General features: G+C 67.2%; 45 protein-coding genes and 1 riboswitch (2 of these 46 only partly in view). Of the genes, 20 read left to right on the top strand and 25 right to left on the bottom strand.

Translation table 11 applies throughout. The features are described from left to right. The 5 genes in view from VER16_RS10845 to VER16_RS10825 are tightly spaced (at most 46 nt apart) and all read right to left on the bottom strand, a layout consistent with a single transcriptional unit that may run on beyond the window. Positions 1-733, bottom strand: partial view of a GDSL-type esterase/lipase family protein gene (locus VER16_RS10845; protein ID WP_324808004.1) — the 5' portion only. Its footprint begins 455 nt before the window's first position; the window shows 733 of its 1,188 coding nt (coding positions 1-733); it begins with the start codon at positions 731-733; the stop codon falls past the left edge of the window. An 18-nt stretch (positions 734-751) separates the two neighbouring features. Beyond that, positions 752-1,504, bottom strand: a complete 753-nt coding sequence (locus VER16_RS10840) for a glucose 1-dehydrogenase (protein WP_324808003.1) — start codon at positions 1,502-1,504, stop codon at positions 752-754. A gap of 46 nt (positions 1,505-1,550) precedes the next feature. Then, positions 1,551-2,855 (bottom strand): MFS transporter, encoded by a 1,305-nt coding sequence (locus VER16_RS10835; RefSeq protein WP_324808001.1) that lies wholly within the window; start codon positions 2,853-2,855, stop codon positions 1,551-1,553. Then, positions 2,852-5,080 (bottom strand): oligoalginate lyase, encoded by a 2,229-nt coding sequence (locus VER16_RS10830; RefSeq protein WP_324807999.1) that lies wholly within the window; start codon positions 5,078-5,080, stop codon positions 2,852-2,854. The genes VER16_RS10835 and VER16_RS10830 overlap by 4 nt, the downstream gene beginning before the upstream one ends. Then, positions 5,077-6,516, bottom strand: coding sequence for a polysaccharide lyase 6 family protein (locus VER16_RS10825; protein ID WP_324807997.1), 1,440 nt, complete (start codon positions 6,514-6,516; stop codon positions 5,077-5,079). Before VER16_RS10825 ends, VER16_RS10830 begins: the two co-directional genes overlap by 4 nt. A gap of 241 nt (positions 6,517-6,757) precedes the next feature. Here VER16_RS10825 and VER16_RS10820 point away from each other — a divergent pair, with 241 nt between their 5' ends. From VER16_RS10820 to gcvH, 6 genes are all read left to right on the top strand, one after another. Then, complete coding sequence (locus tag VER16_RS10820; protein WP_324807995.1) at positions 6,758-9,649, top strand: TonB-dependent receptor; 2,892 nt, start codon at positions 6,758-6,760, stop codon at positions 9,647-9,649. Between the two features lie 102 nt (positions 9,650-9,751). Next, positions 9,752-10,495, top strand: a complete 744-nt coding sequence (locus tag VER16_RS10815) for a FadR/GntR family transcriptional regulator (protein WP_324807993.1) — start codon at positions 9,752-9,754, stop codon at positions 10,493-10,495. Positions 10,496-10,582: 87 nt separating this feature from the next. Further along, a complete protein-coding gene (locus tag VER16_RS10810; protein WP_116863915.1) occupies positions 10,583-11,542 on the top strand; it encodes an SPFH domain-containing protein in 960 nt (319 codons plus the stop codon). A 1-nt stretch (position 11,543) separates the two neighbouring features. Beyond that, the gene (locus VER16_RS10805; protein ID WP_324807989.1) at positions 11,544-11,978 is read left to right on the top strand and encodes an NfeD family protein; all 435 of its coding nucleotides are present in this window, start codon (positions 11,544-11,546) and stop codon (positions 11,976-11,978) included. Positions 11,979-12,614: 636 nt separating this feature from the next. Beyond that, entirely contained in the window at positions 12,615-13,727 is a 1,113-nt protein-coding gene (gene gcvT, locus VER16_RS10800; protein ID WP_324807987.1) for a glycine cleavage system aminomethyltransferase GcvT, read from the top strand. A 94-nt stretch (positions 13,728-13,821) separates the two neighbouring features. Further along, complete coding sequence (gcvH, locus tag VER16_RS10795; RefSeq protein WP_324807985.1) at positions 13,822-14,217, top strand: glycine cleavage system protein GcvH; 396 nt, start codon at positions 13,822-13,824, stop codon at positions 14,215-14,217. A 324-nt stretch (positions 14,218-14,541) separates the two neighbouring features. On the opposite strand, the gene VER16_RS10790 is transcribed toward gcvH, so the two are convergent. Further along, the gene (locus VER16_RS10790) at positions 14,542-14,880 is read right to left on the bottom strand and encodes a hypothetical protein (protein ID WP_324807983.1); all 339 of its coding nucleotides are present in this window, start codon (positions 14,878-14,880) and stop codon (positions 14,542-14,544) included. A 111-nt stretch (positions 14,881-14,991) separates the two neighbouring features. Here VER16_RS10790 and VER16_RS10785 point away from each other — a divergent pair, with 111 nt between their 5' ends. Then, positions 14,992-15,507 (top strand): hypothetical protein, encoded by a 516-nt coding sequence (locus VER16_RS10785; protein ID WP_324807981.1) that lies wholly within the window; start codon positions 14,992-14,994, stop codon positions 15,505-15,507. 175 nt (positions 15,508-15,682) lie between these two features. Here the strand turns inward: VER16_RS10785 and VER16_RS10780 are convergent, their stop codons facing one another. Then, positions 15,683-16,576: a LysR substrate-binding domain-containing protein gene (locus tag VER16_RS10780; protein ID WP_324807978.1), complete on the bottom strand. Its 894-nt coding sequence runs from the start codon at positions 16,574-16,576 to the stop codon at positions 15,683-15,685. Between the two features lie 114 nt (positions 16,577-16,690). Here VER16_RS10780 and VER16_RS10775 point away from each other — a divergent pair, with 114 nt between their 5' ends. Further along, a complete protein-coding gene (locus VER16_RS10775) occupies positions 16,691-17,449 on the top strand; it encodes an SDR family NAD(P)-dependent oxidoreductase (protein WP_324807976.1) in 759 nt (252 codons plus the stop codon). A gap of 96 nt (positions 17,450-17,545) precedes the next feature. On the opposite strand, the gene VER16_RS10770 is transcribed toward VER16_RS10775, so the two are convergent. Further along, complete coding sequence (locus VER16_RS10770; RefSeq protein WP_324807974.1) at positions 17,546-18,946, bottom strand: serine hydrolase domain-containing protein; 1,401 nt, start codon at positions 18,944-18,946, stop codon at positions 17,546-17,548. Between the two features lie 284 nt (positions 18,947-19,230). Between VER16_RS10770 and VER16_RS10765 the strand changes: the two genes are divergently transcribed. Then, complete coding sequence (locus VER16_RS10765) at positions 19,231-20,559, top strand: NTP/NDP exchange transporter (protein WP_324807972.1); 1,329 nt, start codon at positions 19,231-19,233, stop codon at positions 20,557-20,559. A 79-nt stretch (positions 20,560-20,638) separates the two neighbouring features. Continuing rightward, positions 20,639-20,995: a DUF1304 domain-containing protein gene (locus VER16_RS10760; protein ID WP_079222835.1), complete on the top strand. Its 357-nt coding sequence runs from the start codon at positions 20,639-20,641 to the stop codon at positions 20,993-20,995. A gap of 140 nt (positions 20,996-21,135) precedes the next feature. Here VER16_RS10760 and VER16_RS10755 read toward each other — a convergent pair whose 3' ends face one another. Both VER16_RS10755 and VER16_RS10750 read right to left on the bottom strand, forming a co-directional pair. Beyond that, on the bottom strand, positions 21,136-23,613 hold the full coding sequence (locus tag VER16_RS10755) for an acyl-CoA dehydrogenase (protein ID WP_324807970.1): 2,478 nt from the start codon (positions 23,611-23,613) through the stop codon (positions 21,136-21,138). Continuing rightward, positions 23,610-24,527 (bottom strand): alpha/beta hydrolase, encoded by a 918-nt coding sequence (locus tag VER16_RS10750; RefSeq protein ID WP_324807968.1) that lies wholly within the window; start codon positions 24,525-24,527, stop codon positions 23,610-23,612. The genes VER16_RS10755 and VER16_RS10750 overlap by 4 nt, the downstream gene beginning before the upstream one ends. A gap of 141 nt (positions 24,528-24,668) precedes the next feature. Here VER16_RS10750 and VER16_RS10745 point away from each other — a divergent pair, with 141 nt between their 5' ends. Then, positions 24,669-25,271 carry a TetR/AcrR family transcriptional regulator gene (locus tag VER16_RS10745; RefSeq protein ID WP_079222832.1) on the top strand — a complete coding sequence of 201 codons (603 nt, stop codon included), beginning with the start codon at positions 24,669-24,671 and terminating at the stop codon, positions 25,269-25,271. Between the two features lie 153 nt (positions 25,272-25,424). Here the strand turns inward: VER16_RS10745 and VER16_RS10740 are convergent, their stop codons facing one another. From VER16_RS10740 to VER16_RS10725, 4 genes are all read right to left on the bottom strand, one after another. Continuing rightward, positions 25,425-25,895: a hypothetical protein gene (locus VER16_RS10740; protein ID WP_324807964.1), complete on the bottom strand. Its 471-nt coding sequence runs from the start codon at positions 25,893-25,895 to the stop codon at positions 25,425-25,427. Between the two features lie 83 nt (positions 25,896-25,978). Then, positions 25,979-28,756, bottom strand: a complete 2,778-nt coding sequence (locus VER16_RS10735; RefSeq protein WP_324807963.1) for a TonB-dependent receptor — start codon at positions 28,754-28,756, stop codon at positions 25,979-25,981. Positions 28,757-29,137: 381 nt separating this feature from the next. Then, complete coding sequence (locus VER16_RS10730; RefSeq protein ID WP_324807962.1) at positions 29,138-29,995, bottom strand: hypothetical protein; 858 nt, start codon at positions 29,993-29,995, stop codon at positions 29,138-29,140. A 118-nt stretch (positions 29,996-30,113) separates the two neighbouring features. After that, complete coding sequence (locus tag VER16_RS10725; protein ID WP_324807960.1) at positions 30,114-31,007, bottom strand: Hsp33 family molecular chaperone HslO; 894 nt, start codon at positions 31,005-31,007, stop codon at positions 30,114-30,116. A gap of 77 nt (positions 31,008-31,084) precedes the next feature. Here VER16_RS10725 and mtgA point away from each other — a divergent pair, with 77 nt between their 5' ends. From mtgA to VER16_RS10710, 3 genes are all read left to right on the top strand, one after another. Beyond that, positions 31,085-31,831 (top strand): monofunctional biosynthetic peptidoglycan transglycosylase, encoded by a 747-nt coding sequence (mtgA, locus tag VER16_RS10720; protein WP_324807958.1) that lies wholly within the window; start codon positions 31,085-31,087, stop codon positions 31,829-31,831. A gap of 178 nt (positions 31,832-32,009) precedes the next feature. Beyond that, positions 32,010-33,029: a glycosyltransferase family 2 protein gene (locus tag VER16_RS10715; RefSeq protein ID WP_324807956.1), complete on the top strand. Its 1,020-nt coding sequence runs from the start codon at positions 32,010-32,012 to the stop codon at positions 33,027-33,029. Continuing rightward, positions 32,989-33,420, top strand: coding sequence for a CBS domain-containing protein (locus VER16_RS10710; RefSeq protein ID WP_324807954.1), 432 nt, complete (start codon positions 32,989-32,991; stop codon positions 33,418-33,420). Before VER16_RS10715 ends, VER16_RS10710 begins: the two co-directional genes overlap by 41 nt. A gap of 487 nt (positions 33,421-33,907) precedes the next feature. On the opposite strand, the gene VER16_RS10705 is transcribed toward VER16_RS10710, so the two are convergent. The 4 genes from VER16_RS10705 to VER16_RS10690 all read right to left on the bottom strand — a co-directional run bounded on the left by VER16_RS10705 (position 33,908) and on the right by VER16_RS10690 (position 39,311). Then, positions 33,908-35,881 carry an AsmA family protein gene (locus VER16_RS10705; protein WP_324807952.1) on the bottom strand — a complete coding sequence of 658 codons (1,974 nt, stop codon included), beginning with the start codon at positions 35,879-35,881 and terminating at the stop codon, positions 33,908-33,910. A gap of 82 nt (positions 35,882-35,963) precedes the next feature. Further along, complete coding sequence (gene trhA / locus VER16_RS10700; protein WP_324807950.1) at positions 35,964-36,602, bottom strand: PAQR family membrane homeostasis protein TrhA; 639 nt, start codon at positions 36,600-36,602, stop codon at positions 35,964-35,966. A 153-nt stretch (positions 36,603-36,755) separates the two neighbouring features. Continuing rightward, the gene (locus VER16_RS10695; RefSeq protein ID WP_324807949.1) at positions 36,756-38,360 is read right to left on the bottom strand and encodes a peptide chain release factor 3; all 1,605 of its coding nucleotides are present in this window, start codon (positions 38,358-38,360) and stop codon (positions 36,756-36,758) included. A 66-nt stretch (positions 38,361-38,426) separates the two neighbouring features. Further along, positions 38,427-39,311, bottom strand: coding sequence for a M23 family metallopeptidase (locus VER16_RS10690; protein WP_324807947.1), 885 nt, complete (start codon positions 39,309-39,311; stop codon positions 38,427-38,429). Positions 39,312-39,459: 148 nt separating this feature from the next. Next, positions 39,460-39,578: riboswitch (SAM riboswitch) on the top strand. Positions 39,579-39,655: 77 nt separating this feature from the next. Here VER16_RS10690 and metX point away from each other — a divergent pair. From metX to VER16_RS10675, 3 genes are read left to right on the top strand one after another with little or no spacing between them, the layout of a single operon-like run. After that, positions 39,656-40,687 (top strand): homoserine O-succinyltransferase MetX, encoded by a 1,032-nt coding sequence (gene metX, locus VER16_RS10685; protein WP_324807945.1) that lies wholly within the window; start codon positions 39,656-39,658, stop codon positions 40,685-40,687. Next, a complete protein-coding gene (locus tag VER16_RS10680) occupies positions 40,684-41,919 on the top strand; it encodes an O-succinylhomoserine (thiol)-lyase (RefSeq protein ID WP_324807943.1) in 1,236 nt (411 codons plus the stop codon). Before metX ends, VER16_RS10680 begins: the two co-directional genes overlap by 4 nt. Then, positions 41,916-42,983, top strand: coding sequence for a homoserine dehydrogenase (locus VER16_RS10675; protein ID WP_324807941.1), 1,068 nt, complete (start codon positions 41,916-41,918; stop codon positions 42,981-42,983). The genes VER16_RS10680 and VER16_RS10675 overlap by 4 nt, the downstream gene beginning before the upstream one ends. Before the next feature lie 78 nt (positions 42,984-43,061). Here the strand turns inward: VER16_RS10675 and VER16_RS10670 are convergent, their stop codons facing one another. Continuing rightward, a complete protein-coding gene (locus VER16_RS10670) occupies positions 43,062-44,063 on the bottom strand; it encodes an alpha/beta hydrolase (protein WP_324807939.1) in 1,002 nt (333 codons plus the stop codon). A gap of 119 nt (positions 44,064-44,182) precedes the next feature. Next, a complete protein-coding gene (locus tag VER16_RS10665) occupies positions 44,183-45,565 on the bottom strand; it encodes an L-serine ammonia-lyase (RefSeq protein WP_010482751.1) in 1,383 nt (460 codons plus the stop codon). A 99-nt stretch (positions 45,566-45,664) separates the two neighbouring features. On the opposite strand from VER16_RS10665, the gene VER16_RS10660 reads away from it, so the two are divergent. Continuing rightward, on the top strand, positions 45,665-45,892 hold the full coding sequence (locus VER16_RS10660) for a glutaredoxin family protein (RefSeq protein ID WP_324807937.1): 228 nt from the start codon (positions 45,665-45,667) through the stop codon (positions 45,890-45,892). Positions 45,893-46,006: 114 nt separating this feature from the next. On the opposite strand, the gene VER16_RS10655 is transcribed toward VER16_RS10660, so the two are convergent. The 3 genes from VER16_RS10655 to VER16_RS10645 are packed head-to-tail and all read right to left on the bottom strand — an operon-like array spanning position 46,007 to position 47,796. Then, on the bottom strand, positions 46,007-46,579 hold the full coding sequence (locus VER16_RS10655; protein ID WP_324807935.1) for a YceI family protein: 573 nt from the start codon (positions 46,577-46,579) through the stop codon (positions 46,007-46,009). A 3-nt stretch (positions 46,580-46,582) separates the two neighbouring features. Beyond that, positions 46,583-47,155 carry a cytochrome b gene (locus tag VER16_RS10650; RefSeq protein ID WP_324807933.1) on the bottom strand — a complete coding sequence of 191 codons (573 nt, stop codon included), beginning with the start codon at positions 47,153-47,155 and terminating at the stop codon, positions 46,583-46,585. Then, positions 47,152-47,796, bottom strand: a complete 645-nt coding sequence (locus VER16_RS10645; RefSeq protein WP_324807932.1) for a YceI family protein — start codon at positions 47,794-47,796, stop codon at positions 47,152-47,154. Before VER16_RS10645 ends, VER16_RS10650 begins: the two co-directional genes overlap by 4 nt. 164 nt (positions 47,797-47,960) lie before the next feature. Between VER16_RS10645 and VER16_RS10640 the strand changes: the two genes are divergently transcribed. Together VER16_RS10640 and VER16_RS10635 are read left to right on the top strand one after the other, a co-directional pair. After that, the gene (locus VER16_RS10640; RefSeq protein WP_324807930.1) at positions 47,961-51,512 is read left to right on the top strand and encodes a hybrid sensor histidine kinase/response regulator; all 3,552 of its coding nucleotides are present in this window, start codon (positions 47,961-47,963) and stop codon (positions 51,510-51,512) included. Positions 51,513-51,609: 97 nt separating this feature from the next. Further along, positions 51,610-55,140 carry a hybrid sensor histidine kinase/response regulator gene (locus VER16_RS10635; RefSeq protein ID WP_324807928.1) on the top strand — a complete coding sequence of 1,177 codons (3,531 nt, stop codon included), beginning with the start codon at positions 51,610-51,612 and terminating at the stop codon, positions 55,138-55,140. A 550-nt stretch (positions 55,141-55,690) separates the two neighbouring features. Here the strand turns inward: VER16_RS10635 and mdtD are convergent. Together mdtD and hemE are read right to left on the bottom strand one after the other, a co-directional pair. Continuing rightward, positions 55,691-57,139, bottom strand: coding sequence for a multidrug transporter subunit MdtD (gene mdtD / locus VER16_RS10630; protein WP_324807926.1), 1,449 nt, complete (start codon positions 57,137-57,139; stop codon positions 55,691-55,693). A 94-nt stretch (positions 57,140-57,233) separates the two neighbouring features. After that, on the bottom strand, positions 57,234-57,671 hold the end of the coding sequence (gene hemE / locus VER16_RS10625; protein ID WP_324807924.1) for a uroporphyrinogen decarboxylase. The gene runs 645 nt beyond the window's last position; 438 of the gene's 1,083 nt are visible here — the last part of the coding sequence; its start codon lies beyond the right edge, outside the window — the gene reads right to left on this strand; it ends in the stop codon at positions 57,234-57,236.

The following is a 57,671-nucleotide window of genomic DNA, read 5'->3' as shown; positions in this document are numbered from 1 at the left end:
CGCTGTGGCTGCGGCCATGGTCCAGCAGCTTGTTGCCGCTGATGCCCTGGTTGAGCACCACGAAGCGGTCCGGGCAGGCCTGCTGCAGGCGCTGCGCCAGCCGCTCCGGCCACTGGTTGAACGAGCCGCGCGTGGCCGTGGCGCCTTCGGTGATCGAATCACCCAGGGCCACGATCACCGACGGCCGCTGCTCACGCTGCACCAGCACCGCCGAGAACACGTTCTGCTGGTAGCTGACGCGCACCGTGTCGGCCACCGCATCCTGCCTGCCGTCGACCACGCGCACCACGGTGCGCCGCACCGCGGGCCGTGTCGGCTGCGGGAAGTACGCGGTCACGCTGATCTCCTGCAGTGCCGTCACCGGCAGTACCAGCGGATCACTCAGCAGTGCGGCACCCACCGGTACGTCGATGGCACGGCGACCATCGACGGTGACCGGCAGCGCCGCAGCGCTGCCATCCTTCAGGCGTACGCGGATGTCTTCCACGTGCAGCGGTGCATCGCCCAGTTCGTTGCTGATGCGCAGGCGCAACGCGTCGCCACGGCTGCCGACCCGGATGTCCTGGCGCACGGTCTGCGCGGCGAACTGCACCGGCACGTCCTCCTTGCTGTCCTTGCGGTCCGGTGCGGGTGAAGCGGTCCAGGCGGTCACCCAGACCGGAGCGGCCTGGGCGACGGGGGCGGCCACGGCAGCGCCGATGGCCAGCGAAAGCAGGGTGATCCAGCGCTGCATGGCAGGTGTCCGCTCAGGTCAGGAGAAGTAGGTGCCGCCGTTCACGTCCAGGTTCGCACCGGTGATGAACGCCGCTGCATCGGAGGCCAGGAACACTGCCGCATCGGCGGCTTCGTCCGGCACGCCTTGGCGGCGCAGCGGGGTGTTGCCGGCCACGGCGGTGCGCACTTCCGGCTTGGTGAATTCGTCATGGAAGCGGGTGGCGATCATGCCGCAGCACAGCGCGTTCACGCGGATGCCCTTCGGACCCAGCTCCTTGGCCATGGCGCGGGTGAAGGTCATCACCGCCGCCTTGGCGGTGGCGTAGATCGATGCGCCCGGGCCACCGCCATCGCGGCCGGCCTGCGAAGCGAAATTGACGATGGCCGCGCCTTCGCCCATGTGCGGCACCACCGCGTGGGTGGTCAGGTAGGTGGAGGTCAGGTTGAGGTCCATCACCGTGTGGAAGAACGCCGGGTCGATCTCGGCCAGCGGGCGACGCTGCACCATGCCGCCGGCCACGTTCACCAGCAGGTCGATGCGTTCGCCGAACGCGGCCTGCGTCGCGGCCACCAGGCCGGCCACGGCAGCGGCATCGGTGACGTCGGCGCGGTGCACGATGGCCTGGCCACCGGCGGCCTGGATCTGCTTCAGCGTCTCGTTGGCGCTGGCTTCATCGTTGGCGTAGTTGATGCAGACGCGTGCGCCGGCAGCGGCCAGCTTGATCGAGACGGCTCGGCCGATATCACGGCCACCACCGGTGACGATGGCCACCTTGTCCTGGAACGACATGCGGGAAACTCCTTGGTTTGCGGGGGAATGAAGGGAAAACGCGCGCTCAGCCGCCACGGCGGTCGAGCTTCTGGATCGGTCCGGTCCACCACCACAGCGCGGCCAGCGACAGCGGCACCAGCGCGGCAACGAGGATGAAGATCGGGGCGTAGGAATGGCGGGTCAGCACCGGCACCAGCCAGGTGGTGATCAGCGTGCCGGCCACCGCAGCCAGGCCACCGAGGCCGGCGAGCGTGCCGACCGAGCGGCCATCGAACAGATCGCCCGGCAGGGTCTGGATGTTGCCGATGGCGACCTGGAAGCCGAACAGCACGGCGGCAATCGCCAGCACGGCAAACAAGGGCTGGTTGGCCAGCACCGCGCCCAGCAGGGCGGGGGCCATGATCACGCAGCCCAGGGTGATGGACAGCTTGCGTGCGCGGTCCACGCTCTGCCCGGCACGGATCAGGCGTCCGGACAGCCAGCCGCCACTGAGGCTGCCGAGCATCGCGCCAACGAAGGGCACCCAGGCGAACAGGCCGATCTGCTTGATGTCGAAGCCGAAGGTTTCGGCCAGGTAGATCGGCAGCCAGGACACGAACAGCCACCAGATCGGGTCCAGCAGGAAGCGGCAGGCGAGCATGCCCCAGCTCTGCCGGTGGGCCAGCAGCGAAAGCACGCTCACCTTGGGCGCGGCGGCATCCTGCTGCCCGGCCTGGTCTTCCATGATCAGCCGGCGCTCGGCATCGCTCACCCACGGGTGCTTGTCCGGGCCTGCACGGTAGACGAACAGCCACGGCAGCAGCCACAGGAAGCCGATGGCACCGACCAGCACGAAGGTGCCGCGCCAGCCCAGCCACAGGTACAGGCCGGCGATGGCCGGTGCCGAAACGATCGCGCCGATCGACGCACCGGCGTTGAACACGCCCTGTGCCAATGCGCGTTCGCGCGCCGGGAACCACTCGGCATTGGCCTTCACCGCACCCGGCCAGGCACCGGCTTCGCTGATGCCGAGCATCGCCCGCACCAGGCTGAAGGACAGCATCGAATGGGTGACCGAATGCAGGGCGATGGAGATCGACCACACGCTGATCGACAGGGCGAAGCCCAGGCGCGTGCCGATCATGTCGAACAGGCGGCCGAACAGGAACTGGCCGGCGGCGTAGAACAGCATGAACACCGTCACCAGCAGCGCGTAGTCATCCTTGGTCGCGCCCACTTCCCTGGCGATTTCCGGCCACATCACCGCCAGTGCATTGCGGTCGATGTAGTTGATGACCGTGGCCACGGCGATCAGGCCGACGATCAGCCAGCGTACGGCCGACCGTACCGGTACCTTGCGCAGCTGGCTCACCACCGCAGGGCCGTTCACTTCGCGTCACCCTTGCTGCGGTCCATGCGCCCGTGGCTGCCGCTCCAGCGGTAGGCGTGGCCATCGACGGTCACGCTGTGCTCGCCCTTGGCGTTGCTGTCATCGGCCACGCCCAGGGCGATGCGCGCGCCACTGGCCAGGCGCAGCTCGATCACCTCGGCATCGCTGCCGCGGGTGCGCACGATGTCCTTGATGCGGCTGTCGGCGCCGTGCACGTACTCGGCGGTGCCGTTGTACTCGCCATGCGGCTCCAGAACGCTGAAGAAGGTCACGTCCTTCTGGCCTTCCACGCGCTGCAGCAGGGCCGGTTCGCGGCGCAGGTTGAATTCCGGATCGTTGGCACCGCTTTCCACCAGCATCGCCTGCGCAGGTGCGCTGCTGCCGAAGCGATAGGTGTAGAAGCGGCCATCCAGCAGCCAGGCCAGCGTGCGCGGTTCGCTGCCGGGTTTGCTGCGCGCGTCCAGCCACAGGTGCTGGTAGCCGTTGTCCTTGCCCAGTACCGGGCGCTGGCTGGTGAAGTGTTCGGCCTCGAAACCGGTGGTGACGATGTGGCCGTTGAAGTGCAGCGGCAGGTCGTAGCGTGCGGCCTTGTCACCGTGCACCTGCAGCAGGTCCAGCACCACCGGCAGGCCCAGTTCGGGGTGGCGCAGCAGTGCTTGGGTACGGGTGAACACCACGCCGGGGTAAGCGTCGCGCATGGTCGCCGAGGCGATCTGGGTATCGGTGCCGGCCTGGAAGAAACGCACCTGCGGCGCATGTTCCTCGCCGCGCTTCCAGTCGCCCTTGAAGTGGCTCTGTTCGTCCACCACCAGGGTGTTGTGGGCCACGGTCTGCTTGGCCCAGCTGCGGTTCTCGGCCAGGTAGATGCCGCCGCGCTTGGCTTCCACGTTGAGGAAGCGCGCCGCGCCGTAGTCGGTCACCACGGCCTTGCCGTTGTCGTAGAACAGCCAGTTGAGCTTGTCGAAGTGGCCGTGGCCCATGCCCTGCATGGTGTCCTTCTGCACCAGTGCCTGGCCGTCCTCGCCGTTCATGCGCAGGATCGCCAGGCCGCCGCGGTCACCGTTGGGGCCATCGCGCAGCAGCATCGGCTTGTAATCGAAGGGTTTGGCCTTGTTGGCCGCCAGCGCCTGCGCCACCTGCAGACCCTCGGGCGAAAGCAGCAGGCGTTTCTGCTGCTGGGCCACCGACAGCAGGTGGTCATCGCCGGTGCGCGCATAGGCGATGCCGATGCCAGCCACCAGTTCCTCGGTGTCGATGCCCTTGTCGAGGATCGCATCGTTGATCGGGAAGAACAGGCCGTCGTAGCTGGTCTGCACCAGCACGTCCACGGCCTTCAGCAGCACACCGTCGCGGCGCGCGAAGATCTTCCGCTGCGGCTCATTGCGTTCGATGGCGTTGGCGAAAAGCAGGAACGGCGCCAGCGCATAGCGCTGGTAATACGGGCCTTCCTCGTAATAGCCATCGGGCGAGAACAGCAGGTCGATCTGCCGCAGGAAGCCGAACTGATCGTCCTTCTGGCTGCCGCGCAGGGATTTCTCCACCAGCTCCGGGTCGCGCAGCACGTAGCCGGTCATGCCGGTGGCGGCCACCGCCCAGGTCGCGTGGTTGTGGATCTGGTCGTAGTTCTTCGGCTCGCTGATCAGGAATTCGGCCATCGGCCGGAACAGCTGCGATTCGATGGTCTGCCGGTCCTGCGCGGACAGCGCGTCGCGGATCGCGTCGTAGCCCTGGATGGCGTTGACCAGCCACACCGAATCATTGAGCACCTGCCAGAATACGCGGCCGGGAATCTGCCCGCGGCCCTCGGGGTGCGGGCCCAGCGTCGGGTAGAGCTTGGCGTACTGCAGCAGCATGTCGCGCGAGTAGTCGACATAGGCCTTGTCACCGGTCAGCCGGTACAGCGTGCCGGCCGCCAGCAGCGCCTGGTAATTGCGCTTGTGCTGTTCGTGGGTGCGGCCGCCGCCCTTGTCCTTGGGCACCGGCACATCGATGCCGACCTTCATCATCTTCTTCAGCGATGCCTCGGTGCGCGCCTGCTCCTTGGCGAACCACGGGTAGCGGCTGCCCTCGCTGGCCATCTGCTGCCACTGCGCAGCGGTCACCAGCACCGGCGCGGTGTCGGCCTGGCGCGCGGCGGCGGCCGGGGCCGCCAGCAGCGGTGCGGCCGGCAGCAGGGCAAACGGGACGGCCAGGGCCAGGGAAACGAACAGCGGCTGCAACCTCATCGATCAACTCCGGTGCTGGTGCGGGACAGGGCAACCTCGCCCACCTTGGGATACCAGTCCACCCCCGTGGCCTCGCGCGCGGTCATCGCCAGCGCCGGATCGGCACCAGTGGCGGGCAGGGCAGGGGTAGGCGTCCACAGGCCGCTGGCGGCCTGCTGCAGGGTCACGCTGCGGCTTTCGACGCCGCTGGGAAACACGGTGCTTGCCTGCGGCGACTGCACGTTGCCGCTGAAAGCGATGCCGGCCAGCGAACTGGCGGCGGTGGGCGGGTTCCTGCTGGTGCGGTTGACGATCAGGTTGGCGCTGAAGCGGCTGTTGCTGGCGGCCACGTCGATGCCCTTGGCAGCGTCATGGCCCACGCCAAAGCTGATCTTCGCCACATCCACGAACGTGTTGCGGCTGATGGTGGCGTTGACCACCGGCGCATAGCCGGACAGCGGCGGATCGGCCTGCGCGTCCATGATTGCCAGCGCCGAGCGGTTGCTGGAACCGGCCAGGCGCTCGAAGTAGTTGTTGCTGACGGTCTGGTCGGCGTTGATGATGCGCACGCCGCCGGTGCCGGCCTTGTCGTCGCCGAGGAAGACATTGTCGAGCACCCGGTTGCCGTTGCCGTGGCGCAGAGTCAGCGCGCCGGCCGAGCGATAGAACACGTTGCCGCGATAGGTGTTGCCACCGGACTTGTTGGAGACGATCTCGGTTTCCCCGTCGCAGCCTTCGAACCAGTTGTTTTCCACGGTGCTGTTGGAATCGCTCAACGAGGTGTCGCTGGTGCCGACGCGGATCGTTTCGCCGCCGTTGACGCCGAGCAGCGGGCGCGGCCCGAACCAGTTGTGGTCGATGCGGTGCTGGTTGTCCAGGCCCTGGGTGGCATCGCGCACCACCACCACGGTGGGGCCGGCATTGGTCTTGCCGCGCAGCTGGCTGTGGTCGAGGCGGTTGTGGCTGCCGTACAGCGACACCCAGTAGTCCTGGTCGCTGTCGTCGGGGTTGGTGTAGTCGTCGATGACCAGGCCGGTCACCCGGCTGTGGCTGGCCACCGCCTTGCTCGATTCGCGGAAGGCCACCACCGCGTCGCCCGGCGTGTAGCCGTTGCGGAACACCAGGTTGGAGACCTGCAGGTAGCTGCCGGCCAGGCGCAGGTCCGAGCGCCCGCTGAGGATCACCTTGCCCGGGGTCTGCGCGCGCAGGGTGATCGGCGCGGCCTCGGTGCCCTGTCCCTTCAGCAGCAGGCGGGTGTCGGTCCAGGTGCCATCGGCCAGCACGATTTCATCGCCAGGCTGCAGGGCGGACGCGGCGGTGGTGAACTCGGCGGCATCGTGGACCATCCAGCTGGCGGCCTGTGCTGGCGAAGTGGTCAGGCAGAATGCCAGACCAGTTGCGAGGAATGATCCAGAAAGCCGGTTGGACGGGCGGTGCGAATGCGATTCGGTGCGCATGAAGTCCTTCCAGGGACGGCCGGGCCGTCGTTTCGGGTGGGTGTGCATACCACTTGCGGGGTCTGTTGTAAGCCAGCTTTCGCGCAAAGTCATGCTGCATGAGCACATTTAATGACGGCCAAGTGGTATGAAGCAAAGGACTTAAGAAAAATACATACCAGTTGGTTGACATTTGTGTGTCGGCGTGTCGAAGCTGCGTCCCACGCCTGCCGTCCAGGCGATCCTTTGGGAGGAGGAAACCATGCGGCAATCTGCCGGAGCTGTACGCACCATCACGCTGTCACCCACACCGCTTGTCGTGGCATTGCTTGCCGCATTGGCCGCCGCTCCGCTGGCGCAGGCGCAGTCCACCACCGGCAGTGCCGGGCAGGACGCCACCACGCTGGACCAGGTGCAGGTCACCGGCATCCGCGAATCGATGCAGAGTTCGATCAACAAGAAGCGCGACGACACAGTCATCGCCGACGTGCTCTCGGCCGACGACATCGGCGACCTGCCGGCGCCGTCGCTGGCCGATGCGATCGAAACCCTGACCGGCGCCGCATCCACGCGCGACAAGACCGGCGCCTCGGAGATTTCCATCCGCGGCCTCGGCGCCTTCCTCAGCAGCACCAATTTCAACGGCCGCGAGATCACCAACGGCAGCGGCGACCGCTCGGTGAACTTCAACATGTTCCCGGCCGAGCTGATCAATACGGTGGCCATCTACAAGACCCAGCGCGCCGACATCATCGAAGGCGGCGTGGCCGGCACCATCGGCCTGGAGACAGTGAAGCCGCTGGAATACGGCAAGCGCTCGGTGCAGTTCGACCTGCGTGGCAGCTGGGCCGAATATGACAAGAAGTACCGCGATGACGACGGCATCGGCTACCGCGGCACCGCCAGCTACATCGACCAGTTCGAGTTCGGCGACGGCCAGAAGCTGGGTGTCTCGCTGGGCTTCCAGCGCCTGGACGGCACCGACCCGGAAGAGAGCATCACCAGCGGTTCCACCTGGTACGCCTGCGATGGCAACCAGAACGTCACCAACGCCAACTGTTCCGAAGTGGGCGCGCAGGCCATCGCCAACGGTGCGCCGTACTACCTGGTGCCGAGCAGCCGCATCTACCGCCTGAAGCAGGAACGCAACGACCGCCAGAGCGAGTTCGCCGCGGTGCAGTGGCGGCCCAACGATGTGGTCGAAGTGAACGTCGACTTCGAGCACACCCAGCGCAACTGGTATGAAAACCGCAGCGACCTGAGCCTGTCCAACGCGCGCCGTGGCATCACCCAGCGCGAGGTGGACGAGGACGGCATCGTCCGCCACCTGCATGGCAGCACCTCGATCGATTCCACCTCCAACCGCTACTGGCGTGGCGAGGAGTACACCGGCGGCGGCCTGAACCTGATCGTGCGCCCCAGCCCGGCCTGGGAACTGTCCACCGATGTGTCCTATTCGCATACCAACCGCCTGGACAGTGAGCGCATGACCCGCCTGCGGGCCAACCAGCGCGACATCAACAACGCCATCGTGCCGGGCATCAGCAGCGGCACCACCGGTTATGTCGACTACGACTGGGACTGGCACGGCGAAGTGCCGAGCGTGGCCCTGGCACCGAACTTCGACGTGCAGAACTGGGATGCATACTCCGGTGCGGCTCGCGTCACCTCCAGCGCGACCGAGAACGACCACAAGATCAAGGCCGGCCGCTTCGACGCCAGCTTCATGCCGGAGTCGGGCTTCTTCACCCGCATCAAGGGCGGCGTGCGCGCAAGCCAGGCCGACTACCGTCTGCGCGACAACACCCTGGTGACCGATTACGACCAGCGCGTTGCGGCTGACAAGGCAAAGATCATCGCCGCCAACCAGGCCTGCCGCGCACCGTTCCCGCAGGACGATTTCATGGATGCCGCCAGCGGCAATACGATTTCGTCCTGGGCCTATTTCGATCCCAACTGCCTGTACCAGTCCTTCCGTGGCAGCCTCGACAGCGGCCTCGATCCGGACTTCCAGGATCCGAACAATGTCGACATCACCGAGAAGACCCGTGCGCTGTACCTGCTGGGCGAGTTCAGCAGCAGCCTGTTCGGCTTGCCGGTGACCGGCAACGTCGGCCTGCGCTGGGTCAAGACCGACGTGCGTTCGGAGGGCGTGCGCACCGACCTGCAGATCGAGGACAACGGCGATGGCACGATCCGCCTGCAGCCAACCGGCAACTACACCACCCAGGTGTTCAAGGCCGGCAATGACAAGCTGCTGCCCAGCCTGAACGCGGCCTTCGAACTGCGGCCGGACGTGCTGCTGCGCGTCGGCGCCTACCGCGCGATGTCGCGCCCGGACATTTCGGCACTCGGCGCCGGCCGCACCATCAATGTCAGCAGCGATGCCACCTACGGCAACCTGGCCGACGCGCTGGACGACATCAGCGCCAGCGGCAACCCGGCCGCGCAGCCGCTGATGTCCTGGAACGGCGACCTGTCGCTGGAGTGGTACCCGAACCCGGACACCCTGCTGGCCGGCGCGGTGTACTGGAAGCAGTTCAACGGCGGCACCGCCACCGCGCTGGTGCCGGAGACCTACACCATCAACGGGCAGACCGTGACCGTGCCGGTGCGCCAGCAGGTGACCACCGACGAGGACAGCACCCTGACCGGCCTGGAGCTGAGCGTCACCCATCGCCTGTCCTACCTGCCCAAGCCGTTCGATGGGCTGGGCTTCAAGGTCAGCTACAACTACGCCGACGCCGACTACCAGACCCAGGATTCGCGACTGGGCGAGCAGCTGGCCGCCGATGGCACCGTCATCCCGGCCATCGTGCCGCCGGCCGGTCTCAGCGGTTTCTCGCGGCACGTGCTGTCCGGTTCGATCTACTGGGACGTGGGCCGCTTCAACATCCAGGCCATCGGCAAGTTCCGCTCGCACTATTACCAGGACTTCACCGGCAACACCGCGCAGCAGAACCGCTACTACGATGACAACACCAGCGTCGACCTGCGCATGCGCTACAAGGTGAACAAGCAGCTGTCGCTGTCGCTGGAGCTGATGAACCTGACCAACGAACCGCGCGTGGCGTACCAGCCGCTTTACGGCAATTTCCGTGAAGTGGTGACCTACGGGCGGCGTGCGTATTTCGGTGTACGATACAAGTTCTGAACAGGGCGGCGCGGCCAGTGGTCGCGCCGTCGCTCCATCCGGACCCGCACCGCGCACGGTGGCCCGGGTCGGGCCCGGAGGGAACCGCCAAGGGTCAGCCGCATGTCCGCCAACCGCCTCTACCAGACCATCGCCGCCAAGCTCCGCAAGCTGATCGAGGACGGCGAATTTCCGCCGGGCTCGCGCCTGCCGGGTGAGCGTGAGCTGGCTGAACGCTTTGGCGTCAGCCGGGTAACCGTGCGTGAAGCCGAGATCGCCCTGGAAGCCCAGGGTTGGATCGCCATCCGCATCGGCTCGGGCGTGTACGTCAAGCCACGTCCGGCGCAGGCCTCCGGTGGCCTGCCCGATGTCAGCGCCTTCGATCTGACCGCCGCCCGTGCGGTGTTCGAGGCCGAGGCCGCAGCGCTGGCGGCCAGCAACATCGACGACGCCGGTATCGCCGAATTGCAGGTGCTGGCCCAGGCCCTGTGCCGCCGCGACCTGACCGATGAGGAGGCCGGCGACTTCGACCGCCGCTTCCACCTGACCATCGCCCGCCTGTCCGGCAACCCGGTGGTGGAGTACTTCATCCAGCAGATCTGGCGCATGCGCAGCGATCTGCCGCGGGTGGCCGAGGTCTACGCGCGGGTCTGCCACGACGACGGTGCCAGCCGCGCCGGCGAGCACATGGCGATCTTCGAAGCGCTGCGCAGCCGTGACCCGGTGGCCGCGCGCAATGCCATGCGCCATCACTTCCAGCGCCTGTTCGAGGCGATGCTGGAAGCGACCGAAAGCCAGGCCCTGGAAGAAATCCGCCGCCGTACCCAGCAGGACCGCGAGCGCTTCCTGGCTACGACCCGGATCTGAGCCGTACCGCCGCTGGCTGCGCTGCCGCACTGCAGCAGGGTGCGCGCGCTATGCTGCGGGCTGGACGTCTGAGATAAGGAAAGCGTGATGTTCCCGACCGTGTTTTTCACCCTGGTGCTGGCCGTGGTGGCCGTCATCATCCTGTTCAAGGCCGTGCGCATGGTGCCGCAGGGTTACGAATGGACCGTCGAGCGCTTCGGCCGCTACACCCACACCATGTCGCCGGGCCTGCATTTCCTCATCCCCATCGTGTACGGGGTGGGGCGCAAGGTGAACATGATGGAACAGGTGCTGGACGTGCCGGGCCAGGAAGTGATCACCAAGGACAACGCCGCGGTGCGCGTCGATGGCGTGGTGTTCTTCCAGGTGCTGGACGCGGCCAAGGCCGCCTACGAGGTGGCGGTGCTGGAAGTGGCGATGATCGCCCTGGTGCAGACCAACATCCGTACCGTCATCGGCTCGATGGACCTGGATGAATCGCTCAGTCAGCGCGAGGTCATCAACGCCAAGCTGCTGAGCGTGGTCGACCATGCCACCAACCCGTGGGGCGTGAAGGTCAACCGCATCGAGATCCGCGACATCCAGCCGCCGCGCGACCTGCTCGATGCGATGGCGCGGCAGATGAAGGCCGAGCGCGAGAAGCGCGCGCAGATCCTGGAAGCGGAAGGTTCGCGGCAGTCGGAGATCCTGCGCGCCGAAGGTGAGAAGCAGGCCACCGTGCTGGAAGCCGAAGGCCGCCGCGAAGCCGCCTTCCGCGACGCCGAGGCCCGCGAACGCCTGGCCGAGGCCGAGGCGAAGGCGACCCAGGTGGTTTCGGCGGCGATTGCCGAGGGTGACGTGCAGGCAATCAACTACTTCGTTGCACAGAAGTACGTCGAGGCGTTCAAGGAGCTGGCCAGCTCGCCGAACCAGAAGCTGGTGCTGATGCCGATGGAAGCCAGCGGCGTCATCGGCTCCATCGCCGGCGTGGCTGAACTGGCCAAGCAGGCCCTGGCCAACCAGGAATCCAAGCCGGCCCGCAAGGGGCCGCCGCCGTTCGGAGGCTGACATGCGCTGGGAAGTCGTCGCGTGGGGCGCGCTGGCCTTGCTGCTGTTTGCCGCTGAGGCGCTGGCGCCGGGCGCGTTCATGCTGTGGATCGGCATCGGTGCCGCTGCGGTGTTCGTGCTGGTTGCGGTGTTCGCCGATATTCCGCTGCTGTGGCAGGTGGTCGCGTTCGTGGTGCTGAGCGTGCTGTCGATCCAGTGCTACCGGCGCTGGGGCAGGCCGCATGCGCGGGCCAGCGACCAGCCGCTGCTGAACCGCCGCGCCGAGCAGCTGGTCGGCCGGGTGGTGGCGTTGCCGCAGGCGATCATCGACGGGCAGGGCAGGGTCAGCATCGATGATGCGTCGTGGCAGGTGAGCGGGCCGGATCTGCCGGCGGGCGCGCGGGTGAGGGTGGTGGCGGTGCAGGGCAGCGTGCTGCTGGTCGAGTCTGCCGCGTAGGGTTTCCAGCCAACGGCGCAGCCCCTCGTGGGGTGGTCGCGGGTGATTCATGTGTTTGGGTCGGGCGGGTTGGGTTCGCGGGGGACGCCGTGAATCCATCCCTGGAGGCTTGGCCGCCGCATCCATGCGGCGGACACCCCCGCGAACCCAACCCGCCCGACCCCCGACAGTTTCGTGCGCGTCCAGCCCACGGAAAAGAAAAAAGAGCAGAAGCAGAAGCCGGTCGCTGCGCTCGCGGGGTCGGATCCCTTTCCGCAGGAAAGGGCTCCGACCCCTCTCTATATATGTATCGACATCCACATCTGCTCTTGCTCTTGCTCCTGCTCTGCTCTGGCACTTGCCATCCGTCACCGGGAAATCCAGAAGGGCGGGGCGGTGTGGGTTGGCAGGACCGTTGGCGCCATGGATGGCGCCATCGAGCCCCCATGGACGGGTTTACGGCGTGTCCTGCCAGCCCACACCGCCCCGCCCAACCCGAAATAGCCCAGAGCCTGAGTGCTCTGGCTCTGCGCTCTGGCTTGTAGAAAGCGGCGCCGGCCGCAGGCCGGCCAAAACCCCCCGCTGCGCTGCGGCACGCCTGCCGCCGACCGATCTGGGATAATGCGCGCTCTTGTTTATCCTGCTGCCGGACCGGTCATGACCCAGAAGACGCTGCTCAACGATACCCACCGCGCCCTCGGCGCCAAGATGGTCGATTTCGGGGGTTGGGACATGCCCATCCACTACGGCTCGCAGCTGGACGAACACCATCTGGTGCGTCGCGAAGCCGGCGTCTTCGACGTCAGCCACATGACCGTGGTCGACCTGCGCGGCGAGCAGGTCAAGCCGTTCCTGCGCCGCCTGCTGGCCAACTCCGTGGACAAGCTGAAGGTGCCGGGCAAGGCGCTGTACTCGTGCATGCTGAATCCGCGCGGTGGCGTCATCGACGACCTGATCGTCTACTACCTGGCCGATGACTTCTTCCGCATGGTCGTCAACGCCTCCACCCGCGAGAAGGACCTGGCCTGGCTGCGCGAACAGGCGGCACCGTTCGGCGTCAGCGTCGAGCAGCGCCCGGACCTGGCCATCCTCGCCGTGCAGGGTCCGCAGGCACGCGACATCGTCGTCGGCCTGGTTGGCGGCGCCGACCGCGACGCGCTGGCCAAGCTCGGTCGTTTCGCCGCCCTGCAGGTCAAGGCGGATGACGGCGTCGAACTGTTCGTCGCCCGCACCGGCTACACCGGCGAAGACGGCTTTGAAATCCTGCTGCCGCAGGAGGCCGTGGTCGCCTTCTGGAACCGCCTGCTGGCGGCGGGCGTGAAGCCGGCGGGCCTCGGTGCGCGCGACACCCTGCGCCTGGAAGCCGGCATGAACCTGTATGGCCAGGACATGGACGAAGCGATCAGCCCCTACGAAGCAGCGCTGGCCTGGACCGTGTCGCTGGACGAAGGCCGCGAGTTCATCGGCCGCGACGTGCTGGAGGCGCAGAAGGCCGCCGGCAACGCACGGCAGATGATCGGCCTGGTGATGGACGAGAAGGGCGTGCTGCGCCACGGCCAGGCGGTGACCACCGCCGGTGGTCAGGGCGAGATCCTGTCGGGCACCTTCTCGCCGACCCTGGCCAAGGGCATCGCCTTCGCCCGCGTGCCGGCTGGCGAACTCGGCCAGGTCACCGTCGATATCCGCGGCCGGCAGGTGCCGGTGCGCGTGGTCAAGTTCCCGTTCGTCCGCGAAGGCCAGGCCCAGCCCGGCGTGCTGGCCGACGCCTGATACGAACGTGCCGGTCGTCACTGACAGCAGTGGCGGCCGGTTGGTTACACTAGCCCCGATTTTTCCACCCCATGCAAAACCTGGAGCAGTTCCCATGAGCGAGATCCCCGGCGACCTCAAGTTCCTCAAGTCCCACGAGTGGGCCCGCGTCGAAGGCAACGGCCGTGTCACCGTCGGCATTTCCGACCATGCCCAGGGCCTGCTGGGTGACCTGGTCTACGTCGAGCTGCCCGAAGTCGGTGCCGATGCCAAGGCCGGCGAGCAGATTGCCGTTGTCGAGTCGGTCAAGGCCGCCTCGGACGTCTACAGCCCGATCAGCGGCAAGGTCGTCGAGGTCAACTCGGCGCTGTCGGACAAGCCGGAAACCATCAACGAAGATGCCTACGGCGAAGGCTGGATGTTCGTGGTCGAAGTGAGCAACAGCGACGAACTCAACGAGCTGCTGGATCCGGACGCTTACGCCGAAGCCCTGGAAAACGACGACCACTGAGTCCTCGCTTTCGGGTTCCAGAGCGGCCACCTTCGGGTGGCCGTTTTCGTTCCGGCGCGCGTAACCGACTCATGCCATCGGGTTTGCAGCGCACCTGCGTCGTGGCATCAGGTGGCACCGGGCGGCGCGATCAGGCGTGCGCAGTTTTGCGCAAATCCGCGTTTCCACCCCGCGATGGCGCGTTCGGATGTGAAAACTTTTACCCCCCGTTGCAGACCCGTTGTGGTGCGACGGACGCGGACGTTGATGCATGTCGAACGACGACGTGCGCGACGCGGCATCAGATGTCGTCAATCAACGCAGAGTGCTTATTTCAAGCGCTTTTCATTCAGTGCATGCGCTCAGGCGTTGATGCACACGGTGTTGCGGGTGTGCGGTGCGGGGCCAGGTGGACGTCGTGCGGCGGCACTGCCGGAGGCGCTCGGCGGGCGGCGGATGTGAAATTTTTTCGCGGGGGTTGTTGACAGTAAAAAAAACCGTGATTAGGTTTCGCCTCAGCAGACCTTGCCTGCCAAACCGAGTGCGCAGAATCAATCGTCCGATGCGAAGCAGCCCCTTCAAGACCACCGCGATCCTGATGACGGTGGACAGGGCCCCGCTTCCCCCGGAGAAATGCAAGGCATCTCCCGTTCCGATGCCCGCTCCGCCGATCGAGGCGGGCATTGCCGCATCCGTAACGGCGCGCCTGACGCGCCGGCGGTCCCCGCACGCAGCACCCGCGGGTTTGATCCACCTGGGCGTTTCAACTCCCTATCACTGACGAGGAGCCATCCCATGGCAACCAAGAAAGCTGCGAAGAAAAAGCCCGCCGCCAAGAAAGCGGTGAAGAAGGTCGCTAAGAAGGCCGCTGCCAAGAAGGCAGTGAAGAAGGTCGCGAAGAAGGCGACCGCCAAGAAGGCCGTGAAGAAGGTCGCCAAGAAGACCACTGCGAAGAAGGCAGTGAAGAAGGCGGCGAAGAAGGTAGCCAAGAAGCCGGCGAAGAAGACCGCGAAGAAGGCCGTCAAGAAGGTAGCCAAGAAGGTCGCCAAGAAGACCACTGCGAAGAAGGCAGTGAAGAAGGCGGCGAAGAAGGTTGCCAAGAAGCCGGCAAAGAAGACCGCGAAGAAGGCCGTAAAGAAGGTCGCCAAGAAGGCAGTGAAGAAGACTGCCAGGAAGGCCACTGCGAAGAAGGCCACCAAGAAGGCTGCCCCGAAGAAGGCTGCCAAGAAGGTTGCCAAGCGCAAGCCGGCCGCCCGCAAGAAGAAGGCCGCTCCGGTCGCTCTGCCGGCAACCCCGGCGCCGCTGATCTAAGTACTTCCCGATAGCCGTACCCTGAAACCCCCTTCCCTGGCTGCCCAGCGGGGAGGGGGTTTTTTTATGGGCGACGGTGGACCGGACTGTAGAGTCGAGCTTGCTCGACTGCTTCACCGCCCCTGTAGAGTCGAGCTTGCTCGACTGATTTTCCGGCAGTCGAGCAAGCTCGACTCTACAGGCGCGGCACCGGCGGGAACCGCTCCACCAGGAAATCCAGGAAGCTGCGCAGGCGGGTGGAACGGTAGCGATCGTGCGCGTACACCACGTGCATCGGCCGACCGGCCTGGCCGTGCTGCGGGAAAAGCTGCACCAGCCGCCCGGCGGCCACGTCCGCGGCCAGCAGCAGGGTCGACTGCAGCACGATGCCCAGCCCATGCAGCGCCGCCGCACGCAGCGCCTCGCCGTTGTTGATCTGCAGGCGCGCAGCGGCGATACGCTCGAGGCCGCCAGCCTCGTCCTGCAGCCACTGCGCCAGCGCGCGGGGTTCGAACGACAGGCACTGGTGCGACGCCAGTTCGGCGAGCGTACGCGGTGTGCCGTGGCGGGCGAGGTAAGCCGGCGCGGCACACATCATCAGGCGGTAGGGTGTCAGTGGGCGTGCCACCAGCGCATCGCTGTCGGCCAGGCTGCCGATGCGCAGCGCGGCTTCGAAGCCTTCCTCGGCCAGGTCGACCACGCGGTCGCTCAGGCTCGCCTCCACCCGCACCTGCGGATGGCGCTGCATGTACTCGGCCAGGGCCGGCACCAGCGCGTGCGTGCCGAAGATCATCGGTGCGCTGATGCGCAGCGTGCCGGCCGGCGCCATCTGCTGGTGGGCGGCCTGCGCATCGGTCTCTTCCACCAGCCGCAGGATGTCCCGGCAGCGGGCGTAGTAGTCCTCGCCGAACGGCGTCATGTGCTGGCGGCGCGTGGTGCGGCTCAGCAGCTGCATGCCCAGGCGTGCTTCCAGTGCACGCAGGTGCTTGCCGGCCATCGTCGCCGAGATGTCCATCGCCGCAGCCGCAGCGCTGAGGCTGCCCTTGTCCACGATCAGCACGTAGACCTGCATGCTCTCGAGCAGGTTCATCTGACACTCCGGGTTTTGAATGCTGAAACCTGCGCGGAGTTTATCAATCAGGGGTGATCAAAGAGCATGCGCTGCAAGGGCCGGATGTGCCGGCCACGCATGACGGAGAACACCATGGATCTGAGTCTTGAAGGACGTACCGCACTGGTGACCGGCGCGGGCAGCGGCATTGGCGCGGCGGTTGCGCGGCAGCTGGCGACGCTCGGCGTACGCATCGCGATCAGCGCGCGAAGATTGCAGCCGCTGCAGTCGCTGGCGGCGGAGATCGCAGCCAGCGGTGCAGCCGCGCCGCTGATCCTGCCGGCTGACCTCACCGACGCTGCGCAGCTGGCGCGCATCGCCGCCGGGGCGCAGGACGCGCTGCAGCGCGTGGACATCCTGGTCAATGCCGCGGGTGGCTCGCGGCCGACGTCTGTCGACGCCGCCGATGACGTATGGGAGGAAGCGATGGCGCTGAACTTCTCCGCCGCGCGTCGGCTGACCCAGGCGCTGTTGCCCGGCATGCAGGCGCAGGGCTGGGGTCGGGTGATCAACTTCAGCGGCTCGATGGAGCCGCGTGCGGTGAATGCCGCCACGGCGGGGAAGGCCGCGCTGCACCTGTGGAGCAAGGGCCTGTCATCGGAGGTGGCGGCGCAGGGCGTGACGGTCAACACGATCGCGCCGGGGCGGATCAACAGCGCGCAGATCCTCGACCGCCTGCATCCCACCGAGGAAAGCCGACGCGCCTTCATCGACCGCAACATTCCGATCGGGCGCTTCGGCGAACCGGCGGAGGTCGCGCCGCTGGTGGCGTTCCTGGCGTCGCCGCTGGCGGGCTACATCACCGGCGCGGTGATCCCGGTGGACGGCGGCATGCACTACTTCGCGCACTGACCGTGCGTCTGCTTCACCGCTCTTGTGGAGTCGAGCCATGCTCGACTGCTTCACGGGTAGTGGAGCATGGCTCGACTCTACAAGGCGCAACCGCGCTCAGCGCGGCGAGGCCACCGCGCGGTTGCCCGAGGCACCCTTGCCCTTGCGCTTGTCCTGCTGTGCTGGCGTTGCGCCTTCGGCCATCAGGCTGTCGCTGCCGAAATCGGTATCCACGTCCAGCCAGCGCTGCGCCGGCAGGCCCAGCGCGGAATCGAGCACGGTCGGCAGCAGGCCGCTGGGCAGGCCGCTTTCGCCGTTCCAGAGGATGGCGATGCCCAGATCACGTTCGGGCACCAGTGCGACCAGGCCGCGGTAGCCCTGCACCGCACCGGCATGGAAGACCACGTCGTGGCCGGCGTAATCGAACGTGCGCCAGCCCAGCGCATAACCGGCCGAGTGCAGGCGCTCGCGGCGCCAGCCCGAACGCATCTCGCCCGGGGTGTTGATCAGGCTCGAATGCAGGGTGGCCAGCAGCGGTGCCGGCAGCACGTCGGGGCGGTGGCCGGTGTGGGCCAGCAGCCACTGCGCCATGTCGCTGGCGCTGGCGTTGACGCCGGCGGCCGGGGCGACGCGGTAGTAGGTCGGCTTCGGCGTCAGCGACACCCAGCCGTTGCGGCTGCGCACGTGCGGACGCGCCCAGCGCGAGCTGGCCTGGATGCCGGCCAGGCCGAGGCTGGCATCGTTCATGCCCAGCGGCTTGAAGATGCGGCGCTCGACCGATTGTTCGTAGAAGCTGCCCGAGGCGGCGTAGACCACATCGCCGATCAGGCTGAAGGCCACGTTCTGGTAAGCGTAGCAGTCGCCTGGCAGGCACTTGAGGCTGGTGTTGGCCAGCTTCTGGGTCAGCGAGTAGTACTCGGCATTGCCTTCGATGTCGCGGTCGTAGGCGTTGTAGGGCAGGCCGACGCGGTGGCTGAGCACATCGGCCACGGTGAGGCGGTCAGTGGCCTCGGGCGAGTTGAGGCGGAAGCCTGGCACGTAGTCGGTCACCTTGCTGTCCCAGCGCAGCGTACCGTCGTTGACCAGCAGCCCAGCCATCGTGCCGGCGAAGGCCTTGGACAGCGAGGCCAGCCGGAACACGGTGTGTGCATCGACCGGCTGCGGATTGTTGACGTCGGTGACGCCGTAGCCGCGAGCGCTGAGGACGCGGCCGCCCTGCACGATGGCCACGGCCATGCCTGGCACGCGCTCGCCGTAGGTGAGCTGCTGCGCCATCGATTCGATATGGGCGACGTTGAAGCCGGCGGCAGGCAGCTGTACCTGCGGCACCAGACCGGTGCGGTAGGCCGCCGGCTGGGTATGGGCGACCGCCGGGCCTGCGGCAGCTTCGATGTTGGTCGGCATCGGCGGCAGGGCCGGCGGTGTCTGCGCGGTGGTGGACAAGGCAACGGGCATCAACAGGCCCAGCAAACCGGTGGCCGCCGTCCGGACCGGACGACGCAGGTTGTTTTTCTTCATCGGTGAGACCCGTGCGCGACAGCTGTCTGTGATTCTAGCGCCGCTTTTCGCCTATGCACAAACAAAGCGAAGATGAATGCGCATCTGATTGAAAAAGTTGGATTTTTGACGCTCGGCGACGGGGTCTGGACGCGCCCGCAGATGGCCTCCGCATGAGCCCGCCTGCGGGCATCGCGCACGGCGTGCTGGCGATGTTGCAGTGCATTGTCTAACGTACGCGCTTCACCGCCCCCGGAGCCCGTCATGCCGCCATCCAACTGCCGCGTCCCGGCCGGGGCCACCGCGTGAGCGCGGCCACGGGCAAAGGGCCGCTGCGCGGGCTGGTTGCTGCGCTGCGCGAATCGCCGGCGCTGTGGTGGTCGTTCCTGTACTTCTTCTGCCTGCTCAGCGGCTATTACGTGCTGCGCCCGGTGCGCGAGGCGATGGCCGCTTCGTCCGATCTGGAGACGGTGTTCCCGCCGCTGCTGATCGGCTGGTTCGCCAGCCATGGCATCGCCCTGAAGGACTTCGTCCTGCAGTTCCTGTTCACCTGTGTGTTCCTGATCATGCTGGTGCTGCAGCCGGTCTACGGCTGGCTGGTCAGCCGCTTCCCGCGGCGGGTGTTCCTGCCGGTGGTGTATGGCTTCTTCATCGTCACCCTGCTGGGCTTCTACGCGCTGTTCGACAGCGGCGTGCCGGGGCGGGGCATGGCCTTCTTCCTGTGGGTGATGGTCTTCAACCTGTTCGCGGTGGCGGTGTTCTGGAGCTTCATGGCCGATGTCTTCAGCAACGTGCAGGCACGCGCGTACTACGGCTACATCGGCGCGGCCGGCACCGTCGGTGCGTTCCTGGGGCCGATCATCACCAGCGCGCTGGTGCAGCGCGTGGGCATCGCCAACCTGATGCTGGTCTCGGCCGGCTTCCTGGTGGTGTGCCTGTTCTGCATCTGGCGGCTGCGGCACTGGGCGGTGCTGCGCGAGCGCGAGCAGCAGCTGGTGTCCGGTGAAAAGCCGATGGGCGGCAGCGTGCTCGACGGCCTGAAGCTGATCGTGCGCGAGCCGCTGCTGCGCTGGCTGGCGATCCTGGTGGTGTTCGGCGTGGGCGTGGGCACGCTGCTGTACAACCAGCAGGCCAGCATCGTGCGAGCCGCCTTCAGCGATCCGGCCGCCAGCACCGCGTTCTTCTCGCGCATCGATCTGGCGGTGAACGCGCTGACCCTGCTGCTGCAGCTCAGCCTGACCCGCTGGCTGCTGTCGCGCCACGGCATCGCGCCGGCGCTGCTGATTCCCGCCTTCGCCATCCTGCTCGGCTTCTCGGTACTGGCCGCGTCGCCGCTGCCGATGATGGTGGCGGTGGTGCAGGTGCTGACCCGGGCCAGCGAGTTTTCGCTGTTCAAGCCGGCCCGCGAGACCATCTATACCCGCGTGGACCGCCAGTGGCGCTACAAGGCCGGCGCGGCCATCGACACCGTGGTCTACCGCGGCGCCGACCTGAGCTTCACCTGGGTGCACAAGGCGCTGTCCCTGTTCGGCTCGCATGTAGTGTTCGCAGGCGGCATGCTGGTGGCCGCGTGCATGACGGCGGCGGCGTTCGGCGTGCTGCGCGAAGAGAAGAAGCTGCCGCGCGACCGCTGAGTCGCGCGGGGTCGGGGCCCTCTCCCATGGAGAGGGCGCCGACCCCATCAACCCGTCAACCTGACCAAGGAAACTCTGCATGTACTGGATCGCACTCGCCCTGACCCTGCTGGTCGCACTGCTGCACGTCTACTTCCTGGTGCTGGAGATGTTCCTGTGGACCCGCCCGCTGGGCCTGAAGACGTTCCGCAATACGCCGGAGAAGGCCGAGATCACCCGCGTGCTGGCGGCCAACCAGGGCCTGTACAACGGCTTCCTGGCCGCCGGCCTGTTCTGGGGCCTGTTCGACCACCTGCCGATGCTGGTGAACTTCTCGCTGGGCTGCGTGATCGTGGCCGGCTGCTACGGTGCGTGGAGCGTGAACAAGCGGATCTTCTTCATCCAGGCGGTGCCAGCGCTGCTGGCGGCGGTGGCCTGGTGGTTCGTGCCGGCCTGATTGCCTGATGGCGCTGCGCGCATCCACCCATGGGGTGGCTCTACTGCGGTAGTAGTGCCACGCCATGCGTGGCTCCGCAACCTGCAAACAAAAACGGCGGGCCGAGGCCCGCCGTTTTCATGTCCGCGTATCCCAGGCGATCACGCGGCCTGCGAATGCGGGTCCTTGTGCTGGCGGTCGTAGTAGCTGGCTGCGCGCAGTTCGTGGGTGTCGAAGTCGTCCACGGTGATGGTGTCCAGGGTCAGCGTGCGCAGTTCTTCCAGCAGGCTGCGTTCGTCCTGGGTGATCACACCTTCGGCCACGGCCTCGTCCAGCTGCGCCTTGAAGTCCAGCGCCTCGATGCCCTTGCTCTTCAGCGCCTTCAGGAACTTGCGCTCCACCGGCTCGGCCATGATCGCCTTGCTCAGGTAGCTGTTGATGCGGCCACCCGGGTTGTTCTCGCACGGGGTCAGGAAGACGCCACTGGCCAGGCGGTCGCGGGCTTCGTTCGGGGCCATCAGCAGGGCGGCCACGCGGCGGCTCAGGCGGTCGCCCGGGGCTTCGGCACGACGGCCCAGCGGGAAGATCAGTGCCCACATCAGCCAGCCGATCGGACGGATCGGGAAGTTGCGCAGGGCCGCCGACAGCGACTCTTCGATCTTGTGCACGCTGTCATGGAAGGCCCAGGCCAGCAGCGGCTGGTCGGCCTGCGGTGCGCCTTCGTCGTGGTAGCGCTTGAGCATGGCGCTGGTCATGTAGACATGGCTCAGCACGTCGCCCAGGCGGCCGGACAGCGATTCCTTGAACTTCAGCTTGCCGCCGAGGGTCATCATCGAGATGTCGGCCATCAGCGCCAGGTTGGCCGAGTAGCGGTCCAGCTTGCGGAAGTAACGGCGGGTGTAGGCGTCGCCCGGGGCGGCACCGAAGCGCGCGCCGGTCAGGCCGAACCAGAACGAACGCACGGCATTGGAGATGCCGTAGCGGATGTGGCCGAACAGGCTGCGGTCGAAGTCCTGCAGGCCGGCACGGGTGTCCGGATCCTGCGCGGCCTTCATTTCCTTCAGCACCCACGGGTGGCAGAGGATCGCACCCTGGCCGAAGATCAGCAGGCTGCGGGTCATGATGTTGGCGCCTTCCACGGTGATCGCGATCGGCGCGGCCTGCCAGCTGCGGCCGGCGAAGTTGCGCGGCCCGAGGATGATGCCCTTGCCGCCGATGACGTCCATCATGTCCGAGATCACTTCACGGCTCATGCTGGTGCAGTGGTACTTGGCGATGGCCGAGGGCACCGACGGCACGTCGCCACGGTCGACCGCAGCCGCAGTGGCCTGCGACAGCGCGCTGATCTTGTAGGCCTTGCCGCCGATGCGGGCCAGCGCTTCTTCCACGCCCTCGAAGCGGCCGACCGACAGGCCGAACTGCTTGCGGATGCGCGCGTAGGCACCGGTGACGGCTGCGCCGGCCTTGGCACCGCCACTGGCGGTGGAGGGCAGGGTGATCGAGCGGCCCACGGCCAGGCACTCGTTGAGCATGTTCCAGCCCTTGCCGGCCATTGCCGCGCCACCGATCAGCTGGGTCAGCGGGATGAACACATCCTTGCCCTTGATCGGACCGTTCTGGAAGGTCGAGTTCAGCGGGAAGTGGCGACGGCCGATTTCCACGCCGGCGGTGTCGCGCGGCAGCAGGCCCAGAGTGATGCCGATGTCGCGGGTCTCACCGATCAGGCCATCGGGGTCGTACATGCGGAAGGCCAGGCCGATCAGCGAGGCGACCGGGGCCAGGGTGATGTAGCGCTTGTCGAAGGTCAGCTTGACGCCGAGCACCTGCTCGCCGTTCCACTCGCCCTTGCAGACGATGCCGTAGTCAGGGATGGAGGTGGCGTCCGAACCGGCGAACGGACCGGTCAGGCCGAAGCAGGGCACTTCGCGGCCATCGGCCAGGCGCGGCAGGTACTGGTCCTTCTGTTCCTGGGTGCCGTAATGCACCAGCAGTTCACCCGGGCCCAGCGAGTTCGGCACGCCCACGGTGGAGCTGACCACCGAGGACACCGAGGCCAGCTTCTGGATGACCTTGTGGTGGGCCAGCGCGGAGAAGCCCAGGCCGCCGTACTCCTTCGGAATGATCATGCCGAAGAACTTGTTCTTCTTGATGAAGGCCCACAGTTCCGGCGGCAGGTCGGCATGGACGTGGGTGATTTCCCAGTCGTTGACCATGCTGCACAGTTCTTCGACCGGGCCATCCAGGAAGGCCTGCTCTTCAGCGGTCAGCTGCGGTTTGGGGTAGTTCAGCAGGATGTTCCAGTCCGGGTCGCCGGTGAACAGCTCGCCTTCGAAACCGACCGAGCCGGTTTCCAGGGCAATGCGCTCGGTCTGCGACAGCGGCGGCAGCACCTTGCGGAACACCTTCATCATCGGGCCGGTCAGCAGCGGCTTGCGGATGAACGGCAGCAGCAGCGGCACGGCGATCACCGCCAGCACGGCGGCAGCGACGATCGTGGCGGTCTGGTTGACGTAGGGCACGAACCAGCAGACGGCCAGCAGGGCCAGGCTGATCAGCGTCCAGGTCAGAAGGCGCATGCGGTGGTAGGCGACGAACGCGCCTGCCAGCAGCAGGGCGAGGAAGGGAAGAACGATGCTCATGAGCGTGCTCCGGTGACGTGCTCGTTTATGGCGGACGAAGCTGCAGCATCCGCTGCGGGCAACACGTCCAGATAGTCCAACACAGTAGCGGTAAAGGCGTCGTTGTCATCACCGGCGACCATGTGCGTGGCCTGCGGTAACTGTACGTGGCGCGCGTGCGGCGCCAATGCCAGGAATTCGGCCACGGTCTGCGGCGTGACCAGGTCGCTGCGGCCCCCGCTGACCAGCAGCAGCGGGCACTTCACCTGGCGCGCGGCCTCGGCCAGCGCGTCCTGGTGCTGTTCGCTGTCGCGGGCCAGCTCGGCCACCAGGCGTGGATCCCAGTGCCAGCGCCAACGGCCGTGGCCGTCCTCGCGCAGCAGCGCCCGCAGCGACTGTTCGGATTTGCGCGGGCGGTGCGGCAGGTAGGCGGAGATCACGTCGGCGGCCTGGGCCAGCGAGGCGAAGCCATCGGGATGGGCGGTCATGAAGGCGAGGATGCGCTCCACACCAGCGGTATCCCAGCGCGGGGTGATGTCCACCAGCACCATCGCCGAGAACAGGCCCGGCCAGCGCGATTCGGCGAGCAGGCCGAACAGGCCGCCCATCGAGGCTGCCACCAGCACCGGTGGCCGCGGCTGCTCGCCGGCCAGCACGATCAGGTCGTCGGCAAACTGTTCACCGTGGTAGGGCAGGTCGGCGGCGTTCCAGTCCGAATCGCCGTGGCCGCGCGCATCGTAGGCCAGCGTCTGCAGGCCGGCGGCGGACAGCGCCCGCGCGGTGGCATTCCACGCATGCCGGGTCTGGCCGAAGCCATGGGCGAACAGCACGCGGCCGCGGCGACCGTGATCGCTGGCCGTCGCCGCCAAGCGGGCGCCATGGGCTGCCTCCAGATGCAGGTCGCGGAACGCAGCGGGAGTAGGGGACGTAACCATACTCGTTAGTATGGAGTGCCGGTGAAGGAAGTCAATACCATGCAGTATGGTGCGCTGCAGAAGGCCTCATCGCCCGCCCCGCGACGGTTTCGACCGCAACGGCGTACTGCAACGAACCCCGCCGTATGGTTAAATCACTCCATGAATCAACCTGACGCTTCTGCCGGCGAACCGCGTGCCGGCCGCAACAGCCGCCTCAGTGCCGAAGACTGGGCACAGGCGGCCCTCGATCTGATCGCTGAACAAGGTGTGGGCGCCGTCGCGGTGGAGCCGCTGGCACGCCGCCTTGGGGTGACCAAGGGCAGCTTCTACTGGCATTTCCCCTCCCGCGACGCGCTGCTGCAGGCGGCCCTGGAGCGCTGGGAACTGTTCGAGCAGGAGCAGGTCTTCGGCAGCCTGGAAGACGTACCCGATCCGCGCGCGCGGCTGCGCCAGCTGTTCCAGATGGTGGCGCACGAAGTGCAGCCGCACATCATCTACAGCGAGCTGCTGAAGGCGCTGGACCACCCCATGGTGCGGCCGGTGATCGACCGGGTCTCGCAGCGGCGCCTGGACTACCTGGTGGCTTCGTTCCGCCAGGCCGGGCTGAGTTCGACCGATGCGCGCCATCGTGCACGTTTGGCTTACGCGGCCTACGTCGGCTTCCTGCAGCTGTCGCTGCAGCTGCAGCAGCCCAAGCAGGCGCGTGAGGATTTCGAGGCCTACGTCGAGCACCTGATCGAGACGTTGATTCCGAACGGTTGATCGATGCCGCCGGGCATGCAGGAAGCCGCAGGGTGCTGCGGCTTTTTTGATGGGTGATTTCCCCAGCGTGCGGGGGGAAAAGACCCAAAAAAAAGCCCGCCGGTGAGGCGGGCCATGCGCTGCCGCAGACGCAGGTCTGCGGGCGGCCGGGTATCAATTGACCTTCTTCGGAACCTGCTGCATGCGGGTGACGTCATCCTGTGCAGTGTTCTTCTGCCGGCGGCGTTCGGCCACGGTCAGGCAGTTGTTCTGCGGGAAGTTGGAACCGATGGTCTTCTCGCGCTTGCAGATCAGGCGGCTGTCGGCCGCAGCCTGGGTCAGGATGTTGTTGATCAGGCTCTGGTCGTTGAAGATCTCCACCCGGGTCGGCTCCGGCAGGCGGTCGATGCTGCTGGCGCCCTCCAGATGACGCTGGATGCGGTTCATCGCCTCAGCCACCTTGCTCTTGTTGTCGGGGCTGATCTCGCTGTACTTGTCGCCGTTGAGGTCGGCAAGCACGGTCTGGCGCTGCTGCTCGAAGGGCTTCTTCACATCGACCGCCGAGCCGATCTGCGCAGATGCGGTGAACTGGAACGCGCAGGCCAGGAGCACGCCGGTCAAGATCCGTTTGCGGGTGTTGCTCATCATCCTCTCCTCCTTGGTGGAAAACGAGATGGCCCGGCGAACCGGGCCATCTCCCAACTTACAGGCTCAGACAGCAGCCGTCATCAGAAGCGCTGGGTGTACTGCATGTACATGTAGCGGCCCGGGATGTCGTACTGCGGGTCGAACGAGTTGGCGAACGCGTCCAGGGTCACCGGCGGATCCTTGGCGAACACGTTGTTGGCGCCGATGCGGACGGTGCCATTCCACGGCAGGTTGTAGGACAGCTGCAGGTCGTGGTAGGCAACCGACTCGATGTGGCCCTCGCTGACGTCTTCGGTCAGGCCCGAGCGGTAACGGATCATCCAGCTTGCGCTGAAGTCGCCGTAGGTCCAGTCGGTGGTCAGGTTGCCACGGACGCGCCAGTACGGGTCGGACTCGAAGTACTTGCCGTTCAGAGCTTCCCAGGCATCAGACTTCGAATCGCGGCTGCGGTTCTTGCTGACGTAGGACGAATCCAGGGTGAAGGCGAAGGTACCGACCTTGGTTTCCGGCAGGCGGTACTTGACGGTCAGGTCGTAGCCTTCGATTTCCTGGTAGCCGGCGTTGATCGGGCCAATGAAGACATTGGTGACCAGGCCGTCGGCATTACGCGTGACCAGGTCGCAGTAGCTGGCGACGTTGTCGACGTAGCAGCGGTCCAGAATCGTGTTGGCAGCGAAGCTGCTGATACGGTTTTCCAGATCGATCGACCACCAGTCCAGCGAGATGTTCAGACCTTCAGCCCACGACGGGCTGTACACCAGGCCCAGCGTCTTGCTGGTCGAGGTTTCCGGCTGCAGCGCGGTGTTGCCACCCAGGGTGAACGGGTAGATGGTCTGGCCACCGGTCGCGCCGGAACCGCTGTTGTACTCGGCCTGGAAGCCGACCGGCACGCCACGGTTGTAGCAGTTGGCCAGCACGCCGGCATCGCCTGCGAAGCGGCCATCGGACGAGCAGGGATCGGAGTACTGGGCGAAGGTGTCGGTGTTGCCGCGGTACAGATTGGTGATCGACGGAGCGCGGAAGCCCTCGGCCCAGTTACCACGGACCAGCAGCTGGTCGAACGGCTTCCACTTGAAGCCGAACTTGCTGTTGGTGGTGTTGCCGAAGTTGCTGTAATCCGAGTAGCGGGTGGCCACGCTCAGTTCCAGCAGCTGGGCGCCCGGCAGATCCTTCAGCACCGGAACCAGCAGTTCGATGTAGGCGTCGTCCAGCGAGTAGGCACCGGAGGTCGGCGCAAACGCGTTGCCCGAGGTCAGGCCATTGGCAATGAAGGCGTCCGGCGAGGAGTAGCCGCTTTCCTTGCGGTGCTCAAAACCAGCCGCGAAGCTCAGCCAGCCGCCCGGCAGTTCGAACAGCTCACCGGACAGGTTGGCGGTGACGCTTTCGTTGCGGTACTGGTAGGTGTTGTGGGCGGTGAACAGGATGTAGTCCAGCATCTCCTGGGTCACGCCACCGGCCGGCGACAGCGGATTGAACGGCACGCAGCCGTCGATCACCGAACCGCCGGGGGCGTCAACGCAGACGACCTGGCCGTTGCGGACTTCCGACGGGCCCAGCGACGATTCGAGGGTCAGCAGGTTGGCGTCGCCGACCTGGGTCTCCACTTCGTTCGTCTTGTTGAAGGCGTAGCCCGCATCCCAGTTGAACTGGCGACCGGCGAACTCGAAGATGCCGTCCAGGCCCAGGTAGACGTGGCTGGTCTTGCTGTTCTGGTCGTACAGACGCGGTGCTTCGGTCAGGCGGTGGGTCCAGCTGACGTCACGACCGTCGCCGCCGTACAGGGTGTTGTACGGGTTGTAGTAGCTGTCGCCGCTCAGGCTCAGGCCGGTGTTGATGGTGCTGAGCGGGAAGCCGGCCAGCTGCTGTGCCGAGCGACGCTCGTTGTACAGCGCATCCATCTTGAAGGTGACGTTGTCGGTCAGGTTGTACGAACCCTGCGCGAACAGCGCACTCCGCTTCTGCGGGGTCGCCAGGTAGTTGTCCTTGGCGTAGTTGTAGTTGAAGTCGGAGGTATAGGGGACGTACTGGTCCAGCGCGTAGTACGGGTCGCTGGCCAGGCCGCTGCCGACCGCGCCCGGACGCAGGGCCAGGTTGCCACCGGCGGAGGCGGCACGGTTGATCTTGCCGTTGGCCGAGTAGCTGCTGTAGTAGGCCGAACCCAGGCCGAAGTACGGCTCACGCGAGATCGCGCGGTCGCCGGCCATGACCTGGTCTTCTTCGACGCGGGACAGGCTGATGACCAGGTTGCCGCGGTCGCTGCTGGCGCCGACGGTGGCGTCGAACGCGGTGCGCTGGCCGTCACCCTTGTCGTACTGGCCGATGTAGGCATTGGCCTCGGCACCGTCGAAATCGCTGCGGGTGATCAGGTTGACCACGCCGGCGATGGCGTCGGAACCGTACACCGAGGACGCGCCGTCCTTCAGCACTTCGATGCGTTCCACGATGGCGGCCGGGATGGTGTTCAGGTCCACCGAGCCGGACATGTTGGAGACCCAGCGGCGGCCATTGACCAGCACCAGGGTGCGCTCGGAGCCGAGGTTGCGCAGGCTGATCGTCGAGGAGCCGTCACCACCGTTGTTGAAGTTGGTGTTGAGGCCGGCGCCGTTGGCCGAAATGCGCTGCAGGACGTCGGCGACCGAGGTCAGGCCCTGCTTCTCGATGGCCTGGCGGTCCATCACGAACACCGGCTGCGAGGTTTCCACGTCAACCGAACGGATGCGCGAACCGGTGACCTGGATGCGATCCAGGTTGGTCGCGCCGGTGGTTTCGGCTTCCTGTGCCTGGGCGGTCGCCACCGATGCACCGGCGACCAGCGCGATGACAACCGCATCGCGCAGCTTGTTGGACTTGAAATTCATTGGCTCTCTCTCTCTCCAAGGAAAACTTGGCTGGGTGATTGGCCTGCGAGCGGATCGAAAAAGTCGTTCCAAAAAACGCGAGGCTGAATCGATAGTAACGGCGGCTCCTCAAAAATTAAAGCTACGTTAACTTTCGCCCAAGCAGACCGTTGCGCCTTCACCGAATCCTTTCGATTCAATGATTTGTGGCACATGACTGAGACTTGGCAGAGATCTTCGTATCGTTTTGTCAGCAAAAAAGTTTCTGTTGATACATGTCGTTACATGTCGGCATGTATCAACTTGACCCCGTTTTGCCGCTATGGATACATGGAGAAACAGGAAGGGCGCCCCTTGGGCGCCCTCTGATGCATCCGGCAATGACCTACGGCACTGGGCCGGTTACAGGTCCTGCTCGTAGCGCACGTACGGCACGGTGCCGTCGTCATTGCTTTCATTGCGGGGCGAGAACGGATTCTTGCCGCGGCTGATCACGTTTTCCGCGCCAACGGTCAACTGCCCTGACCACGGGGTACGCCAGGTCAGGCCGATGCCCAGGCCTTCCCACTTGCCGGGTTTGCCGGGGACGTCGACCACGCGGCCGATGATGCTGCCGGTGAAGTTGCCGTAGCCGGCGCCCAGGCTCAGGCTCTTGCTGTCCCAGCGGTCGACCAGCGCCGGCGATGCATCGGCAATCGGTACCAGGCGCGCCTTGGCATAGGTGCCGGCAATGGAAACGAAGCCTTCGCGGCCGATGTTGCGCTGGGCGAACACGGTCAGGTCGTTCTGCTCGGCGCGCAGGGACGGGGTCTTGTTGGGCGAGGCGAGCCAGGCGGGCAGGGTTTCACGGCCGCTGCCGGCGGTGATGCCCAGGCGGTTGCTGCCACGGTTGAGCGCGGCGGTGCCGGTCAGGCGACGGTTCGCGGAGCCGATGGCGTCATCATCATCGCCCAGGCTGGCCAGCATGCAATGGCTGGCCAACCCACTGATGCTGCTGCCGCTGCTGTTGTTGCAGAGCAGGCCCAGCGAGTCGCCCGAGGACAGACCGAACGCGGCATCCAGTGAGTTGCGGCCGAAGTGCCAGCGGGCACCGGCGGCCTGTTCACCGGTCGGTTCCAGGTACAGCAGGGCCTCGACCTTGCCGCTGCCCTTGTTCCAGACCGGCAGCACGGTGCGGGTGTCCTTGCTCTGCGCATGCGCGCCCGTGACCGCGCCAAGGGCGATCAGCAGAGCCAGCGGTAGACGCAGGAAGGTACGCATCGGACCAGTTCAGACAGGGACGGGCAACGGAAGTTCCCGCTGGGGCGGGAACTCGATCCTAGGGTGTTTATGAAATCTTAACAAGCCTTGATCCTCCCCAGAACACAAGACCCGCTTTTTATTGAAGCCGTTCAGGTGCCGGTACAGACCCCTCGGCACCGTGAAACAGTATGCCGAACTCCGTCAACGGAAAGTGATACTCCCGTCCGCAGAATTCGCAGCGGACTTCTACAGATCCGGTGTCTTCGGCGGCCGCGCGGGCTTCTTCCTCGCCCAGCGAGACCAGCATCGACGCCACCCGCTCGCGCGAGCAGGAGCAGCCGAAGGCCAGCGGCTTGCTGCCCATCAGTTCCGGCTTCTCTTCATGGAACAGGCGGTGCAGCATCTGCTCGGCCGGGGTGGCCAGCAGCTCGGCCTTGCCGAGGGTGTCGAACAGGGCGCTGGCACGGGCCCAGCCATCATCATCGCCTTCGTCGCCGGGCAGCTTCTGCAGCAGCAGGCCCACGGCTCCGTCGCGGTCGGCGGCCAGCAGCAGGCGCGTCGGCAGCTGTTCGGACTGGCGGAAGTAGTCCTCGAAGGCCTCATCCAGTGCCGGCGCCGTCAAGGCAACCAGGCTCTGGTAGCGCTGCGGTTCGCGCGGGTCCAGGCCGGGGTTCTCGATGGTGATCGCCAGCAGCGCGTCGCTGCCCAGGCTGGACAGGTCGCGGGGAGCGTCAGCGCCGTCGGCCAGCTGGGCGATGCCGCGCAGGGTGCCGGCCGCGGTGCATTCGGCGAACAGGGTGCGCAGGCCGGTGCTGCTGCGCAGCTGGATGGACAGGCGCCCGTCCACCTTGGTGTGGCCGGTGAACAGGGCCGAGGCCACGCAGGCCTCGCCGAGCAGCTCGGCGGCGTTGTCCGGGTAGACGGCATGGGACAGGATTTCCTGCCAGGTGGCCTGCAGTTGTACATGGACGCCACGGACGCCGGCGTCGGGCAGCAGGAAGCGGATCAGGGAATCGGATTGGGCGGTCATCGGCTCACATCGCGCGTAAACAGGGGCGGTTGCCGGATAATGCGCCGACAACCAAGCATGAGAAGGATGCACCAGTAATGGGGGCAGGGGGAGAACAGAACAAGGTGGAGGCCGTGGCGGACACGCCGGCCCCCCGGCGCTGGCGCTGGAGGCGGCTGCTGTGGCTGCCGGTGCTGTTCGTGGGCTTCAGCTGCCTGCAGGTGCTGGTGCTGCGGTTCATCGACCCGCCGCTGTCCACGGTGATGCTGTGGCGCTATGGCGAGGCACTGGGCGAGGGCGACTGGTCCTACCGCCTGCATTACCAGTGGCGCGACCTGGACCAGATGGCGCCGAGCCTGCCGATCTCGCTGGTGGCCGCCGAGGACCAGCGCTTCCCGGAGCACAACGGTTTCGACCTGCAGGCCATCGAAAAGGCGCGTGACCACAACGCCCGTGGCGGGCGCCTGCGCGGGGCCAGCACGATCAGCCAGCAGGTAGCCAAGAACCTGTTCCTCTGGCAGGGCCGCAGCTGGATCCGCAAGGGGTTGGAGGTCTGGTACACGGTGCTGATCGAAGCGTTCTGGCCGAAGCAACGCATTCTCGAGATGTACGCCAACATCGCCGAATTCGGTGATGGGGTGTACGGCGCGCAGGCAGCGGCGAAACAGTTCTGGGGCAAGGATGCATCGCGGCTGGCACCGGGCGAGAGCGCGCGGCTGGCGGCGGTGCTGCCAGCACCGCGGCGCTACAGCGCGGCCAAGCCGGGGCCGTATGTGCAGCGGCGGGCGGCGTGGATCCAGCGGCAGGCGCGGCAGCTGGGTGGGGCGGGGTATCTGGAGGAGTAACGGGCGGTCGTTTCGCGGCGCCTTCCGCCTTCGGACAGTTTCCTGCGCGCGCGGAACGAGGGCGGGAATTCAAAAGCAAAAAGCAGAATCAAACGCTGTTGCCAACCAAGGTTGGCAGCTGCCAGGCGCGGGTGACTGGCACTGAGCTGCAGGCCCGCCAGCCACGTACAATCCGGCCATGACACGCGAACGCCTCACTCTGGTCATCGCCGCCTACAACGAAGCCCAGGCGCTGCCCTGCCTGCATCCTCGGCTGTGCGCGGTGCTGGACGATATGGGGGATGTCGAAGGCCACATTCTGTATGTGGACGACGGCAGCCATGACGGCACCTGGGAGGTGATCGCTGGCCTGGCGCAGTCCGATGCGCGGGTGTCTGCACTCAGGCTCTCGCGCAACTTCGGCAAGGAGGCGGCCCTGACCGCCGGTCTGGACCTGGTGCGCGAGGGCGCGGCGATGATCCTCGATGCCGATGGCCAGGATCCGCCGGAGCTGGTGCCGCAGTTCGTCGCGCGCTGGCGCGAAGGCTATGACAACGTCTATGGCACGCGCCTGGTGCGTGATGGCGAGGGCTGGGTCAAGCGTGCGACCGCATCCCTCTTCTACCGGGTGATCGGACGCCTGTCGCGTACGCCGATTCCGGCCGATACCGGTGACTTCCGCCTGCTGTCCTCGCGCGCTCTGAGCGCACTGCGCGAGATGCGTGAGCGGCATCGCTTCATGAAGGGACTCTTCAGCTGGGTGGGGTTCCGTCGCGTGGCGGTGCCGTACCATCGCCACGCGCGGGTGGCCGGCAGCAGCAAATTCAGCCTCTGGCGGCTGTGGAACTTCGCGCTGGAAGGCATCACGGGCTTTTCCACGGTGCCGCTGCGGGCAGCGACCTACCTGGGCCTGGCAACAGCGGCGGCGGCGTTCGTGTTCGGAATGTGGGTGATCCTCAAGGCGGCCCTGTATGGCGACCGCGTGGCGGGCTGGCCGACGATGATGGCGGTCATCCTGTTCCTGGGCGGGGTGCAGTTGATCGCCCTGGGCCTGATCGGTGAGTACCTGGGGCGCCTGTACGAGGAATCCAAGCAGCGGCCGCTCTACCTGGTTGACGCGTGGCTAGCACCTTCCGTGGCAGACTCGGCCCTGCAACCCACCCTGGGAGGGCAGGCAGATGACGTCGGTACGGCAACTGTTGGACGGCAAGTCCCCTGAAGTACATGCGGTCGCGCCGGGCGCGGCGGTGCTCGATGCGATCCGGCTGATGGCCGAGAAGGGCATTGGCGCGGTGCTGGTGATGGAGGGGCCGCGACTGGTCGGCATCCTTTCCGAGCGTGACTATGCGCGCAAGATCGTGCTGCATGACCGTTCCTCGCGCGATACCGCCGTGTCCGAGATCATGACCGCGAAGGTGGTGACGGTGTCACCGGGCGAGCAGGTGGAACACTGCCTGCAGCTGGTGACCGACTACCGCATCCGCCATCTGCCGGTGGTGGAGGGTGGGTCGGTGCTGGGCGTGATCTCCATCGGTGACCTGGTCAAAGCGGTGATCGACGCACAGCGGCGGGAGTTGGATCACCTGCAGCAGTACATCGTGGCCGGATGAGTTTTTTCGCTGACGGGCTTGCAGCCCGCCGGCCCGCTTTTCGAAGCAAGAGCCAGAGATCAAGAGCAGCGCCTTCCTGATGCGTGGGGAGGCGGAGGGCATGGCCGTGCAGGACACGCCGTAAACCCATCCATGGGGGCTCGATGGCGCCATCCATGGCGCCAACGGTCCTGCACGGCCATGCCCTCCGCCTCTGGACACGTTCACGCGAGCGCGGGTGCAAGCACTCGCCGCACCGTGCTTTTGGTAGCTGCCAACCTTGGTTGGCACAGCTTTTGATTCTGCTTTTTCTTTTGATTTTGAATTTCCGCTCTCGTTCCGCGCGCAGGAAACTGTCAGGAGTGGGACGGGTGGGCCAGGCAGGACCGCAGGCGCCATGGATGGCGCCTACGAGCCCCCATGGATGGGTTTACGGCGTGTCCTGACTGGCCCACCCGTCCCACTCAAACCAGGATCAACAGAGGCGCCGCCGAACAACGCCGTAAACCTACTTCGCGTACTGCCCACCGCAGTTGGCATCCTTGCCCGGCCCGGTTTCAATCGTGGCCAGCAGTGCGGCCGGCGGGGCGATGCTGCCCAGCGCCAGGGCGATCACACCACGAACCCCCAGGGCCTTGAAGTCCGGTCGGAACGAGGGATCCTTGAACGTGCCGCCGATACGCAGCGGCGAGCGCAGCACCAGGATGCTCTTGTCCTTCGGCCGCGGCTTCAGCAGCAGGTCCAGCCGCTCATCGCGCAGGCTCACCGTGCCCTCGCCGATGATGATCGTGTCGGTGGTATCCACCGCCAGCGCCTGGCTGGTCATCAGGCCATCGCGCACGCCGAAATCGGCGAAGGCGCAGCGCAACGGAATCTGCTTGTCACCGGTCACCAGGAATTTCAGCGACTCGGTGATGTCCAGCCCGGCCAGTTCCATCACCAGGTTGCCGACATGGCCGCGGCCCATCGCAAGACCCACACCGCCGCTGCTGCTGCCCAGCATCGCGGCGATCGAATTGCCGCGCCCGCTCAGATCGACGTTGCCACCGATGCCACCCTTGGCCTGCTCGGCCAGCTTCGCATCCGGGAACAGCTGGCCCAGCTGCACGCCGCGCACGCTGGCCTTCAGAGCGGTGGCGATCTGCGGCTGGCGCGCATCCATGCGGATCGTGCTGCGGATGTCACCACCGGCCACGCCGAAGTTCAGCGGGTCCAGACGCAGCACGCCATCATCCAGCAACAGGTGCGCGTCCATGTCGTCCAGCGGCAGCGACGGCGCGTTGATGCGGTGCGCTTTCCAGCGTACGTCGGCATCCATCGCGCGCAGCTTGCCCAGGTTGTACGGCGTGTCCGGCAGCACGCGCGGGCTGGCGGCGACCTGGGCGGCCTGGGCCTTCTGTTCGGCATTGGCGGTCTCGCCGCCGCCGGTCTTCGGCGGGGCGCCGACGAAACCGGCCAGATCATCGAAGTCCAGCCGGCGCGATTCCAGCGTGGCGGTCAGGCGCGGGCGGTCGCGGCCCACTTCGAACTGCAGGTTGCCGCCGAGGTCGCTGTCACCGACCTTGCCGGTGAACCCTTCGTAGCGCCACACAGTGTGGTCACGCTTGAGCCGCCCGTTGAGCGCATACGGTGGCGACGGTGGGATGGCGATGCCCAGCAGCGGATAGAGATCGGCCAGATCCTGGCCGCTGAGCGCGAACTGCAGGTCAAAGACCTGAAGTGCGAACGGGTTGGTCAGGGTGCCGGTGGCGACGGCGTGGGTCGCCCCGGCGCGGCCATCGAGGTGGATGCGGAACGGATGCGCGCTGTCGGTGAGCTGCAGCGGCGATTCGGTGCCACCGCTGAGGGTGAACGGATTGCCCTGCCAGCGTCCCTGGCCTTTCACCAGCAGGGGTGGGGCAGCATCGGCCTGTCTGGGGTTTCCACTGCGCACGCCGACGCGGATGTCGGTGCGGCCCAGCGCATCCAGGAACTGCAGGCGCCCATCATCGATGCGCAGGCCCTTCAGCTGCAGCGAGCTGTTGCCATCGCTGGCCGGCAGGAAATCCCAGTTGCCGGCCTCGCCTTTGCGCGGGGCGGCTTCCAGCAGCACGTCGGGGCGGGTCAGGCGCACCTCGGGCAGCTGGATGCTGCCGCGCAGCAGCGGCCAGACCCGCACATCGATCTCCACGCGGTCGGCACTGGCCATGGTCGCCTGCTTGGACCATGGCGCGTTGGCGAAGGTGATCGCATCGGCGCGGATCGTGCTGGTACGGCCGAGGTCGACATCCAGGTGGCCGATGTGCAGGGCGCGGCCGGTACGGGCCTGCACCGCGCGCTCCACGGGGCCCTTGAACCAGTTCCAGTCCCACAGGGCGATGAGGATGAGCAGTGCGGCCAGCAGGAAGACCAGTACGGCCAGCCAGCGCTGGCCGCGGCGGCCGGGGCGGCGCAGGCGCCAGCGCGAGGCGCGCGGCGCAGCAGGGGAAGGGGCAGTATTCACGCTGCCATGGTTGCCCCACCCGGGTGGACGGCGCGCGAAGCGCCGATGTGCACGGCGTGCACATCGGCGCCGGCTGGCCGGTTTACAGCACCTGCATGGTCACCGCAACGAAGTGGCAGACGCTGCCGCCGATCACGAACAGGTGCCAGATGGCGTGCGAATAGGGGATGGATTCGCGGTGGTAGAAGTAGGTACCCAGCGTATAGGACAGGCCACCGGCGAACAGCCAGGCCAGCGTGCCACCGTCGATGGAGGCCCACATCGGCTTGATCGCTACGATCACCAGCCAGCCCATGGCGATGTAGATGCCGGTGGACAGCGCCTTGAAGCGGCCCGTATAGAACAGCTTGAACACCACCCCGCCCAGGGCCAGTGCCCAGATGGCGGTGAACAGCCCCCAGCCCCAGGGGCCGCGCAGGCCGATCAGGGTGAACGGGGTGTAGGTGCCGGCAATCAGCACGTAGATGGCGCAGTGGTCGAAGACCTTCAGCCGGCCCTTGGCGGTGGGGTGCTGGATGGCGTGGTACAGCGTGGACGCGGTGTACAGCAGCAGCAGGGCGATACCGAACACGATGGCACTGGCGAGCTGCCAACCGTCGCCGTAGATGGCGGCCAGGGTGATCAGCACCGCACCGGCGGCCAGTGCGAACACGGCGCCCAGTCCGTGGGTCAGGGCGCTGGCGATTTCTTCACGGATGGAAGCAACAGTCGTGGAGGACATGGCGATGACGTGGTTCGCGGGGAGGGGGACCCGCAGCCCCCCTATCATCGCCGCGATGGCGGGCGCTTGCACCCCCGTCACCGTATGGGGGATGAATCCGCGCCCCTCCACGCATGGCGTGGCTCTACCGGGCGCGGATCCGACCCCTCGCTATCAACCGGCCGGGACGGTGTGCGCCGCTTCGCGGGTGGCCGAGAAGCGCACGTCCGGCGCGCGTTCCTGGGCCAGCTGCAGGTTCACCCGGGTCGGGGCCAGGTAGACCAGATGGCCGGCCGCATCCAGGGCCAGGTTCAGCGCGTTCTTCTCGCGGAACTCTTCCAGCTTCTTCTCGTTGCCACACTGGACCCAACGGGCGGTGGTGACGCTGACCGGCTCGAAGGTCGCTTCCACGCCGTACTCGTCCTTCAGGCGGTAGGCGGCCACGTCGAACTGCAGTACACCCACCGCACCCAGGATCAGGTCGTTGCTGGTGAGCGGGCGGAAGAACTGGGTCGCACCCTCTTCGGACAGCTGGGCCAGGCCCTTCTGCAGCTGCTTCAGCTTGAGCGGATCGCGCAGGCGGGCACGGCGGAACAGTTCCGGGGCGAAGTTGGGAATACCGGTGAAGGTGACTGCTTCGCCTTCGGTGAAGGTATCGCCGATGGAGATGGTGCCGTGGTTGTGGATGCCGATGACATCGCCCGGCCACGCTTCGGCGGCGATCTCGCGGTCGCTGGCCATGAAGGTCAGCGCGTTGGCCAGCTTCATGTCCTTGCCGGTACGCACATGGAAAGTCTTCATGCCGGCCGTGAAGCGGCCCGAGCAGATGCGCATGAAGGCCACGCGGTCGCGGTGCTGGGGGTCCATGTTGGCCTGGATCTTGAACACGAAGCCGCTCAGCTTGTTCTCTTCCGGCGCGATCACCCGGCCGGTGGTGGTGCGCGCCTGCGGCGGCGGGGCGTGCTCGACGAAGAAGTCCAGCAGCGGCTGCACGCCGAAGTTGTTCACGCCCGAGCCGAAGAACACCGGGGTCTGCTTGCCGGCACGGTAGGCGTCCAGGTCGAACGGATGGCTGGCGCCCTGCACCAGTTCCAGTTCATCGCGCAGCTCGGCCAGCATCTGTGCACCGATCTTCTCGGCCAGGCCGGGCGCATCGATGGACGGGAAGATGGTCGAATCCTGGCGGGTGAAGTTGCGGCCCGGTTCGTACAGGTGCACTTCGCCGGTCAGCAGGTGCACCACGCCCTTCAGGCGCTGGCCCATGCCGATCGGCCAGGTGACCGGGGCGCACTGGATGCCCAGCACGGTCTCCACTTCATCCAGCAGCTCGATCGGGTCCTTGCCCTCGCGGTCGAGCTTGTTGATGAAGGTCATGATCGGGGTGTCGCGCAGGCGGCACACTTCCATCAGCTTGATGGTGCGCTCTTCCACGCCCTTGGCCACGTCGATCACCATCAGCGCCGAGTCCACCGCGGTCAGCACGCGGTAGGTGTCTTCGCCGAAATCGGCATGGCCGGGGGTGTCGAGCAGGTTGACGATCTTGCCTTCGTACGGGAACTGCATCACCGAGGAGGTGACGGAGATGCCGCGCTCCTTTTCCAGCGCCATCCAGTCGGAGGTGGCGTGGCGGGCGGCCTTGCGGCCCTTCACCGAACCGGCCATCTGGATCGCACCGCCGAACAGCAGCAGCTTTTCGGTCAGCGTGGTCTTGCCGGCGTCAGGGTGGGAAATGATGGCGAAGGTGCGGCGACGCGACGCTTCGTTGGCGACTTCGGACATGGCAGTGGCGCCCGCCCGGGGCGCTTTTCAAAGAGATAAGCGCCCGATTATACCGGCCGGGGCCGGTCAGCGCCCGGTGCCACCGTCGGCGTCGCCCTGGCGGGCGAACTGCAGCTGGCCCTGCGCGGTGAAAATGCGCACCGGTACCGAGCGCAGGCCCATGCCGCGGTTGACCTGGACCACGAAGTGCAGGTGCGGGGCGGTGCTGTAGCCGCTGTTGCCGGACAGGCCGATCGGCTGCCCGGCCTGCACTGCCTGGCCGGCCCGCACACGCATGCCGCCGGCCTGCAGGTGGCCATACAGCGCCATGCTGCCATCGCTGTGCAGGATGCGGATGAAGTTGGCCCGGCCGGCATCGCGTTCGCGATCCTGGCCGTTGGCCTTGAAGCCGTCCTGCACCTGCATCACCGTGCCCTCGCGTGCGGCCATCACCAGGGTGGCCTCGGGCAGGGCGAAATCCACCGCATCGCGGTTCTCTTCATCCTGGTGGCTGAAACGTCCGTTCGGGGCCTGGTCCACGCGCAGCTGCGATGCTTCGAACGGCAGCCGGTAGGCCACGTCCTCGGCCTGCGCGGCAGGATTGCCCGGCACCGACTGCAGGCGCACGTCCAGGCTGCGTCCCTCGGCGGGGGCCGGCAGGTGGCCGATCACCAGGCTGCCACCGCCCTGGACCAGTGACCGCACCGGCAGGCCCTCGATGGCGCCACCGGGCGCCGGCCGCAGTTCGATCTGCACCGGCCCGGCCAGGGGATTGTCGATGCGCGCCTGCCATTGCCCGCCCATCGCCTGCAGGCGCAGCTGGGTGGTCGGCGCGGCCTGCGGGGCGTCGTCGCCGGCCGCGGCAGCACCGGGCTTCGGTACCAGTCCCCAGCCCTGGCGCCAGTCACTGGCGTGGACGGTGGCGCTGGCCAGTAGCGGCAGCAGCAGGCAGGACAGGGGCAGGCGGGGCATCGACGGATCCAGCGGAAAGGGCGCTGGGGACTGTAGCGGATCCTGAACGCGGGGACCGGGCGCAGTTCCCGGAATGGTGGTTCATTTATTCCATCGCTTTATCCGCATGAAGGGATTGACAGGGGCGGAAAGGGCTGGCATCGTGGTTCCACCATCGAGACCGGCAGAGGGACAGGCCCTTTGAAGCCGGGGCAGCCCGCAGACGCGAAAGCGTCCGCGTAGGTGCCAAATCCTGCGGGGACCGTGGCGTCCACCGAAAGATGGTTCGAACCATGCACCGCACGTGCATCTCGAACGCGAGCCCCGCGAAGGCTCGATGGCCGATTCCCCACACGGATCCCGCCATGAGCTTCGCCCCCAGCATTGCCGCCCGCCCCGAATCCTTTGTCCCCGTCAGCGTGCCGGTCGATGACCGCGTGCACGCCGAGCGCGGCGAGTTCGCCGCCGTGCTGTCGATGCGCCACGCCGGGCCCAGCCCGGTGCGCCTGCGCTACGAGTGGGTGGGGCCGGCCGACGCGCCGGTGGTGGTACTGGCCGGTGGTATTTCCGCCCATCGCCATGTCGCCTCCAATGCACAGTTCAGCGAAAAGGGCTGGGCCGAAGGCCTGGTCGGCAGTGGCCGCGCGCTGGATCCGCAGCAGCTGCGCGTGCTGGCCTTCGATTTCATCGGTGCCGATGGCGCGCTGGACGTGCCGATCGATACCGCCGACCAGGCCGATGCGCTGGCGTTGCTGCTGGACCATCTCGGCATCCGCACGCTGAAGGCCTTCGTCGGCTATTCCTATGGCGCGCTGGTCGGCCAGCAGTTCGCGATCCGCCACCGCAGCCGCGTGCGCCAGCTGGTGCTGGCCAGTGGCGCCCACCGCCCGCATCCGTATGCCGCCGCCTGGCGCGCGCTGCAGCGCCGTGCCGTTGCGCTGGGCCAGCTGCAGTGCGGCGAAGACCACGGCCTGGCCCTGGCCCGCCAGTTCGCCATGCTCAGCTACCGCACCCCGGAAGAGTTCGGCGAGCGCTTCGACGCGGCGCCGGAGGTGGTCAACGGCCGCGTGCGCGTGGCCGCCGAAGACTATCTCGATGCCGCCGGCGCGCAGTACGTGGCGCGCACACCGGTGACCGCCTATCTGCGCCTGTCCGAATCGATCGACCTGCACCGCGTCGACCCTGCCGCCATCCTGCCGCCCACCGTGGTGGTGGCCGTGGAAGGTGACCGTCTGGTGCCGCTGGCCGACCTGGTCGGCCTGGTTGAAGGGCTGGGCCCACGCGGCAGCCTGCGCGTGCTGCGCTCGCCCTATGGCCACGACGCCTTCCTCAAAGAAACCGATCGCATCGACGCGATCCTCGTTACCGCCTTCCGCACTTCTGGAGAGTCCGCATGAGCCTGCACGCCAACGAGCCGTCCTGTAGCCGCACCACTGCCGCTGTCCGCGCCGGCATCGACCGCGACACCGCCCACGGTGCGGTCACCCCGCCGATCGTGCTGTCGTCCAACTTCAGCTTCGAAGGCTTCGGCAACAAGCGGCAGTACGACTACACGCGCAGCGGCAACCCGACCCGCGACCTGCTGGGCGAAGCGCTGGCCGAGCTTGAAGGCGGCGCTGGCGGCGTGATCACCGCCACCGGCATGGGCGCGATCAACCTGGTGCTGAACGCACTGCTGGAACCGGGCGATACGCTGGTGGTGCCGCACGACGCGTACGGCGGCAGCTGGCGCCTGTTCAATGCGCTGGCCAAGAAGGGCCACTTCACCCTGGTCACCGCCGACCTCACCGACCCGCGCGCGCTGGCCCAGGCGCTGGCCAGCCAGCCGAAGCTGGTGCTGATCGAGACGCCCTCCAATCCGCTGCTGCGCATCACCGATCTGCGTTTCGTCATCGATGCCGCGCACAAGGCCGGCGCGAAGGTTGTGGTGGACAACACCTTCCTGTCGCCGGCCCTGCAGCAGCCGCTGTCGTTCGGTGCCGACGTGGTGCTGCATTCAACCACCAAGTACATCAACGGCCACAGTGACGTGGTGGGCGGCGCAGTGATCGCAGCCGATCCGGCGGTGCACGAGCAGCTGGTGTGGTGGGGCAATGCGCTGGGCCTGACCGGCTCGCCGTTCGATGCCTTCCTGACCCTGCGCGGCCTGCGCACGCTGGATGCACGCCTGCGTGTTCACCAGGAAAACACCGCCTCGATCGTGGCCCTGCTGGACGCACATCCGGCGGTGGCACGTGTCTATTACCCCGGCCTGGCCGACCATCCCGGCCATGCCATCGCCGCACGCCAGCAGAGCGGTTTCGGCGCCATGCTGTCCTTTGAACTGGCCGCCTGCGAAGGCGAGGATCCGCACGCCGCGGTGCGTGCCTTCGTCGATGGGCTGCGCTGCTTCACCCTGGCCGAATCGCTGGGCGGCGTGGAAAGCCTGGTCGCACATCCGGCCACCATGACCCATGCGGCGATGACGGCGGAGGCACGCGCTGCGGCCGGCATCAGCGAAGGCCTGCTGCGCCTGTCGGTGGGCATCGAAGCCGAGCGTGACCTGCTGGCCGACCTCGACGCCGCGCTGCAGCGTGCCGAGGCGGTGATCGGCGCTGGCGTGCGCCGCAAACAGGTGGTGGATGCATGAGCGCGCTGGCCGCTGACATTCCCGCGCTGGGCGGTGGCCGCCTGGCCCTGCTCGGCACCGGCACGGTGGGCACGGCATTCGTGCAGCGTTACCAGGCGCTGCAGGCGCGTGGCCTGGACCTGCCCAGCGTGCAGTGGCTGGCCAACTCGCGCACGGCGCTGGCCATTGATCGTGATCTTGCACTGCCGTTGGAACTGGCCCGGCGTGCCCCGCGTGACGGGCAGAGTTCGCCGCCGTGGGCCGGCACCGAAGGGCTGGAACGTGGCGACGTGGTGGTCGATGCCACCGCCAGCGAAGATGTGGCCGCGCGCCATGTGCACTGGCTGGCCCGTGGCGTGCACGTGGTGACGGCCAACAAACTGGGCCGCGGTGCGCAGCTGGCGCGTGCGCAGGCCATCGCCGAGCGCTGCGCCGATACCGGTGCCCGCTATGGTGACAGTGCCACCGTCGGCGCTGGCCTGCCGCTGCTGAGCAGCCTGCGCGCGCTGGTGGCCGGCGGCGACCACATCCATGCCATCGAAGGCGTGCTGTCCGGTTCGCTGGCCTGGTTGTTCCATCGCTACGACGGCCGCTCACCGTTTTCGCTGGCGGTGCGCGAAGCGCTGGACGCCGGCTACACCGAGCCCGATCCGCGCGTGGACCTGTCCGGCGAGGACGTGCGGCGCAAGCTGTTGATCCTGGCCCGCAGCAGCGGGCTGGCGCTGGATGCGGCGCAGGTGCAGGTGGAGTCGCTGGTGCCGGCGGCGCTGGCAGACGTGCCGTTGGCTGAGGCGTTGTCCGCGCTGGAACAACTGGATGCGCCGCTGCAGGCGCGCTGGCAGCAGGCGCACGCGCAGGGCCGGGTGCTGCGCTTCGTCGGGCGCGTTGATGCCAATGGCGCACAGGTCGGCCTGCGTGAGCTGGCGGCTGACCATCCGCTGGCACAGGGCGCGGGCACCGACAACCGCGTGGCCATCCACAGCGACCGCTACCGGCAGCAGCCGCTTCTGATCCAGGGCCCGGGTGCGGGTGCGGAAGTGACCGCCGCAGCACTGTTGGATGATGTGCTGCGGATTGCCGGTTGACGGCCTGCTGCTGCGCTCGCCGGGCATGGCCCGGCGCTACCCCCATGTCCGCCGGACCTGGCCCGGCGGATCGGTATTTCAACGGGTCTTCAACACCTTCAACAGCGCGGCGTTGAACTGCTTTGGATCCTGCACCTGCGGTGAGTGCCCCAGCCCGGCGAACTCGACCAGGGTTGCGCCGGGAATCGCGGCGGCGGCGGCCTTGCCCAGCGTGGGGTAGTTGCCCAGCGTGGCCTTCAGTTCCGGCGAGGCGCGGTCGCGGCCGATCGCAGTGCGGTCCTTCTGGCCGATGAACAAGGCCGTTGGCACCTGCAGGTGCTTCAGTTCGTAGACCACCGGCTGGTTGAACACCATGTCCGAGGTCAGCGCCTGGCTCCAGGCCACCGCCTGCTTGCCCGCGCCTTCGTACATGCCCGACTGCATGCGCGCCCAGTGCTCGTAAGCAGGCTTCCACTGGCCGTCGTAGTACACGTCCAGCTGGTAGCGGCGGATGCTGTCATAGCTGCTCTTCAGTTCGCCGGCATACCACTCGTCGACGCTGCGCCACGGCACGCCCAAAGCCTTCCAGTCTTCCAGGCCGATCGGATTGACCAGCGACAGGCTGCGCAGCTCCTGCGGGTACATCAGCGCGTAGCGGATGGCGAGCATGCCGCCCATCGAGTGGCCGACCAGGTGCACCGGCTGGTCGCCCAGCTGCAGCTGCTGCAGCAGCGCGTGGGTGTTGGCGGCCAGTTGGCCGAACGAGTATTGATAGCGCTGGGGCTTGCTGGCCTTGCAGAAGCCCACCTGGTCCGGTGCGATCACCCGGTAGCCGGCGGCCACCAACGGTGCGATGGTCTGCTGCCAGGTGGCCGCGCAGAAGTTCTTGCCGTGCAGCAGCACGACGACGCCGATCGCCTTCTTCTTCGGCGTGACGTCCAGGTAGGTCATTTCCAGCGGCTGGCCCTGCGACTGCAGGGCGAAGGTCTTCACCGGATAGCCGTAATCAAAGCCTTCCAGGCGCGCGCCGTAGGTCGGTGGCGGCGCGGCCAGGGCGGACAACGGCAGGCAGGCAAGCAGGGCGGCGGCGATCACGCGCATGGGGCAGTCCGGGGCAGGGGAACCCCGAGCCTAACCGCAAGACGGTGATGGTGTCGCCAGCCGGGGGGTAGAGTCGACCGTTCGTCCGCGCAACCCCGCCGTGCCGGCACCGCCAGCCCTCAGCACTCGATGACGTTCACCGCCAGGCCACCGCGGCTGGTTTCCTTGTACTTGTCCTGCATGTCGCGGCCGGTATCGCGCATGGTCTTGATGACCTTGTCCAGCGAGACCTTGTGCTTGCCGTCGCCGCGCATGGCCATGCGCGAGGCGTTGATCGCCTTCACAGCGCCCATCGCGTTGCGCTCGATGCACGGAATCTGCACCAGGCCGCCGATCGGGTCGCAGGTCAGGCCGAGGTTGTGTTCCATGCCGATTTCCGCGGCGTTCTCGATCTGGCTGGGGTTGCCGCCCAGCGCGGCCACCAGGCCGCCGGCGGCCATCGAGCAGGCCACGCCCACTTCGCCCTGGCAGCCGACTTCGGCGCCGGAGATCGAGGCGTTTTCCTTGTACAGGATGCCGATCGCCGCCGAGGTCAGCAGGAAGTCGAACACGCGCTGCTCGTTCGCGCCCGGGCAGAAACGGTCGAAGTAATGCAGCACCGCCGGCAGCACGCCGGCCGCCCCGTTGGTTGGTGCGGTGACCACGCGGCCACCGGCAGCGTTCTCTTCGTTCACCGCCAGTGCGTACAGGTTGACCCAGTCCAGCGTGGTCAGCGGGTCGCGCATCGCCGCTTCCGGCTTGGACGACAGCTCGCGGTACAGCGCCGGTGCGCGGCGGCCCACCTTCAGGCCGCCTGGCAGCACGCCTTCCTCGCGGATGCCGCGTGCCACGCACGACTGCATCGCGCTCCAGATCTCGCGCAGCTGGGCACGGATCTCGTCCTCGCTGCGCCAGCATTTTTCGTTCTCGAACATCAGCTGGGCAATGCTCAGGCCGCTACGTGCAGTTTGTGCCAGCAGTTCGTCACCGCTCTTGAACGGGTAGGGCAGCGGGGTTTCATCGGGAACGATGCGGTCATCGGCCGCGTCGTCCTGGTTGACCACGAAGCCGCCACCCACGGAGTAGTAATCGCGGGTGGCGATCACTTCGTCCTCGGCGTTGTACGCGGTGAAGCGCATGCCATTGGTGTGGTACGGCAGCTTCTGACGCTTGTTCATGCCGAGGTCGCGCTTCTCGTCGAAGGCGATCTCGTGCTGGCCCATCAGCTGGATGCGCTTGCTGCTGCGGATGCGCTCCAGGGTGGCCGGGATGATGTCCGGGTCGATCAGGTTCGGACGCTGGCCTTCCAGGCCAAGCAGGATCGCCTTGTCGGTACCGTGGCCGCGGCCGGTCAGCGCCAGCGAGCCGTAGACGTCGGCGCGGATGCGCGCCACTTCGTGCAACCGGCCCGGGTCGAGCAGCCAGCGGTGGATGAAGCGCTCGGCGGCCTTCATCGGCCCGACGGTGTGCGAGGAACTCGGACCAATGCCGATCTTGAAAACGTCGAACGTGCTGACAGCCATGGTTGCCGTACTGCGGGTACCGGAAGAGACCGCTATTCTAGCGGTTCATGCCGCAACCGATGGCTGCGGCGCAGCATTTCCAGCAAGGGGGCCAGACCGGTGTTGACCCTGTTCCAGCGTGACGATTGCCACCTGTGCGACATGGCCCTGGCCGAGCTGGCCAAGGCGCGGGCGCCGGAGTTCGAATCCGTGTTTCTGGACGACCAGCCCGGGCTGGAAGCGCGCTATGGCGCGCGGGTGCCGGTACTGCGTGACGAAGCCGGCGACCGCGAGCTGGACTGGCCATTCGATGCGGCAGGTGTGCAGGCCTGGCTGGCAGCCGGGTGAACCCGTCGGGCATGGCCCGGCGGCCGATGCGGTCGCGGCACACGCGGCGGACGCGGCAGCCGAGCATGGCTCGGCTCTACAGGAGGCGGCCGGGGCGGTGCCCCGGCCCATGGCTCATTTCGCGTCGAACTTCACGATCGTGCTGATCGAGGTCTCGTCCGGGATGGTCTTGGTGTCGACCCAGTCGCCGCCGCCCACGCCGAAGTCCAAGCGCTTGACCGTCGCCTTGCCGGTCAGCACCGGTTGGGTGCCCGGCTTCCAGGTGAAGGTGAGGGTGACCGGCTTGCTGACGCCGCGCAGTTCCAAGGTGCCGTCGGCGGCGTACTGGTCGTTGCCCACGGCGCGGAAGCCCTTGGCGGTGTAGTGCGCGGTGGCGAACTTGCCGACGTTGAAGAAGTCCGCGCCCTGCAGGGTCGAGTCACGGTCGCTGTTGCCGCTCCTGGCGCCGGCCAGCGGAATCACCACGTCCAGCGAACCGGCGGCCGGATTGGCCGGGTCGAAGCTGAGCTTGGTGGCAAAGCCCGGGAAGCTGCCGGTGAACACTTCGCCGTCGTACTTGGTGGCGAACACCAGGATCGAGCCGGCGCCGGGGGCCTGCGCGTAATCGGCGGCCAGCACCGGGGCGGTGGCAAGCATACCGGCGAGGGCGGCGGCCACGGCGGCCGGGGTGGTCAGTTTCAGGGTCATCGGTCAGTCCTTCTGGGGGGAGGCGAGCCAGCCGCGCGGCAACATCCGCGACAGGGTGGCATCACGCTGGAACAGGTGGTGGTAGAAGGCAGCGCCGGCATGGGCCAGCACCACCGCGATCAACAGCCAGAAACCGTATTCGTGGATGGCATGGGACACCGCGACGGTCTGCGGGTCGGGGCCGCTCAGCTTGGGCACGTTGACCAGGCCGAACCAGCGGAACGGACGCAGGCCGCTGGCCGAGTCGTACAGCCAGCCGGACAGCGGGATGGCAAACATCAGCACGTAGAGCAGCACGTGGGTGGCGCTGGCGATGCGTTCCTGCCAGCTGGGCACGCCCGGTACCGGCTTCGGCGCGCCGGCATACAGGCGCCAGCCCAGGCGGAACAGCACCAGGGCCAGCACGGTGATGCCGATCGACTTGTGCGCGGTGTAGACCCAGAAGTACTTCGGGGTCTTCGGCAGTTCACCCATGGTCAGGCCGACGATGCCCAGGGCAAGGATGAGCAGGGCGATCAACCAGTGCAGAGTCTGGCTGACACTGCCCCAGGCGGCGGGAGTGTTCTTGGCGGTCATCGGGAATCCTTGGGGGCCGTCGTGCTGTCGGAGTGGGAATCAGGGGCGGGAGTTCCCGGGGCATCGCTGCGGTCGAACGCCGCTTCGGCCTCGATCCTCACCTCTACGGCATCACCGATCACGCCCGGCCATGCGGTGATGCCGAAGGCGCGGCGGCTGAGCGTGGTGGTGGCCGAGAAGCCGACGGTGCGGCGGAACGGCGGTAGCGGATAGCGCTTGACCGCGTTGAGGGTGACATCCAGTACCACCGGTTGGCTGACGCCGCGCAGGGTGAGGGTGCCGGTCACTCTGGCGTGCTTGTCATCGACCGGCTCGACATCGCTGGAGACAAAGCGTGCGGTCGGGAACCGCTCGCCATCCAGCAGGCTGCGGGCCAGAGTGGCCTGGTTCCACTTGTCGTCACCGAGGTCCAATCGCGACACGGGAATCTCGACATCGAGCGTCGCTTCCCGCCAATTGTCGGGATCGAACCGCAATTGCCCCGCACTGCCGGAGATCGTGCCCATCGCCTGGGAGTAGCCGGCATGGTCGATGGAAAACAGCACGCGGGTGTGCACCGGGTCGATGCGCCAGGCATCGTTGCCGGCCCACGCCGGGGCAGCGGCAAGCAGCAGGGGCAGCAGGACCAGGCAGAAACGCATCGGCGACGGGCTCGGCGGAAAGGTGGCTCGATCATACGCACAGCCCCCGCACTGCGCTGTGTGCATGGCTGCAACAGTTCGTGGTGGCAATGCCGCTGGAAACGGCCTGTTGCAGCGATGAACGCGGCCCTGTGTGACAATCGGTGCAGGACAGGGGGTTCAGGATGAAGAGCGGCTGGCGCCGGTACTGGCGGTGCATCGCAGGGGCAGGTCTGTTGCTGATGGCATTGGCCAGCTCGGCGGCGGCATTGGACATGGCAGGTGAAACACCGCGCCTGCGCCGGTTCGGCGCGGCCGAAGGTTTGCCCTCGCGCATGGTCCTGGCCTTGGCCGAAGACCGCAGTGGGCACATCTGGGCGGCCACCGACGGCGGGCTGGCGCGCTACGACGGCGGCACCCTGCGGGTCTGGCAGCACGATCCGGACCAGCCCGGTTCGCTGCCGGGCAACGAAATCGAGACGTTGCTGGTCGATCCGTTCGACCGCATCTGGGTCGGCATCAACGGCAAGGGCGTGGCCCGGCTGGATGTGGATCGCGAGCGCTTCACCTCCTTCGATACGCTGAACAACCAATGCCAGGGCCAGGCCTGGACCCTGGCCTATGCCGAGGATGCGCTGTGGGTCGGCAGCAGTACCCATGGCGTCTGTCGCCTCGGCGAGGACGGCAGCCTGCGCTTCTTCCGGCAGGCGCCGGGCGGGCTGCCCAGCGACACCATCTACAGCAGCCTGGTCGATGCGCAGGGACGTCTGTGGTTGGGGACCGAGGCGGGCGTGGCACGCTGGAATGGCACCGCATTCGAAACGGTGGCCGCGCGTGCACTGGGTGCCGTCAGCGTGCTGCGGCTGAGCCGCGACGCCGAGGGCGCGATCTGGATCGGTACCCAGAACGATGGCCTGTACCGGATCGATGCGCAGGACCGGGTCAGCCGGCCGGGGTGGGCCGACAGTGCCCAGCTGCGCTCGGCCATGGTGCTGGCCGACCGCCAGGGGGGCTACTGGGCCGGCACGTCCGATGGCCTGCTGCGCGGCGACGCCCGCCAGCTGCGGCGGCTGGAAGGTGACCGTGGCAGTGGTTTCCTGACCCGCCATAGCGGCGTGCTGGATCTGCTGCAGGACCACGAAGGTGGCATGTGGGTGGCCCTGCTGACCCAGGGCCTGGCCTACCTGCCACCGGACTGGCGGCGCTTTTCCACCTGGTACCAGCTGGACGGCCGGCCGCTGGACAGCCAGTACCTGCTCAGTGCGGCCAGCGATGGCCACAGCTATTTCATCGGCTCGGCCCATGGTGTCTACCAGATCAACGCGCAGGGCACGTTGAGCCTGCTGGCCAGCGACCAGCAGCTTGGCAGTGGTGCGGTGTGGTCGGTGCTGCCGCGGCCGGATGGCACGTTGTGGCTGGGGCGCGCCGGACGCCTCAGCGTCTACGACCCGGCCCGGCGTACGCTGCGTGACTGGCCCATCGCTGGAGGATCCGACCTGCGCCAGCGTATCGACCTGATGCGGCAGGCCCCGGATGGCACGGTGTGGGTGTCAGTGATGAATTTCGGCCTGCAGCAGCGCAGCGCCGATGGTCGCGTGCTGCGCAGCATCGAGCTGGGGGCATTGCGTGGCGAAGGCGATGCACCGGTGGAGCAGATCCGCTTCGATGCGCGCGGCCAGGCCTGGCTGGTCGGGGCGATGGGCATCTGGCGGGAGCAGGCCGACCGCTTCGTTGCCGTGCCGGGGGTGTCGCAGGGGCAGATCTTCGATCTGGTCTGGATCGATCCGCAGCAGCTGTGGCTGGCACGGCAGGGCGCATTCGAACGCTACCAGTGGGATGGCCTGGGCCTGCGCCTGATCCAGCGCGTCGACGCCACCCACGGCATGCCGCCGGTCAGCATGGGCGGCCTGGCGTTGGCTGCCGATGGCCGGTTGTGGGCGACCACGCCGCGCGGGCTGCTGCGCTGGGACCCGCAGACGCGGCGCGTGCAGCAGTTCAACGAACGCGATGGGCTGCCCGACGCGGAGTTCACCGGCCGGCCGCCGGCCATCGGCGCCGATGGCCGGGTACTGGCGGTGACCCAGACCGGGCTGGTCGGCTTCGATCCCAACGCAGCGGACGTGGAACTGCCACCTTCGCAGCTGGTGATCGCGCAGGTGCGTGTGCGCCGCGACGACGCGCGCGGCTGGCAGCCGCTGCCGTCCAACGGCACGTTGCTGCTGGGCCCGGATGATCGGGATCTGCAGATCGATGCGCGCCTGCTGTCCTATGCCAATCCGCAGGGCAACCGCTACCGGTTCCGCGTCGAAGGATATGACCAGAACTGGGTGGAGCAGGGCGGCGATGGCCAGCGCACGCTGTCACGGCTGCCGCCCGGGCTGTACGCGATCGAGGTGCAGGCGGCCACCGCCAGTGGCGCGTGGACGGCCTCGCAGCGGCTGCAGGTCAAGGTGCTGCCACCCTGGTGGCGCAGCGGCATGGCCATCTTCGGCTACCTGATGCTGGGCTCGCTGTTGCTGCTGGTGCTGGTGTGGTCGATCCGCCGGCGCCTGCGGCGGCGCCAGCAGTGGCAGTTGACCGTGCACAAGCAGCAGCTGGCAGAACAGGCCTCGCAGGCCAAGAGCCGCTTCCTGGCCACGCTGGGCCATGAGGTGCGCACGCCGATGACCGGGGTGCTGGGCATGAGCGAGCTGCTGCTGGCCACCGAACTGGACCCGGTGCAGCGCGGCTACGCCGGCTCGATCCAGCAGGCTGGCAGCCACCTGCTGCGGCTGGTGAATGACGCTCTGGATCTGGCCCGCATCGAAGCGGGCCGGCTGGAGCTGGATATCCGCCCGTTCGATCTGAACGGCCTGCTCGACCAGGTGCAGGCGCTGATGCAGCCGATGGCGCAGCAGCGGCAGCTGGTGTTCCGGCGCGAGGATGCGCTGCCGGGGCCGATCAGTGTCAGCGGCGATGAAATGCGGGTGCGGCAGATCCTGCTGAACCTGCTCGGCAACGCGGTCAAGTTCACCGATCGCGGTCATGTGGGTCTGGGCGCGCAGCTGGAGGACGGTGGCGCTGCGGTGACCTTCGAGGTCAGCGACAGCGGCCCGGGCATCGACACCGAGCAGCAGCGCCGGTTGTTCCACCGTTTCGAACAGGCCGATGGGCCGCGCACCGCCTCGCGCTATGGCGGCAGTGGGCTGGGCCTGGCGATCTGCCAGGAACTGGCGGTCGCGATGGGCGGGCGCATCGACGTGGACAGCCAGCCAGGCAAGGGCGCGCGCTTCCGCGTGCGGGTTCCCCTGCCCTGGGCCCGGCAGGCGGCGCCACCGCCGCAGAACGAGACCGCGCTGCGCCCGGTGCCGGCCCTGCTGCCATCGCTTCGCATCCTGCTGGTGGAGGACGATGTCACCGTGGCCGAGGTCATCGCCGGCCTGCTGCGCGCACGGGGGCACCAGGTGGTGCACGTGCTGCATGGGCTGGCGGCGCTGTCGGAGATCGCCACCGAGGGCTTCGACGTCGGTCTGCTCGACCTGGACCTGCCGGCGCTGGATGGCACCGCCATCGCCCGCCAGCTGCGCGCGCTGGGCTATGAGCTGCCCCTGGTAGCGGTGACCGCGCGCTCGGATGCGTATGCCGAAACCCAGGTGCTGGCCGCTGGTTTCGACGGTTTCCTGCGCAAGCCGGTGACCGGTGACCTGCTGGTGTCGGCGATCCAGCAGGCCCGGGCAAAACGCGAGGTGGATGTCTGATCGTGTCACTAAGTGGCGTGAATGCCCCGCATTCGGTTTACCATGCCGACGCCGCGCAACGCGGGGTCCATCAACAGGCAGCGTTAGGAGGCAATCGGTGGCGTATCTGCGGGCGGTGACGCTGCTGCTGATCCTGCTGTGCGTCCTGGCGCCCGCCGCCGCACAGCCGGTGCCGCCGACGCCGCGGCAGGTGACCGTCTTCGACGGCCTGCCATCCAATACCGTCAACCGCATGGCCGAAGACCGTTACGGCTACCTGTGGATCGCCACCAATGACGGCCTGGCCCGCTATGACGGGCGTAACTACCGTGTCTGGCGCTCCGAGGACGGGCTGCGCGACAACCGCATCTGGACGGTCCTGGTCGATGCCCATAACGAGTTGTGGATCGGCACCGAGAACGCCGGCGTGGTGCGGATGTCGGCCGATCGCCGGCAGCTGCGTTTCTACGACCGCAGCAGCCAGCCGCTGATGGCCAGCAACACGGTGTGGAGCCTGGCCTCCACACCGGACGGTGCCATCTGGTTTGGCACCTATGGCGGCGGCCTGTACCGGCTTGACGCGCAGGAGCGCCTGCAGCGTTTCCTGCCCGAAAAGGACAACCCGCGCAGCGTGCCGGCCGCCTCGGTGCCTTACCTGGCCACCCTGGCCGACGGCAGTCTCTGGGTGGGGACCAAGCATGGTGTCGCGCGTTGGACCGGGACGGATTTCGAGCGGATCGATGCAGCCAAGACCGGTGGTCCGCTGGTCAACGGCCTGACCGCCGAAGCGGATGGCAGCCTGTGGATCAGCACGGTGTCCGGTGCCACGGTGCGGCGCCCCGACGGCCATTTCGAGACGCCGCCCTGGTCGCTGCCGGCGGGCGACCAGGTGCTGGGCATGATGCTGCGCGATGAACAGGGCGGCCACTGGCTTGACACCCGCAGCGGCCTCGGGCGCGCGGTCAACGGGCAGTTCCAGACCGTGCCGCTGTACAGCGCCGTGGCCCGTGGCCAGGTGCGGCCGAACTGGACCGGTGCCTATGAGGACCGTGAGGGCGGCATCTGGCTGGCCAGCACCAATGCCGGGCTGTGGCACCTGCTGCCACGCTGGTGGCAGTTCTCGGTGTTCTCGCGGCTGGAGGACGATCCGTCGTCGCTGCGCAATGCCTACGTGCTGGGCACCAGCCCCTCGGCCAATGGCGGGGTATGGACGGTGGGCGGCCACGGTGCGCTGGACCGGTTCGACCCGGCCAACGGTGACATCGAACAGCACCGCACCTTCCTCAATGGCATGCACTGGTTGACCTCGGTGCATGAGGATCCGCGCGGACAGGTCTGGGTCGGTTCGACCGACGCGCTGCTGCGCTATGACCCACGCAGTGGCGCGCTGCGGCGCTGGGACCGCGACAGCGGCGCCGATGCCACGATGGAAGGCAACATCGATGCGATGGTGACCTGTGACGGCGAGCGCCTGTGGGTGATGCTGGCGTCGGGACTGCAGCAGCGCGACCTTGACGGCCATCTGCGCCGGCAGCTGGAAAATGGCCGCGACGGTCTGCAGGCCGGCCAGCTCAACATGGACATCGAATGCGGGCCGCAGGACCGGATCTGGCTGGCCAGCAGCCGTGGCCTGCTGCAGTGGCAGCCCGACGCGCAGCGGTTCCAGCCGGTGCCCGGTGCACCGGCCACGCCGGTCTATGCCGTCGACGTCCGCGCCGATGGACAGGTGTGGCTGTCCGAGGACGGGCGCCTGTCGCGCTACCACTGGCGCAACGGGCGCCTTGAACGGCAGGCGGTGATCGGCAGTGAGCAGGGATACCCGGCCATCGCCGCGACCGGTCTGGTGATCGATGCACAGGGGGTCGCCTGGGCGTCCGGTGCCCGCGGACTGGTACGGGTAAGCGCTGATGGCCAGAGCGTGCGCCTGTACGGCGTGCATGACGGCCTGCCGAGCCAGGAGTTCCGCGACCACACCCTGATCGCCACCCCGACCGGACGGCTGGTGGCCGGCACGCCGGCCGGCGTGGTCGCTTTCGATCCAAGCCTGGTGCGTCCCTCGACGCGACGTGCCCCGCTGGTGATCGAGCGGGTGGAAGTGCGCCGCAACGAGCAGGTTCTGGACCTGACCCATGACACACCGCTGCAGATCGCCGATGGTGATCGCGACCTGCGGATCGTCGCACGCCTGCTGTCCTTCGCCGATTCGGCATCCAACAGCTACCGCTACCGGTTGGCCGGCTACGACCCGGACTGGGTGGAAGTAGGACCGGCCGGTGAACGCCTGTTCTCGCGCCTGCCACCGGGTGCATACCGGCTGGAAGTGCAGGCGCGGTCGGCCGACCACGTGTGGTCGCGCGTGGAGACCCTGGAATTCCATGTACAGCCGCCGTGGTGGCGCAGCCTGTCCGGTGTGCTGGTGCTGGCCTCGATCGCGCTGCTGCTGACCAGCTGGTTTGCGTGGCTGTACCGGCGCCGCCTGCAGCGCAAGCATGCCTATCAGCTGGCCCTGCACAAGCAGGAACTGGCCGAACAGGCCTCCGCTGCGAAGACGCGGTTCCTGGCCAATCTGGGCCACGAGATACGTACGCCGATGACCGGCGTGCTGGGCATGAGCGAACTGCTGCTGGCGTCGCCGCTGGACCCGCAGCAGCGCGGATACACGCAGTCGATCCGCCATGCCGGCGAGCACCTGCTGCACCTGGTGAACGATGCGCTGGACCTGGCCCGGATCGAATCGGGGCGGCTGGAGCTGCAATCGCAGCCGTTCGCATTGAACGGCCTGCTGCACGACCTGGCCGCGCTGATGGGGCCGCTGGCGGCACAGAAAGGCCTGCGCTTCGTGCTGGACAACCAGCTGCCGCCGGGCCTGCAGGCCACGGGCGATGCGATGCGGGTGCGGCAGATCCTGCTGAACCTGCTGTCCAATGCAGTGAAGTTCACCAGCCGCGGCACCATCACCCTGCACGCACGTTGCGAGGAAGGTCCACGCGGGCTGCACTTCGAAGTGCGCGACACCGGCCCGGGCATCAGCCAGGAACAGCAGCAGCGACTGTTCCGCCGCTTCGAGCAGGCCGATGGCGCACGCACGGCCGCGCAGTACGGTGGCAGCGGCCTGGGACTGGCGATCTGCCGCGAGCTGGCGCAGGCCATGCAGGGCAGGATCCGGGTGGAGAGCCAACTGGGCAGCGGCACCCGCTTCGAAGTCAGCCTGCCGCTGCCCCTGCAGCAGGACGGCGCGGGCCAGGCCGATGAATCGACGCGGGGTGATGATGCGGTGGCAAACATGCCGTCGTTGCACGTGTTGCTGGTGGAAGACGATGTGACCGTGGCCGATGTGGTGGTCGGCCTGTTGGGCGCACGCGGCCACACGGTGGTGCATGCCGGCCACGCGCTGGCGGCGCTGCGCGAGATCAGCGCGGGTGATTTCGACGTTGGCCTGCTGGACCTGGATCTGCCGGGCCTGAGCGGTTTCGAGCTGGCCCAGCACCTGCGCAACCAGGGCTACATGCTGCCGCTGCTGGCGGTGACCGCGCGGACCGATGCGGACCTGCAGCAGCAGGTGGAGGCGGCGGGCATCAACGGGTTCCTGCGCAAGCCGGTGACCGGTGAGCTGCTGGTTGAAGCGATCGCGCGGGTACTTGGGCGGTAGGTTTCTTTGCAGGGCTTGCAGCCCTGCACCTGCTTCAAGCCAGGGCAACGTCAACGTCAACGTCAAACGCCTGCATTCCGTGGGATGGCGGGGTGGGTCCGGTTGAGGGGGACGCCGTAAACCCATCCATGGGGGCTTGGTCGCGCCATCCATGGCGCTCACACCCCCTCAACCGGACCCACCCCGCCTTCGACAGATTTCTGCGATCCGTTGGAACGGCGTTCTGCTTTGGTGGGTGCCGACCGTTGGTCGGCACGGGGTCTGTCGGAATGGCGATCTGCTGGGGTAGGTGTCGACCTTGGTCGACACCGTAGATCCACGCCATGCGTGGATGAATTGATTCGATATCTGACAGAAAAATCGTGTCGACCAAGGTCGACACCTACCAAAAGCCGCGCATCGCCGTTACCAACAGACGCGGGAACCTGTCAGAGGTGGGGCGGCGTGTCCTGCAAGCCGACAGTGCCCCGCCATCCCACGGAATGCCGCTTCGCTTTTGACGTTGATTGAAGCTTCTGCAGGTGCAGGGCGCAGCCCTGCCGGAAAAAACCTACTCCGCGACCGACTCGACCTGCCGCGGTTCCGGCCTCGTATCCGGCAGCTGCCAGAAAATCATCGTCGAAGTCAGCGTGATCGCACCCACGCAGATGAACGTCGCATGCAGCGCCGCCGTCGCACCATGGCCTTCCAGGTGCGTGCCGAACGCCGCCAGCAGGCTGCCGGCCGCCGCCGCGCCGAAGCCGGCCGCCAGCATCATCACCATCGACAGCAGGCTGTTGCCGGAACTGGCGTACTCGCGGTCCAGGTCACGCAGGGTCACGGTGTTCATCACGGTGAACTGCAGCGAATTGACCGCACCGAAGAACGCCAGCTGCAGCAGGCGCCAGACCAGGTGCTGGCCTGGGTCCATCAGGATGAAACTGGCCATTGCAAAGCCCACCAGCACGGTGTTGATCATCAGCACGCGGCGGTAGCCGTAGCGTTCGACCAGTTTCACGGCCAGCTGCTTGGACACCATGCCTGCTGCGGCCACCGGCACCATCATCAGGCCCGCGTGCATCGGGCCCAGGCCGAGGCCGACCTGCAGCAGCAGCGGGATCAGCATCGGCATGGCGCTGCTGCCGATGCGCGAGAACAGGTTGCCGAGGATGCCGATGCGGTAGCTCGGCACGCGGAACAGGGCCAGCGAGAACAGCGGCGCGGTGGAATTGGCCGCGTGCAGCCAGTAGCCAACCAGCGCGGCCAGGCCGGCCACGGTCATCAGCATGATCAGTGCGTGCGGCGTGCCCAGGCCGGAGATGCCGTCCAGCGCCAGCGACAGCACCACCATCGCGAAGGCCAGCATGATGTAGCCGCGCAGGTCGAAGCGGGTGCGGTGGCTGGCGTAGTGGTCGGGCATGATCTTCATCGCAGCGATGAAACCGATCACGCCGATCGGCAGGTTGATCAGGAACACCCAGTGCCACGAGGCGATTTCCACCAGCCAGCCGCCGAGGGTGGGGCCGATCAGCGGGCCGACCAGGGCGGGGATGGCGATGAAGCTCATCGCGCGCAGGAAATCCTCGCGTGGCACCGAGCGCATCACTGCCAGGCGGCCGACCGGCAGCAGCATCGCGCCACCGATGCCCTGCAGCACGCGCGCGCCCACCAGCTGGTGCAGGTGCTGGGCCAGCGCGCAGGCCAGCGACCCGAGGGTGAACAGGATGATCGCCACCAGGAAGGTGCGGCGGGTGCCGTAGCGGTCGGCGATCCACCCCGAGGCCGGGATGAAGGTGGCCACGGCCAAGGCATAGCTGAACACCACCGACTGCATCTGCAGCGGGCTTTCGCCCAGGCTCTTGGCCATCGCCGGCAGTGCCGTGTTGACGATGGTGGAATCGAGCATCTGCATGAAGATGGCCAGTGAAACCAGCCACAGCAGGGGGCGGAAGCGGGCGTACTCGGCAGGCGATGCGGGGGTGTCGGGTGCGGGTGCGCCTGCGGGCGAAGGTTCGGACATGGCGTGGGGGCCGGTGCAGCGTGGGGCTGCCATGATCGCGCAATGCAGGTCACGGCGCGATCAATGCCGCGCCGTGACGTGTTCCCCGCTTGCTTCAGCGCTGGCTGTGTGAGTGCACCGCGTCGACCAGCACCTGCACGTGCGCCGGGTCCATGTCCGGCGACATGCCATGGCCGAGGTTGAACACATGGCCCTCGCGCGAACCGCCGTTGCCGGCCGCATAGGTGTCGAGCACGCGCGCGGCGGCGGCAGCGATGGCGTCGGGCGAGGCGTACAGCGTGGTCGGGTCGAGGTTGCCCTGCAGGGCAACGCGGCCGCCGGTGCGGCGCAGGGCCTCGTCCAGATCCAGCGTCCAGTCCAGGCCCAGCGCATCGGCGCCGGTCTGCGACAGTGCTTCCAGGTGCAGGCCGGTGCCCTTGCCGAACAGGATCAGTGGCGTGCGCTCGCTGCCTTCGCCGCGTTCCAGGCCTTCGGCGATGCGCTGCAGGTAGCGCAGCGAGAACTCGCGGTACATCGCCGGCGACAGCACGCC

The sequence above is a fragment of the Stenotrophomonas sp. genome, from assembly GCF_035634915.1.
Taxonomy (GTDB): Bacteria; Pseudomonadota; Gammaproteobacteria; order Xanthomonadales; family Xanthomonadaceae; genus Stenotrophomonas.
This window is presented reverse-complemented; position numbering and strand designations above follow the sequence as displayed.

Bases quoted from the DNA above. Each gene is read 5' to 3' on its own strand.
- VER16_RS10840 (WP_324808003.1), bottom strand. From the start codon at position 1,504: ATGTCGTTCCAGGACAAGGTGGCCATCGTCACCGGTGGTGGCCGTGAT.
- VER16_RS10830 (WP_324807999.1), bottom strand. From the start codon at position 5,080: ATGAGGTTGCAGCCGCTGTTCGTTTCCCTGGCCCTGGCCGTCCCGTTT.
- VER16_RS10825 (WP_324807997.1), bottom strand. From the start codon at position 6,516: ATGCGCACCGAATCGCATTCGCACCGCCCGTCCAACCGGCTTTCTGGA.
- VER16_RS10820 (WP_324807995.1), top strand. From the start codon at position 6,758: ATGCGGCAATCTGCCGGAGCTGTACGCACCATCACGCTGTCACCCACA.
- VER16_RS10815 (WP_324807993.1), top strand. From the start codon at position 9,752: ATGTCCGCCAACCGCCTCTACCAGACCATCGCCGCCAAGCTCCGCAAG.
- VER16_RS10810 (WP_116863915.1), top strand. From the start codon at position 10,583: ATGTTCCCGACCGTGTTTTTCACCCTGGTGCTGGCCGTGGTGGCCGTC.
- VER16_RS10805 (WP_324807989.1), top strand. From the start codon at position 11,544: ATGCGCTGGGAAGTCGTCGCGTGGGGCGCGCTGGCCTTGCTGCTGTTT.
- gcvT (WP_324807987.1), top strand. From the start codon at position 12,615: ATGACCCAGAAGACGCTGCTCAACGATACCCACCGCGCCCTCGGCGCC.
- gcvH (WP_324807985.1), top strand. From the start codon at position 13,822: ATGAGCGAGATCCCCGGCGACCTCAAGTTCCTCAAGTCCCACGAGTGG.
- VER16_RS10790 (WP_324807983.1), bottom strand. From the start codon at position 14,880: ATGCCCGCCTCGATCGGCGGAGCGGGCATCGGAACGGGAGATGCCTTG.
- VER16_RS10785 (WP_324807981.1), top strand. From the start codon at position 14,992: ATGGCAACCAAGAAAGCTGCGAAGAAAAAGCCCGCCGCCAAGAAAGCG.
- VER16_RS10780 (WP_324807978.1), bottom strand. From the start codon at position 16,576: ATGAACCTGCTCGAGAGCATGCAGGTCTACGTGCTGATCGTGGACAAG.
- VER16_RS10775 (WP_324807976.1), top strand. From the start codon at position 16,691: ATGGATCTGAGTCTTGAAGGACGTACCGCACTGGTGACCGGCGCGGGC.
- VER16_RS10770 (WP_324807974.1), bottom strand. From the start codon at position 18,946: ATGAAGAAAAACAACCTGCGTCGTCCGGTCCGGACGGCGGCCACCGGT.
- VER16_RS10760 (WP_079222835.1), top strand. From the start codon at position 20,639: ATGTACTGGATCGCACTCGCCCTGACCCTGCTGGTCGCACTGCTGCAC.
- VER16_RS10755 (WP_324807970.1), bottom strand. From the start codon at position 23,613: ATGAGCATCGTTCTTCCCTTCCTCGCCCTGCTGCTGGCAGGCGCGTTC.
- VER16_RS10750 (WP_324807968.1), bottom strand. From the start codon at position 24,527: ATGGTTACGTCCCCTACTCCCGCTGCGTTCCGCGACCTGCATCTGGAG.
- VER16_RS10745 (WP_079222832.1), top strand. From the start codon at position 24,669: ATGAATCAACCTGACGCTTCTGCCGGCGAACCGCGTGCCGGCCGCAAC.
- VER16_RS10740 (WP_324807964.1), bottom strand. From the start codon at position 25,895: ATGAGCAACACCCGCAAACGGATCTTGACCGGCGTGCTCCTGGCCTGC.
- VER16_RS10735 (WP_324807963.1), bottom strand. From the start codon at position 28,756: ATGAATTTCAAGTCCAACAAGCTGCGCGATGCGGTTGTCATCGCGCTG.
- VER16_RS10730 (WP_324807962.1), bottom strand. From the start codon at position 29,995: ATGCGTACCTTCCTGCGTCTACCGCTGGCTCTGCTGATCGCCCTTGGC.
- VER16_RS10725 (WP_324807960.1), bottom strand. From the start codon at position 31,007: ATGACCGCCCAATCCGATTCCCTGATCCGCTTCCTGCTGCCCGACGCC.
- mtgA (WP_324807958.1), top strand. From the start codon at position 31,085: ATGGGGGCAGGGGGAGAACAGAACAAGGTGGAGGCCGTGGCGGACACG.
- VER16_RS10715 (WP_324807956.1), top strand. From the start codon at position 32,010: ATGACACGCGAACGCCTCACTCTGGTCATCGCCGCCTACAACGAAGCC.
- VER16_RS10710 (WP_324807954.1), top strand. From the start codon at position 32,989: ATGACGTCGGTACGGCAACTGTTGGACGGCAAGTCCCCTGAAGTACAT.
- trhA (WP_324807950.1), bottom strand. From the start codon at position 36,602: ATGTCCTCCACGACTGTTGCTTCCATCCGTGAAGAAATCGCCAGCGCC.
- VER16_RS10695 (WP_324807949.1), bottom strand. From the start codon at position 38,360: ATGTCCGAAGTCGCCAACGAAGCGTCGCGTCGCCGCACCTTCGCCATC.
- VER16_RS10690 (WP_324807947.1), bottom strand. From the start codon at position 39,311: ATGCCCCGCCTGCCCCTGTCCTGCCTGCTGCTGCCGCTACTGGCCAGC.
- metX (WP_324807945.1), top strand. From the start codon at position 39,656: ATGAGCTTCGCCCCCAGCATTGCCGCCCGCCCCGAATCCTTTGTCCCC.
- VER16_RS10680 (WP_324807943.1), top strand. From the start codon at position 40,684: ATGAGCCTGCACGCCAACGAGCCGTCCTGTAGCCGCACCACTGCCGCT.
- VER16_RS10675 (WP_324807941.1), top strand. From the start codon at position 41,916: ATGAGCGCGCTGGCCGCTGACATTCCCGCGCTGGGCGGTGGCCGCCTG.
- VER16_RS10670 (WP_324807939.1), bottom strand. From the start codon at position 44,063: ATGCGCGTGATCGCCGCCGCCCTGCTTGCCTGCCTGCCGTTGTCCGCC.
- VER16_RS10665 (WP_010482751.1), bottom strand. From the start codon at position 45,565: ATGGCTGTCAGCACGTTCGACGTTTTCAAGATCGGCATTGGTCCGAGT.
- VER16_RS10655 (WP_324807935.1), bottom strand. From the start codon at position 46,579: ATGACCCTGAAACTGACCACCCCGGCCGCCGTGGCCGCCGCCCTCGCC.
- VER16_RS10650 (WP_324807933.1), bottom strand. From the start codon at position 47,155: ATGACCGCCAAGAACACTCCCGCCGCCTGGGGCAGTGTCAGCCAGACT.
- VER16_RS10645 (WP_324807932.1), bottom strand. From the start codon at position 47,796: ATGCGTTTCTGCCTGGTCCTGCTGCCCCTGCTGCTTGCCGCTGCCCCG.
- VER16_RS10640 (WP_324807930.1), top strand. From the start codon at position 47,961: ATGAAGAGCGGCTGGCGCCGGTACTGGCGGTGCATCGCAGGGGCAGGT.
- mdtD (WP_324807926.1), bottom strand. From the start codon at position 57,139: ATGTCCGAACCTTCGCCCGCAGGCGCACCCGCACCCGACACCCCCGCA.